This is a genomic window from Achromobacter sp. UMC46 (assembly GCF_014170335.1).
In the GTDB taxonomy this organism is placed as follows: Bacteria; Pseudomonadota; Gammaproteobacteria; order Burkholderiales; family Burkholderiaceae_B; genus Achromobacter.
The window spans coordinates 1-55,514 of the sequence record NZ_LZZS01000042.1; the positions used below are offsets into that span (position 1 = coordinate 1).

The 55,514-nt window shown below is 65.6% G+C and carries 54 protein-coding genes (1 of these 54 running past the window's edge); 20 read left to right on the plus strand and 34 right to left on the minus strand.

Going from position 1 to position 55,514, the window contains the following annotated elements:
* Positions 1-157 precede the first annotated feature (157 nt).
* The 4 genes from A9973_RS30205 to A9973_RS30220 form a co-directional block, all read right to left on the minus strand.
* A complete protein-coding gene (locus A9973_RS30205) occupies positions 158-1,972 on the minus strand; it encodes a DEAD/DEAH box helicase (RefSeq protein WP_183017246.1) in 1,815 nt (604 codons plus the stop codon).
* A 279-nt stretch (positions 1,973-2,251) separates the two neighbouring features.
* Positions 2,252-3,013, minus strand: a complete 762-nt coding sequence (locus tag A9973_RS30210) for a uracil-DNA glycosylase (RefSeq protein WP_183017247.1) — start codon at positions 3,011-3,013, stop codon at positions 2,252-2,254.
* Positions 3,014-3,072: 59 nt separating this feature from the next.
* Complete coding sequence (gene tenA, locus A9973_RS30215) at positions 3,073-3,735, minus strand: thiaminase II (protein WP_105555853.1); 663 nt, start codon at positions 3,733-3,735, stop codon at positions 3,073-3,075.
* A gap of 99 nt (positions 3,736-3,834) precedes the next feature.
* Positions 3,835-4,620: a 3-hydroxybutyrate dehydrogenase gene (locus tag A9973_RS30220; protein WP_183017248.1), complete on the minus strand. Its 786-nt coding sequence runs from the start codon at positions 4,618-4,620 to the stop codon at positions 3,835-3,837.
* A gap of 27 nt (positions 4,621-4,647) precedes the next feature.
* Here A9973_RS30220 and A9973_RS30225 point away from each other — a divergent pair, with 27 nt between their 5' ends.
* Positions 4,648-5,502: an N-acetylmuramoyl-L-alanine amidase gene (locus A9973_RS30225; RefSeq protein WP_255469351.1), complete on the plus strand. Its 855-nt coding sequence runs from the start codon at positions 4,648-4,650 to the stop codon at positions 5,500-5,502.
* 25 nt (positions 5,503-5,527) lie between these two features.
* Here the strand turns inward: A9973_RS30225 and nhaA are convergent, their stop codons facing one another.
* On the minus strand, positions 5,528-6,748 hold the full coding sequence (nhaA, locus tag A9973_RS30230) for a Na+/H+ antiporter NhaA (protein ID WP_183017249.1): 1,221 nt from the start codon (positions 6,746-6,748) through the stop codon (positions 5,528-5,530).
* A gap of 326 nt (positions 6,749-7,074) precedes the next feature.
* On the opposite strand from nhaA, the gene A9973_RS30235 reads away from it, so the two are divergent.
* Both A9973_RS30235 and A9973_RS30240 read left to right on the plus strand, forming a co-directional pair.
* Positions 7,075-7,470: a hydrogenase gene (locus A9973_RS30235; RefSeq protein WP_183017250.1), complete on the plus strand. Its 396-nt coding sequence runs from the start codon at positions 7,075-7,077 to the stop codon at positions 7,468-7,470.
* Positions 7,451-8,605 (plus strand): glycosyltransferase, encoded by a 1,155-nt coding sequence (locus A9973_RS30240; RefSeq protein WP_183017251.1) that lies wholly within the window; start codon positions 7,451-7,453, stop codon positions 8,603-8,605. The genes A9973_RS30235 and A9973_RS30240 overlap by 20 nt, the downstream gene beginning before the upstream one ends.
* Before the next feature lie 30 nt (positions 8,606-8,635).
* Here the strand turns inward: A9973_RS30240 and A9973_RS30245 are convergent, their stop codons facing one another.
* From A9973_RS30245 to A9973_RS30260, 4 genes are all read right to left on the minus strand, one after another.
* Positions 8,636-9,100: an HIT family protein gene (locus A9973_RS30245; protein ID WP_183017252.1), complete on the minus strand. Its 465-nt coding sequence runs from the start codon at positions 9,098-9,100 to the stop codon at positions 8,636-8,638.
* Positions 9,097-9,546, minus strand: coding sequence for a GNAT family N-acetyltransferase (locus A9973_RS30250; RefSeq protein WP_183017253.1), 450 nt, complete (start codon positions 9,544-9,546; stop codon positions 9,097-9,099). The genes A9973_RS30245 and A9973_RS30250 overlap by 4 nt, the downstream gene beginning before the upstream one ends.
* Positions 9,547-9,568: 22 nt before the next feature.
* Positions 9,569-11,035 (minus strand): polyphosphate:AMP phosphotransferase, encoded by a 1,467-nt coding sequence (gene pap / locus A9973_RS30255; RefSeq protein ID WP_183017254.1) that lies wholly within the window; start codon positions 11,033-11,035, stop codon positions 9,569-9,571.
* An 87-nt stretch (positions 11,036-11,122) separates the two neighbouring features.
* Positions 11,123-11,977: an MBL fold metallo-hydrolase gene (locus tag A9973_RS30260; RefSeq protein WP_183017255.1), complete on the minus strand. Its 855-nt coding sequence runs from the start codon at positions 11,975-11,977 to the stop codon at positions 11,123-11,125.
* 100 nt (positions 11,978-12,077) lie between these two features.
* Here A9973_RS30260 and A9973_RS30265 point away from each other — a divergent pair, with 100 nt between their 5' ends.
* The 4 genes from A9973_RS30265 to A9973_RS30280 are packed head-to-tail and all read left to right on the plus strand — an operon-like array spanning position 12,078 to position 14,528.
* The gene (locus A9973_RS30265) at positions 12,078-12,413 is read left to right on the plus strand and encodes a helix-turn-helix transcriptional regulator (protein WP_183017256.1); all 336 of its coding nucleotides are present in this window, start codon (positions 12,078-12,080) and stop codon (positions 12,411-12,413) included.
* On the plus strand, positions 12,410-12,841 hold the full coding sequence (locus tag A9973_RS30270) for a YeeE/YedE family protein (RefSeq protein WP_183017257.1): 432 nt from the start codon (positions 12,410-12,412) through the stop codon (positions 12,839-12,841). Before A9973_RS30265 ends, A9973_RS30270 begins: the two co-directional genes overlap by 4 nt.
* Position 12,842: 1 nt before the next feature.
* Positions 12,843-13,262 (plus strand): YeeE/YedE family protein, encoded by a 420-nt coding sequence (locus tag A9973_RS30275; protein WP_183017258.1) that lies wholly within the window; start codon positions 12,843-12,845, stop codon positions 13,260-13,262.
* A gap of 18 nt (positions 13,263-13,280) precedes the next feature.
* The gene (locus A9973_RS30280) at positions 13,281-14,528 is read left to right on the plus strand and encodes an FAD/NAD(P)-binding oxidoreductase (RefSeq protein WP_183017259.1); all 1,248 of its coding nucleotides are present in this window, start codon (positions 13,281-13,283) and stop codon (positions 14,526-14,528) included.
* Positions 14,529-14,535: 7 nt separating this feature from the next.
* Here A9973_RS30280 and A9973_RS30285 read toward each other — a convergent pair whose 3' ends face one another.
* The 7 genes from A9973_RS30285 to A9973_RS30315 form a co-directional block, all read right to left on the minus strand.
* On the minus strand, positions 14,536-15,804 hold the full coding sequence (locus A9973_RS30285; protein WP_183017260.1) for a phenylacetate--CoA ligase family protein: 1,269 nt from the start codon (positions 15,802-15,804) through the stop codon (positions 14,536-14,538).
* An 82-nt stretch (positions 15,805-15,886) separates the two neighbouring features.
* Complete coding sequence (locus tag A9973_RS30290) at positions 15,887-16,750, minus strand: ABC transporter ATP-binding protein (RefSeq protein WP_255469352.1); 864 nt, start codon at positions 16,748-16,750, stop codon at positions 15,887-15,889.
* A 60-nt stretch (positions 16,751-16,810) separates the two neighbouring features.
* Positions 16,811-18,151 (minus strand): ABC transporter substrate-binding protein, encoded by a 1,341-nt coding sequence (locus A9973_RS30295; protein WP_183017261.1) that lies wholly within the window; start codon positions 18,149-18,151, stop codon positions 16,811-16,813.
* Positions 18,152-18,289: 138 nt separating this feature from the next.
* A complete protein-coding gene (locus A9973_RS30300; RefSeq protein ID WP_183017262.1) occupies positions 18,290-19,354 on the minus strand; it encodes a branched-chain amino acid ABC transporter permease in 1,065 nt (354 codons plus the stop codon).
* A 25-nt stretch (positions 19,355-19,379) separates the two neighbouring features.
* The gene (locus tag A9973_RS30305) at positions 19,380-20,309 is read right to left on the minus strand and encodes a branched-chain amino acid ABC transporter permease (protein WP_006224770.1); all 930 of its coding nucleotides are present in this window, start codon (positions 20,307-20,309) and stop codon (positions 19,380-19,382) included.
* A gap of 11 nt (positions 20,310-20,320) precedes the next feature.
* Positions 20,321-21,118, minus strand: coding sequence for an ABC transporter ATP-binding protein (locus tag A9973_RS30310; RefSeq protein ID WP_183017263.1), 798 nt, complete (start codon positions 21,116-21,118; stop codon positions 20,321-20,323).
* 5 nt (positions 21,119-21,123) lie between these two features.
* Complete coding sequence (locus tag A9973_RS30315; RefSeq protein WP_183017264.1) at positions 21,124-23,100, minus strand: AMP-binding protein; 1,977 nt, start codon at positions 23,098-23,100, stop codon at positions 21,124-21,126.
* A gap of 168 nt (positions 23,101-23,268) precedes the next feature.
* Here A9973_RS30315 and A9973_RS30320 point away from each other — a divergent pair, with 168 nt between their 5' ends.
* The 3 genes from A9973_RS30320 (at position 23,269) to A9973_RS30330 (ending at position 25,091) form a co-directional block, all read left to right on the plus strand.
* Complete coding sequence (locus tag A9973_RS30320) at positions 23,269-23,976, plus strand: Crp/Fnr family transcriptional regulator (protein ID WP_183017265.1); 708 nt, start codon at positions 23,269-23,271, stop codon at positions 23,974-23,976.
* Positions 23,977-24,040: 64 nt separating this feature from the next.
* Complete coding sequence (locus tag A9973_RS30325; RefSeq protein ID WP_183017266.1) at positions 24,041-24,502, plus strand: MarR family winged helix-turn-helix transcriptional regulator; 462 nt, start codon at positions 24,041-24,043, stop codon at positions 24,500-24,502.
* A gap of 163 nt (positions 24,503-24,665) precedes the next feature.
* Entirely contained in the window at positions 24,666-25,091 is a 426-nt protein-coding gene (locus tag A9973_RS30330) for an organic hydroperoxide resistance protein (protein WP_183017267.1), read from the plus strand.
* A gap of 494 nt (positions 25,092-25,585) precedes the next feature.
* On the opposite strand, the gene A9973_RS30335 is transcribed toward A9973_RS30330, so the two are convergent.
* From A9973_RS30335 to A9973_RS30360, 6 genes are all read right to left on the minus strand, one after another.
* A complete protein-coding gene (locus A9973_RS30335) occupies positions 25,586-26,308 on the minus strand; it encodes an ABC transporter ATP-binding protein (protein ID WP_183017268.1) in 723 nt (240 codons plus the stop codon).
* An 18-nt stretch (positions 26,309-26,326) separates the two neighbouring features.
* On the minus strand, positions 26,327-28,249 hold the full coding sequence (locus A9973_RS30340; RefSeq protein WP_183017269.1) for an ATP-binding cassette domain-containing protein: 1,923 nt from the start codon (positions 28,247-28,249) through the stop codon (positions 26,327-26,329).
* Between the two features lie 3 nt (positions 28,250-28,252).
* The gene (locus A9973_RS30345; RefSeq protein WP_183017270.1) at positions 28,253-29,125 is read right to left on the minus strand and encodes a branched-chain amino acid ABC transporter permease; all 873 of its coding nucleotides are present in this window, start codon (positions 29,123-29,125) and stop codon (positions 28,253-28,255) included.
* A gap of 139 nt (positions 29,126-29,264) precedes the next feature.
* Positions 29,265-30,428 (minus strand): ABC transporter substrate-binding protein, encoded by a 1,164-nt coding sequence (locus A9973_RS30350; RefSeq protein WP_183017271.1) that lies wholly within the window; start codon positions 30,426-30,428, stop codon positions 29,265-29,267.
* A gap of 333 nt (positions 30,429-30,761) precedes the next feature.
* On the minus strand, positions 30,762-31,703 hold the full coding sequence (locus A9973_RS30355) for a LysR substrate-binding domain-containing protein (protein ID WP_183017272.1): 942 nt from the start codon (positions 31,701-31,703) through the stop codon (positions 30,762-30,764).
* A gap of 115 nt (positions 31,704-31,818) precedes the next feature.
* The gene (locus tag A9973_RS30360) at positions 31,819-32,451 is read right to left on the minus strand and encodes a LysE/ArgO family amino acid transporter (protein ID WP_183017273.1); all 633 of its coding nucleotides are present in this window, start codon (positions 32,449-32,451) and stop codon (positions 31,819-31,821) included.
* Positions 32,452-32,599: 148 nt separating this feature from the next.
* On the opposite strand from A9973_RS30360, the gene A9973_RS30365 reads away from it, so the two are divergent.
* A complete protein-coding gene (locus A9973_RS30365) occupies positions 32,600-33,499 on the plus strand; it encodes a LysR family transcriptional regulator ArgP (protein WP_183017274.1) in 900 nt (299 codons plus the stop codon).
* Positions 33,500-33,518: 19 nt separating this feature from the next.
* The gene (locus tag A9973_RS30370; protein WP_183017275.1) at positions 33,519-34,019 is read left to right on the plus strand and encodes a copper chaperone PCu(A)C; all 501 of its coding nucleotides are present in this window, start codon (positions 33,519-33,521) and stop codon (positions 34,017-34,019) included.
* Positions 34,020-34,204: 185 nt separating this feature from the next.
* Here the strand turns inward: A9973_RS30370 and gdhA are convergent, their stop codons facing one another.
* Together gdhA and A9973_RS30380 are read right to left on the minus strand one after the other, a co-directional pair.
* Entirely contained in the window at positions 34,205-35,551 is a 1,347-nt protein-coding gene (gdhA, locus tag A9973_RS30375; protein ID WP_183017276.1) for an NADP-specific glutamate dehydrogenase, read from the minus strand.
* Between the two features lie 463 nt (positions 35,552-36,014).
* A complete protein-coding gene (locus A9973_RS30380; RefSeq protein WP_183017277.1) occupies positions 36,015-36,626 on the minus strand; it encodes a LysE family translocator in 612 nt (203 codons plus the stop codon).
* Positions 36,627-36,754: 128 nt separating this feature from the next.
* Here A9973_RS30380 and A9973_RS30385 point away from each other — a divergent pair, with 128 nt between their 5' ends.
* On the plus strand, positions 36,755-37,690 hold the full coding sequence (locus A9973_RS30385) for a LysR substrate-binding domain-containing protein (RefSeq protein ID WP_183017278.1): 936 nt from the start codon (positions 36,755-36,757) through the stop codon (positions 37,688-37,690).
* Here A9973_RS30385 and A9973_RS30390 read toward each other — a convergent pair.
* Positions 37,672-38,460, minus strand: coding sequence for an exodeoxyribonuclease III (locus tag A9973_RS30390; protein WP_183017279.1), 789 nt, complete (start codon positions 38,458-38,460; stop codon positions 37,672-37,674). The two genes, A9973_RS30385 and A9973_RS30390, sit on opposite strands and share 19 nt — an antisense overlap.
* Positions 38,461-38,592: 132 nt before the next feature.
* On the opposite strand from A9973_RS30390, the gene pyrE reads away from it, so the two are divergent.
* Positions 38,593-39,279, plus strand: a complete 687-nt coding sequence (gene pyrE, locus A9973_RS30395; protein ID WP_169272577.1) for an orotate phosphoribosyltransferase — start codon at positions 38,593-38,595, stop codon at positions 39,277-39,279.
* 63 nt (positions 39,280-39,342) lie between these two features.
* On the opposite strand, the gene A9973_RS30400 is transcribed toward pyrE, so the two are convergent.
* From A9973_RS30400 to gatC, 4 genes are all read right to left on the minus strand, one after another.
* Entirely contained in the window at positions 39,343-39,519 is a 177-nt protein-coding gene (locus tag A9973_RS30400; RefSeq protein ID WP_183017280.1) for a hypothetical protein, read from the minus strand.
* A 102-nt stretch (positions 39,520-39,621) separates the two neighbouring features.
* Complete coding sequence (gatB, locus tag A9973_RS30405) at positions 39,622-41,079, minus strand: Asp-tRNA(Asn)/Glu-tRNA(Gln) amidotransferase subunit GatB (protein ID WP_183017281.1); 1,458 nt, start codon at positions 41,077-41,079, stop codon at positions 39,622-39,624.
* 115 nt (positions 41,080-41,194) lie between these two features.
* The gene (gatA, locus tag A9973_RS30410) at positions 41,195-42,712 is read right to left on the minus strand and encodes an Asp-tRNA(Asn)/Glu-tRNA(Gln) amidotransferase subunit GatA (protein WP_183017282.1); all 1,518 of its coding nucleotides are present in this window, start codon (positions 42,710-42,712) and stop codon (positions 41,195-41,197) included.
* A 3-nt stretch (positions 42,713-42,715) separates the two neighbouring features.
* Positions 42,716-43,024, minus strand: a complete 309-nt coding sequence (gene gatC / locus A9973_RS30415) for an Asp-tRNA(Asn)/Glu-tRNA(Gln) amidotransferase subunit GatC (RefSeq protein ID WP_183017283.1) — start codon at positions 43,022-43,024, stop codon at positions 42,716-42,718.
* Positions 43,025-43,251: 227 nt separating this feature from the next.
* Between gatC and A9973_RS30420 the strand changes: the two genes are divergently transcribed.
* The 5 genes from A9973_RS30420 (at position 43,252) to rodA (ending at position 48,888) form a co-directional block, all read left to right on the plus strand.
* Entirely contained in the window at positions 43,252-44,295 is a 1,044-nt protein-coding gene (locus A9973_RS30420; RefSeq protein ID WP_006216320.1) for a rod shape-determining protein, read from the plus strand.
* An 84-nt stretch (positions 44,296-44,379) separates the two neighbouring features.
* Positions 44,380-45,264, plus strand: a complete 885-nt coding sequence (gene mreC, locus A9973_RS30425; RefSeq protein ID WP_183017284.1) for a rod shape-determining protein MreC — start codon at positions 44,380-44,382, stop codon at positions 45,262-45,264.
* Positions 45,251-45,811, plus strand: a complete 561-nt coding sequence (mreD, locus tag A9973_RS30430) for a rod shape-determining protein MreD (protein WP_035213076.1) — start codon at positions 45,251-45,253, stop codon at positions 45,809-45,811. Before mreC ends, mreD begins: the two co-directional genes overlap by 14 nt.
* A 15-nt stretch (positions 45,812-45,826) precedes the next feature.
* Positions 45,827-47,752, plus strand: a complete 1,926-nt coding sequence (gene mrdA, locus A9973_RS30435) for a penicillin-binding protein 2 (protein ID WP_183017285.1) — start codon at positions 45,827-45,829, stop codon at positions 47,750-47,752.
* Entirely contained in the window at positions 47,752-48,888 is a 1,137-nt protein-coding gene (rodA, locus tag A9973_RS30440; protein WP_183017286.1) for a rod shape-determining protein RodA, read from the plus strand. The genes mrdA and rodA overlap by 1 nt, the downstream gene beginning before the upstream one ends.
* A 731-nt stretch (positions 48,889-49,619) precedes the next feature.
* Here the strand turns inward: rodA and A9973_RS30445 are convergent.
* From A9973_RS30445 to argB, 5 genes are all read right to left on the minus strand, one after another.
* Positions 49,620-50,672: an Ldh family oxidoreductase gene (locus tag A9973_RS30445; RefSeq protein WP_183011905.1), complete on the minus strand. Its 1,053-nt coding sequence runs from the start codon at positions 50,670-50,672 to the stop codon at positions 49,620-49,622.
* 12 nt (positions 50,673-50,684) lie between these two features.
* The gene (locus A9973_RS30450; protein ID WP_183011904.1) at positions 50,685-52,178 is read right to left on the minus strand and encodes a DASS family sodium-coupled anion symporter; all 1,494 of its coding nucleotides are present in this window, start codon (positions 52,176-52,178) and stop codon (positions 50,685-50,687) included.
* 344 nt (positions 52,179-52,522) lie between these two features.
* Positions 52,523-53,098, minus strand: a complete 576-nt coding sequence (slmA, locus tag A9973_RS30455) for a nucleoid occlusion factor SlmA (protein WP_183011903.1) — start codon at positions 53,096-53,098, stop codon at positions 52,523-52,525.
* Positions 53,099-53,152: 54 nt separating this feature from the next.
* On the minus strand, positions 53,153-53,899 hold the full coding sequence (locus A9973_RS30460) for a pyrimidine 5'-nucleotidase (RefSeq protein WP_183011902.1): 747 nt from the start codon (positions 53,897-53,899) through the stop codon (positions 53,153-53,155).
* Positions 53,900-54,017: 118 nt separating this feature from the next.
* A complete protein-coding gene (argB, locus tag A9973_RS30465; RefSeq protein ID WP_006224740.1) occupies positions 54,018-54,920 on the minus strand; it encodes an acetylglutamate kinase in 903 nt (300 codons plus the stop codon).
* Positions 54,921-55,183: 263 nt separating this feature from the next.
* Here argB and A9973_RS30470 point away from each other — a divergent pair, with 263 nt between their 5' ends.
* Positions 55,184-55,514, plus strand: partial view of a MetQ/NlpA family ABC transporter substrate-binding protein gene (locus A9973_RS30470; RefSeq protein WP_183011901.1) — the 5' portion only. The gene runs 458 nt beyond the window's last position; 331 of the gene's 789 nt are visible here — the first part of the coding sequence; it begins with the start codon at positions 55,184-55,186; its stop codon lies beyond the right edge, outside the window.

Genomic DNA, 55,514 nt, shown 5'->3' on the forward strand with positions numbered 1-55,514 from the left:
GGGGAGGTTGGCGGGGGCGGGACGTTGCATGGTCGAAGAAGGCGTGGTCATTACGGCATTTTCCCAAAAAAAGAACGGCCCTGCTGCGTGTGTTTGCCGCCTACAAAAGACAAACCCCGCGACAGGCGCGGGGTTTGTTTGGGGTCAAGCGGGCGAATTAGCCGCGGCGGTCAGCCGGCTTGGCAAAGCGCTTGGCGGGGCCGCCGGGGCGCTTGTCGAACGAGGGCTTGGCGCCGCGGAAACCGCCTTCCGGACGGTCACCGCCGCGGAAGCCGCCTTCGCGCGGGGGACGGTCGCCGAAGCTGGGACGATCGCCGAAGCTCGGACGGGCGTCACGGTCACCACCGCGGAAACCGCCTTCGCGGGGAGCACGCTCGCTGAACGGGCGGGCATCGCGCTGGGGGCGGTCGCCAAAGCTGGGACGGTCGCCGCCGAAGCTGGGACGCGCATCGCGGTCGCCGCCACGGAAGCCGCCTTCACGCGGGGGACGGTCGCCGAAGGGACGATTGCCCTGGTAGCCGCCTTCGCGCTGGGGACGATCACCGAAGCTGGGGCGGTCGCTGAACGAACGGGCCGGGCGGTCGCCGAAAGGACGATTGCCTTGGTAGCCGCCTTCGCGCGGTGCGCCGTCGCGGTTGCCTTGGTAACCGCCTTCACGCGGCTTGAACTCGCCACGCGGGGCAGCGCCTTCACGCGGGCCACCGAAAGAACGGCCTTCGCGGTTGCCTTGGTAGCCGCCTTCATGGCGCGAACCACCGAAACCGCCAGGACGCTTGCCGAACGGCTTGCCGCCGCGCGGGGCGCCGCTGCCGCCGGCCGACGGACGCGGCGTGCGCTTGGGTTCCAGGCCGGCGATCACTTCAGGCGTGATCGTTTGGCCGATGTAGTGCTCGATACGGCGGACCTTGTGGCGCTCGGAGTGCGTGGCCAGCGTGAACGCCAGGCCACTGCGACCGGCGCGGCCGGTACGGCCGATACGGTGCACGTAGTCTTCGGCTTGCATCGGCAGGTCGAAGTTGACGGCGTGGCTGATGCCTTGCACGTCGATGCCACGGGCGGCCACGTCGGTGGCGACCAGGATGCGCAGTTGGCCGCGTTGCAATTGCGACAGCGTACGGGTACGTTGGCGCTGGTTCATGTCGCCGTGCAGGGCGGCGGCGGCAAAACCCTGGTCGGCCAGGCGGTCGGCCAGGTCATCGGCGCCGCGCTTGGTCGACGTGAAGACAATGGCCTGGTCCAGCTTGGCGTCGCGCAGCACGTGATCCAGCAATTGCATCTTGTGGCTGGCATCGTCCGCGTACAGCAGGCTTTGCGTGATGTTGGTGTGCTTTTCCTTGGCGCCGGCCAATTCGATGCGTTGCGGGTCGCGCATCATTTTCGCAGCCAGCTTGGCGATCGTGCCGTCCAGCGTGGCCGAGAACAGCAGCGTCTGGCGGTCTTCCGGCAGGCGGCTGACGATGGTTTCGATATCTTCGATGAAGCCCATGTCCAGCATGCGGTCGGCTTCGTCCAGCACCAGCGTGTGCACGGTGTTCAGCTTGACGCGGCCCGATTGCAGGTGGTCGATCAGGCGGCCGGGGGTGGCAACCAGCACGTCCACGCGGCGCGACAGCGCCTTCAGTTGCGCGCCGTAAGGCATGCCGCCCACGACGGTGGCCGTACGCAGGTCAGCCAGCTTGCGGCCATACGTATCGGTCGCTTCGGTAACTTGCAGGGCCAATTCGCGGGTCGGGGTCAGGACCAGCACTTGCACGCCGACGCCTTTATTGGCGGGCATCTGGGCAATGCGATGCAGGGCCGGCAGCATGAAGGCGGCGGTCTTGCCGCTACCCGTTTGCGCGGACACCATCAGGTCGTGACCGGCCAGCGCTTGCGGAATGGCAGCGGCCTGGACGGGGGTGGGGGTGCTGAAGCCAGCTTCTTGGACGGCCGACAACAGAGCGGGTGCGAGACCCAGGTTTTCGAAAGACATTACTTTCCCTTGCCGCAATCAATGCGACGCAGTGCTTGGTCGGGCCAGGGGATTAGGCGGCCGGATCCAGGCGACGGTTGATGGAGCATCGTGCCGACCGAATCAACCGTGCGCATGGCGCGTTCTCGTATACAGAGTGGAACGCAGGGCGAAAGGAAAGGAGGTCAGGAATCGATGATAGTTCGGCATGGGGCCGGGGCGTAGATTGCCCGGCAGACTGCAGAAAATTCCGCTAAATCAAGGCGGTAAATGCCGAACTCGTTTTGTGCAGTGCGACGATCATAACCCGAATTCGCCTTGCAGGGGAATTATTTTTTTGTCCAGTCCCCAATCAATAGGGTTTTTCCCTTGGTCGGCGAGCCAGTCGTTGGTCGCGTGGAAGTGGCCGCAGCCCAGAAACGGCACGGGCGGCCTCCGGGCCGACAGCGGGGAGGGATGGTTGGACATCAGGACCAGATGGCCGCTGTTGTCAGGAAGCAACAACCGCTTGGCTTGCGCATGGGCGCCCCACAGCAGGAAGGCCTTGGGCGAGGGGTCATGGGCGACCAGCGAGATCAGCGCGTCGGTCACGGTTTCCCAGCCGCGCTTGGCGTGGGAGGCCGGTTGGCCGTCTTCCACGGTCAGCGCGGTGTTCAGCAGCAGCACGCCCTGGTCTGCCCAGGGGCTCAGGTCGTTGCCCTGTGGCACCGGCGTGCCGGGGAATTCCTGCGCGATCTCATTGAAGATGTTGCGCAGGCTGGGCGGGCGCTTGCAATCGTCGGGCACCGAGAACGCCATGCCCTGTGCCTGACCGGGGCCATGATAGGGATCTTGACCCAGAATCACCACGCGCACGTCGGACGGCGCCAGGCCGTGCAGGGCGCGGAACGGGGTGGCCGGATAGACCGTGGCGCCCTCGGCCAGGCGCTTTTCGACGTGGGCGGTCACCGCGGCCAGCGCGTCGGCGACGGCGCGGTGCGCGAAGGCGGCGGCCCAGGCGTCGGGAAGTTGTGCCGTCTGGGCGGCAAGGGCGTGGGGAACGAGGCGGTTATCGATCGGCATGGGCGCGATTTTGGCATAGCCGGCGTGCCGGAATACGCGCGCCCCGGTCCATTCTGGACTCAGACCGGCCAGCCGGCTTGGCGGTGAGCCGAATCCCAGAACATCCACTCCAGCTGGGCGGCGTGCGTGTAGGCCTGGTGCATGGCCTCGCGCGTGTGTGCCGACGCGGTCTCGGCGGCGCGGTCCACCGAGGCGATCACTGCCCGCACCAGCGCGTGGAAATCGTCGCCGGCGTACGTGTCGATCCATGCCGCGTAGGGGTTGGGGCGCGCCGCATGCGCGTGGATCTCGCGGCCGATCTCGGCGTAGATCCAGAAGCACGGCAGCAGCGCCGCCAGCGCCACCGGGTAGGGCGCGCTCCAGGCGGTGGCGATCAAAAAGCTGGTGTAGTGGTGACTGGCGGGCGTCAGCGGCGTGGCCTCGAAGGTGGCGGCGTCGATGCCGAACTGCTTCATGAAACCGGCGTGCAAGCTGCGTTCGGCCACGACGGCGCCTTTGGCCGCATCCGCGAACTGCACCACGCCGTCTGCGTCGTCCGCCTTGGCGGCCGCGATCGCCAGCGCGCGCCCGAACGCCACCAGGTAGTGCGCGTCCTGGATCATGTAGTGCTTGAACGCGTTCTCGTCGAGCTGGCCGCTGGCCAGCTCCCGGTTGAACGGCATGTCGCGCGTTTTTTCGTAGAGCGCGGCGTTGCGCGCCCAGGCGTCAGAGCTGAAAGACATGGGATTCCTTATGCCTGCATGCAGGCCAATGGCGGCCGGTACGCAACGCCGCGCCCGGCCCAACGGCATAAGGGTATCAACTTCGGCGCATCCGCTCGTCTATTGCATGTACCAGCCGTGGCTGACCACGAACGATTGCCCGGTGAAGGCCGCGCTGGGGAAGGCGCACAGGAACAGCGCGGTCTGCGCCACGTCTTCGACGGTCGTGAAGACGCCGTCCACCGTGTCGCCCAGCATCACTTTCTTCACCACGTCCTCTTCGCTGATGCCGAGTTCGCGGGCCTGCTCGGGGATCTGCTTTTCCACCAGCGGCGTGCGCACGAAGCCCGGGCAGATGACGTGCGAACGCACGTTGTGCGCCGCGCCTTCCTTGGCCAGCACGCGGGCCAGGCCCAGCAGCGCGTGCTTGGCGGCTACATAGGCCGACTTCAGCGGCGAGGCTTCGTGCGAATGCACGGAACCCATGTAGATGACCACGCCGCCCCGGTTGCCCTGGTACATGTGCTTGAGCGCCGCCTTGGTCGTCAGGAAGGCGCCGTCCACGTGGATGGCCTGCATCTTCTTCCAATCCGAATAGGCGAAGTTCTCGATCGGGTTGACGATCTGGATGCCGGCGTTCGAGATCAGGATGTCGATGCCGCCGTACGCGGCCGCGACCTTGTCGATGCCCTGGTTCACGGCGTCTTCGCTGGTGACGTCCATGGCCACGCCCATGGCCTTGCCGCCAGCTTGCTCGATGTCGCGGGCCACCGCGTCCGCACCGGCCTGGTTCAGGTCGGCGATAGCGACGGTCGCGCCGGCACGCGCGAGGGTCAGGGCGATTTCCTTGCCGATGCCGCTGGCCGCGCCGGTCACCACGGCGACTTTTCCATTCAATTGGCTCATGTTGCAACCTCCGGGTAGGGAATCTTGATGGTAGTCCTTCCGCTTGAGCGCCGCCTGAACGCCTGCGGCGCGCCGGATGCCGGTAACATCTGGCTCATTCCCGGCGGCCGGGCTCTGCCCTTGCGCCGACACTTCTTCCAGGCGGTCATCGGCGTGGCAACAACTCTCGTTCGTCGTTTTTCATGGACCGCGGCCCGCGTGGCGTTCTGCGCGGCGGCTTCACTGGCGGCGCTGCCGGCGCAGGCCGCGCATATCGTCGTGGATACCGGACATACGGTCAGCCGGCCCGGCGCGACGGGCGCGAGCGGGCGGGTGGAATACCTGTACAACCTGGACGTCAGCAATCTGGTAGCGGCCGATCTGCGCGCGGCAGGCGACCGCGTGACCCAGGTGGCGGCCGACGGCGCGGAGGTGGCGTTGGGCCAGCGTTCGCGTGTGGCGCCGACAGCGGATTTGTTCGTCTCGATCCATCACGATTCGATGCAGCAGAAGTACATCGACGCGGGCCGCCAACGCGAGTTCGCGGGCTTCGCCGTGTTCGTGTCCGAACGCAATCCCAAGTATGAACAGAGCCTGCGCTGCGCGCGGGCCATCGGCGAGCAACTGGTGGCCGCGGGCGAGAAGCCTTCGCTGTATCACGCGGAACCGATCGCCGGTGAGAACCGGCCGCTGCTCGACCGCCGGCTGGGCGTGCACCGGTTCGACGGCCTGGCCGTGCTGAAGACCGCGCCCGTGCCCGCCGTGCTGGTGGAGGTGGGCGTGATCGTGAATCCGGACGAAGAGCGCCGCCTGGCCCGGCCCGAAGTCATCAAGCGGCTGGCACAGGCGATCGCAAACGGCGCGCGCGACTGCCAGCAGACGGAGCCTGCGGAAAGGCGCTAGCGCCGCAACGCCCGCCGGGCCGGATTCAGCGCGGCGGCGCGTGTTCGGCGGGTGTGCCGCCCAGGCGCAGCAGCAGGAAGCCGATGAGCGCCGAGGCGAGCGATCCCGTCAGTACGCCGATCTTGGTGGCGTCTACGGTGGCCGCGTCGGAGAAGGCCAGCGCGCCGATGAACAGGCTCATGGTGAAGCCGATGCCGCACAGCAGCGCCACGCCGTACAACTGCGTGAACGTGGCATGGCGCGGCAGGCTGGCGACGCCTGTCTTGATGGCCAGCCAGGCAAAGCCGAACACGCCCAGCTGCTTGCCCAGGAACAGGCCCAGCGCCACGCCCAGCGGCACAGGCTGCGCCAGGCTGTCCAGGCCCATGCCGGCGAAGGACACGCCGGCGTTGGCAAAGCCGAATATGGGCACGATCAGCAGCGCCACGGGCTTGTGCAACGCGTGTTCCAGATCATGCAGCGGCGAATGCGCTTCCGGCTTGCCCGCGTTGCGCGGACGCAGCGGGATCGTCAGCGCCAGCGCCACGCCGGCCAGGGTGGCATGCACGCCGGACTTCAGCACGAAATACCACAGCACGGCGCCGATCAGCAGGTATGGCGTCAGGCGCAGCACGCCCGCGCGGTTCAGGCAGAACAGACAGGCCAGCAACGCGCCGGCCATGACCAGCGCGAAGACTTTCAGTTGCGAGGTGTAGAACAGCGCGATGATGACGATGGCGCCCAGGTCGTCCAGGATCGCCAGCGCGGTCAGGAAGATCTTCAGGGACGTCGGCACGCGGCTGCCCAGCAGCGCCAGGATGCCCAGCGCGAAGGCGATGTCGGTGGCTGCGGGGATGGCCCAGCCGCGCAGGGTTTCCGGGTTGCCCAGGTTGATCAGCACATAGATCAGCGCTGGCGCCACCATGCCGCCCAGGGCAGCGATCCCGGGCAGGATGATTCGTCCCGCGCCGCGTAATTGGCCGTCCAGCACTTCGCGCTTGATCTCTAAACCCACCAGCAGGAAGAACACGGCCATGAGGCCGTCGTTGATCCAGTGCAGCACGGTTTCCTTGAGCAGCACGGGGCCCGTCTGGAAACCCAGCTTGGTTCCCAGCACATCGAAGTAGAGCGGCGCGGCTGGACTGTTGGCGATGATCAGGGCGACCAGGGCGGCGGCCATTAGCACGTAGCCGCCCAGCGCTTCTGACTGCAGGAAGGCCTGAAGGAATGACGGGGGGCGGGAATGGGGCTGAACCTGCTGGGTCACTCGGTCTCCTTGGACATATTTTGTTAAGATGGCGGGCTTTCTAAGCTGAATTTTAACTGAACATAGTTTCAGGGACAGGCTTATTCCGTCGAACGTCGGCTATTTTCCAGTCAATTATTTCAAAATCGGGTCGATATCGACAAAATTTCCGCGATTCTGAATCGCGGTGAGTACTGATGACATTCGCAGGGCTTTCGATTAAATTCCGGTCTTCGGTGCCTTGGTATGTAAAAGATATTTCAACCGATTTCAAAAAAATCGCGCCTCTCTTGAACATTTTGACCAGTTCGTGGCTAGCAACGCCGCCTGGCGACACCTGCTAGCACATGACCCTGCCTTCCCTATCTGTGCTCCTCTACACGCCCGCCAAGCTTGGCGCCACGAGCCGTCTGGTCGACGTCGGAACGTCCCTGGACGCGCCCGCCGGCCAGCCGTCGCATGGCAGCTATCACATGAGGCGGCTGGCGCCCAGCATGCGCCTTTTGACGTGGCAACGCGAGGGGGCGCGCTTCGATTTTTCGCGCACCGGCGGAATCCGCGTGTGGGCAGGTGGCCACTTGACGGCGGCAGAGGGCGCGCCCGACGGCCATCCGCCGTCCGCATTGCCGCTTGAGCCGGACGACGTCGCCTATCTCGAAGCCTACCTGCTGCTGCAGAACCGCAGCTGGAACGACCTTAACGCCGCTGAAGGCCCGTCTTGCCATGATGCCGACCCCCGCTGAACCGCAAGCCGGCCACGCCGGCGCCCGTCTGCGCATCCTGCACACCGAGGCCGCCACGTCGTTTGGCGGGCAGGAATTCTGCATCTATAAAGAGATGATCGCCATGCGCGACCGCGGCCATCATCTGGAACTGGTCTGCCAGCCCGAGGCCGAGCTCGGAGACCGCCTGGGCGAGGCCGGGTTCACGGTGCACCGCATCCTCATGGACGGCGCGGGCAATTTTGTGCGCGGCGTGGCTTTCGTGCGTCGCTTGCTGCGGCAGGGGCGCTTCGACGTGGTGAACACCCACAGCCGCCGCGATACCGTGCTGGCCGCCATCGCGGCCCGCCTGGCGGGCACGCGGTTGATCGTGCGCACGCGGCATCTGGCCAAGCCCATCAATTCCCTCTATGCCTACACATGGCTGGCGCACCGCGTCATCGCCGTCAGCCGCTATGTGCAGAAGCAACTGCTGGATGGAGGCGCGCGGCCGGAGTCGGTCGCGACGATCCATTCCCCGGTCGTCTTGCCGCAGGTGCGCGAAGGCGCTTGCGTGCGCCGCGAACTGGGCCTGCCCCTGGATGCGCTGGTGGTGGGCTGCGTGGCCGTGATGCGGGCAGAAAAGGGACATTGCGATCTGATCGACGCGTTCCATCGGGTGTCCGTCCGCTTCCCGTCGGCGCACCTGGTCCTGGTGGGCGACGGCATGCCGTTGTTCGATCAGCTGCGCGCGAAGGCGTCGGCGTTGGCGCTGGCGGACCGGGTGCATTTCACCGGACGCCGGCAGGATATCGGCAACGTGCTGGTGGCTCTGGACGTGTTCGCCTTGCCGACACATCGCGAGGCCCTGGGCACGGTGTTCATCGAAGCCGCGGCGATGGGCGTCCCCGTTATCGGCACGGACGTGGGCGGCGTGCCGGAAACCATGCAGGCGGGCGTGACCGGCCTGCTGGTGCCGCCGCGCGATCCGGCCGCGTTGGCGGCGGCGCTGGAAACGCTGCTGGCCGACTCGGCCATGCGCCGCCGCATGGGCGACGCGGGCCGTGAACTTATCCGGGGCCAGGGCCTGTTTTCGGCCGAGCGCACCGCCGGCCAAGTGGAACACGCCTACACCCATTGGCTGGCCGAGCTGGGCTGGCCCGTGCGCGTGGCCTGAGGCCGGGCCCGCGCCGGCCGGCGTCGGCGTTCAATGCATGAGCAGCGCGTTCATCGCTTCGATCACGCGATTGCGGTAGCGGGGCAGCAGGGCCTGCGCGCGAGCCTGCCGGTCGTGCCATTCGGCGGGTTCCGACCCCGCCGCGACGCGGGGCGCCGCCCAGATCGGATCCGGAAAATGGCGGTCGCCGCGCCAACGCGGAATCACATGCCAGTGCAGGTGCGGCACCATGTTGCCCAGCGAGGCCAGATTGATCTTGTCGGGTGCCAGCACCGATTGCTGCGCTTCTTCCACCGCGTACACGGCGCGCATCAGCAGGTCGCGCCCATGCGTGGACAGGCTGGTCATTTCAGCCAGATGCGCGTTCCAGACGACACGCGTGAAACCGGGGTAGTCCGCATCGCCGACTTCGATCACGCGCAGGTGCGGGCCGCGCCAGAGCAGCGTGCCGCCGTCTTCCTGGCACAGGGGGCAGTTCGGGTCGCGAGCGCTCAAGCCATCACCTTGCGGTACTGAATGAAGCCGGAGCGGTCCGCGATGCGGTCATACAGCTGCATCGCGGTCGCGTTGGTTTCGTGGGTCAGCCAGTACACGCGGGCGCAATTGTTGGCGGCGGCCTGGGCGTAGACATGTTCGATCAGCTTGCGGCCCGCGCCAGTGCCGCGCACGTCCGGATCCACATACAGGTCTTGCAGGTAGCAGTAATCGCCCGCCGTCCAGGTGGAGCGGTGGAAGATCCAGTGCACCATGCCGACCGCCCGGCCGCTTTCATAGGCAAGCGCCGCGTGCATGGGTTCGGCAGGGTCCAGGAAGCGCGCCCAGGTGTTGCGGGTGACGGCGTCGTCGATGCTGACGCGGTAGAACTCCTGGTAGCCCTTCCATAGCGGCAGCCAGAGTTCGAAGTCGGTGGCGACGATGGGGCGGATATCGGCGGTGCTCATGGCGCAAGGCCTCCTGTCAGTGTCAGAGTTGATCTTCCATCGCTTCGACGATGTGTCGTAGCACTTGCAGGCGAGCGTAGCGCTTGTCGTTGGCCGACACCAGATGCCACGGCGCATGCGCGACGTCGGTGCGGGTCAGCATCTCGTTGGTCGCGGCTGCGTATTCCTTCCATTTGTCGCGGTTGCGCCAGTCGTCGGGCGTGATCTTGAAGTTCTTGAAGGGCGATTTCTCGCGCTCTTTGAAGCGCTCGAGCTGCACGTCGGCGGTCACCGCCAGCCAGAATTTCAGCACGATCGCGCCGCTTGCCGCCAATTGCCCTTCGAAGTCGTTGATCTCGGCGTAGGCACGGCGCCAGTGGGCGGGTGCCGTCAGCTTTTCCACCCGTTCGACCAGCACGCGGCCGTACCAGGAACGGTCGAAGATCGCGACGCGGCCGTGGCGCGGCAGTTGGCGCCAGAAGCGCCACAGGTACGGGCGCGACAGCTCGTAGCTGTTCGGCGCGGCCACGGGCGTGATGTCGAATTGCCGGGCGTCCAGCGCGTGGGTCACGCGGCGGATGGCCCCGCCCTTGCCGGCGGCGTCCTGCCCTTCGAACACCAGCACCAGCGAACGGTCCAGGAATTTCTTGGACCGCGCCGCACGCGCCAGCCGGCCTTGCAGCAAGCCGAGTTCGGACTCGTAGTCGCCCTTGTCGACGCGGGCTTCGTAATCCAGGTCGCCCAGGCGGTCGACGATGCGGGCGGGGGTGGAGTGCGCCAGGAACGATTGCGGAATGCGCGGCACGCCGCGCTGGCGCATCGCGGCCAGCACCGCTTCGGCCGTGCGGGCCGAACGCATGTTCTCGTCGGCGCTGGGGATGACCACCCAAGGCGCGTGGCCGCTGTCCGTGTGGTTCAGCACGATCTGGCCGCCTGCGCGGATGCGGTCGTAGCGCTTATGGACTTTCAGATCTACCGGGCTCACCTGCCAGGAGGTCTCGGGGCTGGCCAACAGGCGTTGCGCGCGTTCCTTTTGCGCCTTGGCAGACAGATGGAACCACAGCTTGACGATCTGCACGCCTTCCGCGGCCAGCATGGCTTCGAAGCGGCGGATGGCGGCGGCCTGCGCCTCGATGGCTTCCTGGTTGGGTTTCTTGCGGGCGGATTCGATAATCAGCGGCGCATACCAGGAACCGAACACGATGCCCGTGCTGCCTTTGGGCGGCAGGTCTTTCCAGTAACGCCAGAACGGCGGGCGGTCCTGTTCTTCGCCTTCGGGCGGGCCATAGGCCAGCGTCTTGATGTGGCGCGGGTCCATCCATTCGTTCAGCAGGTTGACCGTGGCGCCCTTGCCTGCGCCGTCGATCCCCGCCACCACCACAAGCAGCGTCTTGTCCGCTCTTTCCAGGCGCTGGTATTGCGCGTTGAGCAGGGCGACGCGCAGCCGCGCCTCCAGCGGTTTGAATTCCTCTTTGGACAGGCTGGGGTCGGCTTCGGCTTCTGCGAACATGGGGGATCCGTCTGATCGGCAATCGGGAGATCGGCCGATCTTGCGGGATAAGCGCCCGCTGCGCAAGTGCAGGGGCGGCAGGCGGGATCAGAGCCCGTCGATGGGGATTTTCAGGTAGCGCACCCCGTTGTCCTCGGGCGGCGGGAAATGGCCGGCGCGGATGTTCACCTGGATGGCGGGCAGGATCAAGGTGGGCATGGAAAGGGTGGCGTCGCGCCGGGTCCGCATCGCGACGAAGTCGTCTTCGCTGATGCCGTCGTGCACGTGGATGTTGGCGGCGCGCTGTTCGGCCACCGAGGTCTGCCAACACACTTCGCGCGCCGGCGGCGGGTAGTCGTGGCACATGAAGAGCCGCGTGCCCCCGGGCAGGCGCAGCAGCCGCTGGATCGACCGGTACAGCTGGTGCGCGTCGCCGCCAGGGAAATCGCAGCGCGCGGTGCCCACGTCGGGCATGAACATCGTGTCGCCCACGAACGCGGCGTCGCCGACCAGGTAGGCCATGTCGGCCGGCGTGTGGCCGGGCACATGGATCGCGGTGGCTTCCAGCGCGCCGATGCGGAAAGTTTCGCCGTCGGCGAACAAGTGGCCGAACTGGGAGCCGTCCAGCTGGAACTCCGGTTCCAGATTGAAGATCTGCTTGAAGACGCCCTGCACCGCGCGGATGCTCTGCCCGATGGCGATGACTCCGCCCAGCTGCCGTTGCAGGTAGGGGGCCGCCGACAGGTGGTCGGCATGGGCATGGGTTTCCAGCAGCCATTGCGTGGTCAGCCCGTTTTCGCGCACGTAGGCCGCCACGCGGTCCGCGCTGGCCGTGCTGCTGCGCCCGGACTTGGGGTCGTAGTCCAGCACCGAATCGACGATGGCGCAGGCGCTGCCGTCGTGCACGACGTAGGTGACGGTGGCGGTGACGGGGTCGAAGAACGCTTGTATGTGGGGATTCATGGCCGCCGGCAGATAACAATATATATATTTAAATAATATTGTTTGATAATTTATCCGTCAATATAATGATCCGTTCACGCTCGAATTGTCTACCCGCCTTATGAATGCCGCCCTGACCGATTGTGAACTTGCCGTCCTGCGGGAATCCGCCGCCCAGGCCTGCGCGCTGCTCAAAGCGTTAGCGAACGAAGACCGCCTGCTGCTGCTGTGCCAACTGGTGCAGAACGAACGCAACGTCAGCGAACTGGAATCGCTGACCGGCATCCGCCAGCCGACCTTGTCCCAGCAACTGGGCGTGCTGCGCGACGAAGGGCTGGTCACGACGCGCCGCGACGGCAAGTACGTCTACTACCAGATGGCCAGCTTCGAAGTCAGCCAGGTCATGAAAACCCTATCCAGTTTGTACTGCGGCCGCGCGTTGGAGTCACTCGCGTGAATCCGGACTGGTCCGCCTTCACCCCGGCGTCGGCCACGGCCGGCGGCCTGCTGATCGGCGCCGCCGCCGTGCTGTTGATGGCGGGGGCGGGGCGCATTGCCGGCATCAGCGGCATCCTCGGCGGCTTGCTGCCGGCGCGGGGCGACGGCCTGTGGCGTGTGGCGTTCCTGTTGGGCCTGTGCGCGTCGCCCTGGCTATACCAATTGGGGGCGGCGCTGCCGGTGGTTACGGTCGAGGCCGGCACGCCGCGCTTGATCGCCGCCGGCCTGCTGGTGGGCGTCGGCACCCGGTTCGCGTCGGGCTGCACCAGCGGCCACGGCGTCTGCGGGTTGTCGCGGGGATCGCGGCGCTCGTTCGCGGCGACCGCGTTGTTCATGGCGGCCGGCTTCGCTACGGTCTACGCCGTGCGGCATCTGGCGTCGGGCTGACATGGCGGCGCTGATCGCCTTCGCGTCGGGCCTCGTCTTCGGGCTGGGCCTGATCGTGTCGGGCATGGCCAACCCCGCCAAGGTGCTGGGCTTTCTGGATGTCGCCGGCAGTTGGGACCCGTCGTTGGCTTTCGTGATGGCAGGCGCGGTGCTGGTCACGGCGGCGGGCTTCGCCGTCTTGCGCCGTCGCCGCGCCAGCGTGTCCGGCGAACCGATGTGCTGGCCCGCCGCCACCCGCATCGACCTGCGCCTGGCCGCCGGCAGCCTGGCGTTTGGCGCCGGCTGGGGGCTGGCGGGCTTCTGCCCGGGGCCTGCGCTGGTGGCCGCTTCGGCGGGCGTGACCGAGGCGCTGATCTTCGTGGCCGCGATGGTTGCCGGCATGGGGGTATTCTCGGCGTTCGAGCATTTCAACAGCCGGTAGACCGGCGCGGAGACAGACATGCCCCAGGCACAGTCAGCAGCACAGACATCCGCCGATTTCGATGTGGTGGTGGTGGGCGGAGGCGCAGCAGGCATCGGCGTGACGGCCAGCCTGCTGCGGCGCCGGCCGGACTTGCGCATCGCCGTCATCGAACCCAGCGACAAGCACTATTACCAGCCGGCCTGGACGCTGGTGGGCGGCGGCGCGTTCGACGTGAAGAAGACCGTGCGCCCGACCCGTTCGGTGATGCCGTCGCGTGCCACATGGCTGCACGCGTCGGCGGCGGGGTTCGAGCCGCAAGCGAACCGCGTGCGGCTGTCGGATGGCGGCAGCGTGACCTACCGGCAATTGATCGTGTGCCCAGGCCTGCGGCTGGCCTGGGACAGGATCGACGGCTTGTCCGATGCGCTGGGCAAGCACGGGGTGACCTCCAACTACCGCTACGACCTGGCGCCCTACACCTGGGAGACGGTGCGGTCGATGAAGGAAGGGCAGGCGCTGTTCACCCAGCCCGCCATGCCGATCAAATGCGCCGGCGCGCCGCAAAAGGCCATGTACCTGGCTTGCGACCATTGGCGCCGCACCGGCGTGCTGGACCGCATGCAGGTCGAATTCGACCTGGCGGGCGCAGCGTTGTTCGGCGTGCCGGCTTTCGTGCCGCCGTTGATGCGCTATGTCGAAAGCTATGGCATTGGCCTGGCGTTCAATTCCACGCTGGTGGCGGTGGACGGCCCGGCGCGCAAGGCCTGGTTCGATGTGAAGGGCGCCGATGGCGCCGTGTCGCGCATGGAGAAATCCTTCGGCATGCTGCACGCCGTGCCGCCGCAAGTGCCGCACGACGTGGTGCGCGATAGCGCGCTGGCGGACGCGGCGGGCTGGTGCGAGGTCGACCCCGGCAGCCTGCGTCACGTGCGGTTCGACAACGTGTTCGGCCTGGGCGACGGCATCAGCACCAGCAACGCCAAGACGGCGGCCGCCGCGCGCAAGCAGATCGTCACCGTGGCAGAGAACCTGATCGCGGTGCGTGAAGGGCACGCCATGCCGGTCACGTACGACGGCTACGGCTCCTGCCCGTTGACGGTCGAGCGCGGCCGCATCGTGCTGGCCGAGTTCGGCTACGGCGGCAAGCTGCTGCCCACGTTCCCGCTGGACCCGACCGTGCCCCGCAAGAGCGCCTGGTTCCTGAAGGCCACGTTGCTGCCGTGGATCTACTGGAACGGCATGCTGCGCGGCCGCGAATGGCTGGCGCGGCCGCTGGGCAACTGAACGCGCGCTACTCGTAGGTGCGCACGTCGTCGATGACCTTGCCGTCGTTGGGCAGGCCGTCGGCGTCCACCCATTCCACGTCGGCGCGCAGCTTGGTCACGTCGCGCACCGATTCGGCGATGCGGTGGGACAGCTCTTCGCCGCGCACGCGCGAATCCACCTTCAACACCATGCGGTCCGATCCCGTGCTGCCGCTGATGACGAGCCGGGCGCGCAGGATTTCGGGATGGCGTCGCACCACGTCGGCGACTTGCGACGGGTGCACGAACATGCCGCGTACTTTGGTGGTCTGGTCCGCGCGCCCCATCCAGCCCTTGATGCGCGTATTGGTGCGCCCGCAAGGTGAGATGCCGGGCATGACCGCCGACAGGTCGCCGGTGCCGAAGCGTACCAGCGGATAGTCCGGATTCAAGGTGGTGACGACCACTTCGCCGACTTCACCGTCGGGCACGGGTTCGCCGGTGCCGGGGCGCACGATCTCGACGATGATGTCTTCGCCCAGCACCAGGCCCTGGCGGGCGGGCGTCTCGAAGGCGATCATGCCCAGGTCGGCGCTGCCGTAGGCCTGGTAGCCTTCGATGCCGCGGGCCGCCAGCCAGTCGCGCAGCGACGGCGGGAAGGCTTCGCCCGACACCAGCGCGCGCCGCAGCGAATCCAGCTTCACGCCCAGTTCGTCGGACTTCTCCAAAATGATCTTCAGGAAGCTGGGGGTGCCCGTGTAACCGCTGGGGGCCAGGTCCTGGATGGCGCGCACCTGCTGTTCGGTCTGGCCCGTGCCGCCGGGAAAGACCGTGCAGCCCACGGCGTGCGCCGCCGTCTCCATCATCGAGCCGGCCGGCGTGAAGTGGTAGGAAAAGCAGTTGTACGCCAGTTCGCCGGCGCGAAAGCCCGCCGCGTACAGCGCGCGCGCAAAGCGCCAGTAATCCGCGCGCGCGCTTTCCGGTTCGTAGATGGGGCCGGGCGAGGCGAAGACGCGCATCGCTTCGCCCCAGCCGATCGCCGAGAAGCCGCCGAAGGCTTTGCCGGGGCCGGCGGGCGCCGCGGCATCGTCGCGGCTGTGCTGCTGGCGTTCCAGCAGTTCGTGCTTGCGCAGCACGGGCAGGCGGGCCAGTGCCGCGCGCGACGTGATGGTGGCGGGGTCAATGCCGCGCAGCTGCTCGGCAATCGCCGGCGCGCGCGCCATCGCCCGTGTGATCGCGCCGGGCAAGGCGGCCATCAGCTCGCGCTCGCGTTGCTCGGGCGCTCGGGTTTCCAGGACATCGAAAAACTCGGACATGGGATCGCACCCTCTCGTGTGCCTTACTGCGGTGTCGTTGCCGGCGGGCCGCCGGTCCACACCGGCGTTGCCGCTCCAGGAATCAGGCCAGCCAGCGTTTGCGGCGGCGATAGAACTTGTTGTCGCGGAAGCTCTTTCTCTCGCCGCTGGAAATACCCAGATAGAACTCCTTCACGTCTTCGTTCTGGGCCAGGTCCAGCGCGGCGCCGTCCATCATCACGCGCCCGTTCTCCAGGATGTAGCCGTAGTCGGCATACCGCAGCGCGATGTTGGTGTTCTGTTCGGCCAGCAGGAAGCTCACGCCTTCGCGCTGGTTCAGATCGCGCACGATCTCGAAAATCTCTTCCACGATCTGCGGGGCCAAGCCCATGGACGGTTCGTCCAGCAGGATCATGTTGGGGTTGGCCATCAACGCGCGGCCGATGGCGGTCATTTGCTGTTCGCCGCCCGAGGTATAGCCGGACTGGCTCCCGCGGCGCTGCTTCAAGCGCGGAAAATACTGGTACACGCGCTCCAGCGCGGCCGCCGTGTCGCCGCGGCTCATGCTGCGGGTGTAGGCGCCGGTCAAGAGGTTCTCTTCGATGGTCAGGTGGGCGAAGCAATGCCGGCCTTCCATCACCTGTACGACGCCGCGCTTGACCAGTTCCGCCGGGGACAGCCTTTCGATGCGCTGGCCGCGGTACTGGATATGGCCCTTGGTGACGTCGCCGCGCTCGCCCTTGAGCAGGTTCGAGATGGCGCGCAAGGTGGTGGTCTTGCCCGCGCCGTTGGCGCCCAGCAGGGCCACGATCTTGCCTTCGGGCACTTGCAGGGACACGCCCTTGAGCACCAGGATCACATGGTTGTAGATCACCTCGATCCCGTTCACGTCGAGCAGCACGGTGGGCGCGCTGGTGGCGGAGGGGAGGGGGGCAGCGGTAGATGCGGCGGTTGTTGCAGCGGTCATGACGATTCCTGCGGCGTGGTGGCGGCGGGCGCCGGCAAAGGCGCCCGCCGCCGGTTCACATCAGTTCTCGCAAGTGCGGGGCGTGATGTTCTTTTCCTTGGCGTACTTGGCCGCGGCTTCCTTGACCATCGGATCCAGGATGGTCTTGTCGGCCTGGTACCAGTCGGAGGCGACCTTGAACTTGGCGCCGTCCCACTGCACGATGCGGGCCCAATCGTCGCCCTTGTGGTTGCTGCACGAGGTCTTGACCGGGCGCATGATCTGGCCGAAGCCCAGCTTGTCCAGCTTCTCTTGCGTCAGGTTCAGGTTCTCGAAGCCCCAACGCACCTGCTCGGGCGTCAACGCCTTGCCCTTGCCGTACTTCTCCTGCGCCGTGCGGATCGCTTCCACTTGCAGCATCGAAATCATCATGCCGCGCGTGTGGGCGATGGTGCCCAGCGTGTTCTTGGCCGTCTTGTCCGAACCCTGGCCCTTGTCGTAGACGAACTTCTTCAGGTCGTCATAGACCTTGTCGTGTTCGGCGCCGCTGTTGTGCACGGTGATGGCGTTGTAGCCCTTGGCGACATCGCCCAGGTCTTTCACGTCGCCTTCGGAGCCGGCCCACCAGATCGCGTACATCTTGTCGCGCGGATAGCCGCTGGCCTGCGCTTCGCGGATGGCGGTGGGCGTCATGATGCCCGCGCTCCACAACAGCACATAGGCCGGACGCGCCTGGCGGATCTGCAGCCAGGTGGACTTCTGCTCGACGCCCGGCGCCGTCACCGGATACAGCACCAGTTCGAAGCCTTCCTTGGCGGCGCGCTTCTGCAGCAGCGGGATCGGTTCCTTGCCATACGGCGAGTCGTGGTACACCAGGGCGATCTTCTTGCCCTTGAGCTTGTCCATGCCGCCTTCTTTCTTGGCGATGTCCTGGATCATCACGTCGGCCGCGGTCCAGTACGTGCCCAAGAGCGGGAAGTTCCACTCGAACACGCTGCCGTCGACCGACTGCGACAGGCCGTAGCCCATCGTTTCGACGGGCACCTTGTCGACCATGGCCTTGTCGCTGACCGCGAACGTGATGCCGGTGGACTGGGTGTCGAAGCCCGAGGCCCCCGTGCCCTTGCCCTTCAGGCGTTCATAGCATTCCACGCCGCGGTCGGTGGCGTAGGCGGTCTCGCATTCTTCATACGTGATCTTGACGCCGTTGACGCCGCCGTCGCGTTCGTTGACCAGCTTCAGATAGTCCAGCTTGCCATCGGCCCAGGGAATGCCCAGCGGCGCGAACGACCCGGTGCGATACACCAGCAACGGAACGAACTGCTCTTCGGCCGCCATTGCCGGCGTGGCCACGGCGCCGATGGCGCCGGCTGCGGCCACCAGGGCTGCCGCCAACTTCAGGTTAAGACGCTTCATCTCCATTTACCTCCTGCGTGGTGTTTGGGGCAGTAAACCCTGGGACACCGGGATTGGCCCGGTCTTGAGCCGGGTATTCAGGATGTGGACCGGGCGTTTGTGGCGCCGCGGGCCGCAGAAATCAATGCGAAATCAAAAATGCGGTCAGTGCGGGAAAGGCCAGATGCGCAGCTTCTCTTTCCCGATGCTCCACAAGCGCGCCAGCCCGTGCGGTTCGGCGATCAGGAAGAACACGATCAGCGCGCCGAACACCATGTGCTCGATGTGCGCCGCGGTGTCTACCGACAGCGGGATGCCCAGCGCGTGCGGGATGTTCGACAGCGCCACCGGCACCAGCACGATGAAGGCCGCGCCGAAGAAGCTGCCGATGATCGATCCCAGCCCGCCGATGATCACCATGAACAGCAGCTGGAACGAGCGCGTCAGGTCGAACGCCAGCGGTTCCCACGAACCCAGATGGATGTAGCCCCACAAGGCGCCGGCCACGCCGACGATGAACGAGCTGACCGCGAACGCGGTGAGCTTGGCGTACATGGGCCGGATGCCGATGACGGAGGCGGCCACGTCCATGTCGCGGATCGCCATCCACTGGCGGCCGATGGCGCCGCGCACCAGGTTCTTGGCCAGCAGGCTGAAGACCACCACCAGGATCAGCACGAACAGGTACTTTTCCAGCGCGCTCTGCACCGGCAGGCCGAAGGCCGTCAGCGGCGGTACCGACACGTTGCCCGACGACGAGTAGTTGGTGAAGAACGGGATGCGCAGGAACGCCCAGTCCACGAAGAACTGCGCGGCCAGTGTGGCCACCGCCAGGTACAGGCCGCGGATGCGCAGGCTGGGGATGCCGAAGAGCACGCCCACGATGGTGGCGAAGCAGCCGCCCAGCAGGATCTGTACCACCAGCGGCATGCCGGGAAAGCGCACGCCGAAGTTCCAGGCCGCATACGCGCCCACCGCCATGAAGGCGCCGGTGCCCAGCGAGATCTGGCCGCAATAGCCGACCAGGATGTTCAAGCCCACCGCCGCCAGCGACAGGATCAGGAACGGGATCAGGATGGCGCGCAGCAGATAGTCGGACGACAGCGCCGGCACGGCGATGAACGCCACCGCCAGCAGCAGCCAGATGAAGATGCGGTCCTGGCGGATCGGGAAGATCTGCTGGTCGGCCCGGTAGCTGGTCTTGAACTGGCCGTTTTCGCGATAGAACATGTTTTTATCCTAGAGGGCCTGGTGGTTACACGCGGTCGATGATTTTCTCGCCGAACAGCCCTTGCGGACGGAACAGCAGGAACACCAGCGCCAGCACATAGGCGAACCAGATTTCGATACCGCCGCCCACGAGCGACCCCAGGTAGACCTCGGACAGCTTTTCCCCCACGCCGATGATCAGGCCGCCAAGGATGGCGCCCGGCACCGACGTCAGGCCGCCCAGGATCACCACCGGCAACGCGCGCAGCGCCGCGGTGGACAGCGTGAACTGCACGCCGAACTTCGATCCCCAGATGATGCCGGCCACCAGCGCGACCAGGCCCGCCACGCACCACACGATCACCCAGATGCGGTTCAGCGGGATGCCGATGGACTGCGCGGCCTGGTGGTCGTCGGCCACCGCGCGCAGCGCGCGGCCGGTCGAGGTGTACTGGAAGAACAGCGCCAGCACCGCCACAAGCAGGGCCGCGATGACGGCCGCCGTCAGGTCTTCCAGGTTGATGAGCAATCCCCCTTCGAAGACGGTGTCCAGGATCATCATCGGATCCTTGGGCATGCCCACGTTGATGGAATACACCGAGCTGCCGAACGTGATCTGGCCCAGGCCGTCCAGGAAGTAGCTGATGCCCAGCGTGGCCATCAGCAAGGTCGTGGCTTCCTGGTTGACCAGGTGGCGCAGCACGAAGCGTTCGATGGCGACCGCCAGCAGGAACATCACCATGGCGCTGACGATGAACGCCAGCACGTTGGCCAGGATCATGTTGTCGAAGCCGAGCCAGCGCGGTATCCACTCCGAGAAGCGCGCCATCGACAAGGCGGCCACCAGCACCATCGCGCCTTGCGCGAAGTTGAAGACGCCTGATGCCTTGAAGATCAGCACGAAGCCCAGGCCGATCAGCGCATACATCATGCCGCTCATCAAGCCGCCGAATAAGGTCTCTAGAAAAAATCCCATGTCTGTCCGCCTTAGTGCGACACGCCGAGGTAGGCTTTGATGACGTCTTCGTTCGCGCGGACTTCGTCCGGCCGGCCGTCGCCGATCTTCTTGCCGTAGTCCAGCACCACCACGCGGTCCGAGATGTCCATGACCACGCCCATGTCGTGCTCGATCAGCACGATGGTCGTGCCGAATTCGTCGTTCACATCCAGGATGAAGCGGCTCATGTCTTGCTTTTCCTCGATGTTCATGCCGGCCATCGGCTCGTCGAGCAGCAGCAGGCGCGGCTCCATCGCCAGCGCCCGGCCCAGGTCCACGCGCTTTTGCAGGCCGTAGGGCAGGCGGCCTACCGGCGTCTTGCGGTAGGCCTGGATTTCGAGGAAGTCGACGATGTTCTCGACGAACTCCCGGTGCCGGGTCTCTTCGCGCTCGGCCGGACCCAGACGGAACGCTTGCGCCAGCAGCCCGCACTTCATGCGCAGGTTGCGGCCGGTCATGATGTTGTCCAACACGCTCATGCCCTTGAACAGGGCCAGGTTCTGGAACGTGCGCGCGATGCCCATTTCGGCGGCGCGGCGCGGGTTCATCTTCGAGAAGCGCTCGCCCCGGAACGCGATGCCGCCCTGCTGCGGCGTGTAGACGCCGTTGATCACGTTCAGCATTGAGCTCTTGCCCGCGCCGTTGGGGCCGATGATGGCGCGGATCTCGTGCTCGCGCACATTGAAGGAAATATCCGTCAGCGCTTTGACGCCGCCAAAGGACAAGGAAATGTTCTGCATGTCCAGCATGACGTCGCCGATACGCTGGTCGCGGTCGTTGTTGCTCATGATCTCTACGCGGCCTTGGCAGTGAGGGCGGGGAACGTCTTGACGGGGCGGATCTTCAGGTCGGCCGAGATCTTGCCGGAGCGTCCGTCTTCGAACTTCACTTCAGTCTCGATGAACTGCGATTGCTTGCCGCCGAACAGCGCGTCGATCAGCACGCCGTACTTCTGCGCGATGAAGGCGCGGCGCACTTTGCGCGTGCGCGTCAGCTCGTCGTCGTCCGGGTCCAGTTCCTTGTGCAGGATCAGGAAGCGGCTGACCTGCGAGGCTGACAGCTTCGGGTCGGTGGCCAGGTCGGCATTGATCTGCTCGACGCATTCCGCGATCAGCTGGTAGACCTCGTCTTTCGCGGCCAGGTCGGTATAGCCGGCGTAGGGCAGCCCGCGGCGCTCGGCCCAGTTGCCCACGGCTTCCAGGTCGATGTTGATGAAGGCGCAGACGTCTTCGCGGTCGGCGCCGAAGGCCACGGCTTCCTTGATGTGCGGGAAGAACTTCAGCTTGTTTTCGATGTACTTGGGCGCGAACAGGCTGCCGTTGGCCAGCTTGCCCACGTCTTTGGCGCGGTCGATGATCTTCAACTGGCCGTCGGTGTCCAGATAGCCCGCGTCGCCCGTATGGAACCAGCCGTCGGCGCTGCGCGCCTCGGCGGTGGCGTCCGGGTTGCGGTAGTACTCCTTGAAGAGCCCCGGGCTCTTGACCAGGATCTCGCCGTTGTCCGCCACCCGGATCTCGACGCCTGCCACCGGCGGGCCGACGGTGTCGTCGCGCACGTGGCCGTCGGGCTGCACGCAGACGAACACGGACGTTTCAGTCGAGCCGTACAGCTGCTTCAGGTTGATGCCGATGGAACGGTAGAAGACGAACAGGTCGGGGCCGATGGCTTCGCCGGCGGTATAGGCCACGCGCACGCGGCTCATGCCCAGCGCATTGCGCAGCGGGCCGTAGATCAGAACGTTGCCCAGCGCGTAGCGCAGGCGGTCCCAGGCGTTGACGGATTCCCCGTCCAGGATCTTCGTGCCGACGCGCCGCGCCAGGTTCATGCAGGCGCCGAACAATTTGCGCTTGATGAAGCCGGCGTCTTCCATGCGGATCATCACGTGCGTCAGCAGCCCTTCCAGCACGCGCGGCGGCGCGAAGTAGTAGGTGGGGCCGATGTCGCGCATGTCGATTGACACGGTGTCGGGCGATTCGGGGTGGTTCACGGTGAAGCCCGTGACCAGCAGCTGCGTGTACGAGAACATGTTCTGGCCGATCCACGCGGGCGGCAGGTACGCCAGCACGTCTTCCTGGTCGGTCAGCTTCTCCATGTCGGACACGGCGCGCGCGCGGTCGATCAGGGCGTGGTGCGTCAGCACCACGCCCTTGGGCTTGCCGGTGGTGCCCGAGGTATAGAACATGGCCGCCGGGTCGTGCGGCTGCACGGCGGCGATGGCGCGGGCGAGGAAATCGGGGTGCTGGGACGCGTATTCCTGGCCCAGCGTTTCCAGCTGCTCGTACGACATCAGCATGGGGTCGGCGTAATGGCGCATGCCGCGCGGGTCGTCGAACACCACGTGCTTCAAGGCCGGGCATTGCGCGCGCACTTCCAGCATCTTGTCGACCTGTTCCTGGTCTTCCACGACGGCCACGCTGATCTCGGCGTCTTGCAGCACGTAGACCATTTCCTGCGCGACGGCATCCTGGTAGAGCGGAACGGGGATCGCGCCCAGCGACTGCGCGGCCATCATCGCCATATACAGGCGGGGCCGGTTTTCACCGATGACGGCGACGTGCATGCCGGGCCGGATTCCCTGCGAGGCAAAGCCGTTCGCTACGTGTCGGACATGCTCCGCCACGTCGGACCACGTAAGGGTTTGCCAGATCCCCAGATCTTTCTCACGTATCGCGGGCCGCGACCCGCGAACTTCGGCATGCGCGAACAGCAGCGCTGGAAAGGTGTCCAGCGCCGCCGGCACCTGTGCAGATGCGGGCGATGAATGTGCCACGTTGTCTCCTCCGGTTTGGGCACATCGCGCCAGCATCCGCGGGAGCGGCATTGGCGATGAAGGGCTTGACCAGTTGGTTTTAGATTTACGGCAGGAGTTAAGGTATAAGGTTGGGTTGCTACCAACTGTCACCATCGCGACATTCAAGGAACTTTTAGGGTATTCCCGATGCAGCTAGCCGACTCCCTGCAACTCGCCGCGGCCTGGTTTCGCTTGCTCAACGCCGAACAGCAAACGCGCGTCGAGCGGGACCTGTCCGTGCAGCAAGCCGTTGCCGGATCGATCATAGAGCGCAAAGGCGAACTCGCCCAGGCTTGGATTGGCGTACTGGCCGGACTGGTCAAGGTGTCGGTCGGCAATGCCGAGGGCAAGGTCGCGTCGCTGACCGGCGTGCCCGCCGGCGGCTGGATCGGCGAAGGGTCGTTGCTGAAGCGCGAAGTCCGCAAGTACGACATCGTGGCGTTGCGCGATTCGGTGGTGGCGCGCCTGCCGGCGCCCACGTTCGACTGGTTGCTGGACACCAGCATCCCGTTCAACCGCTATCTGCTCCATCAATTGAACGAGCGCGTGGCGCAGTTCATCGGCAAGGCGGAGTACGACCGTCTGCTGGATCCCGACGCGCGGGTGGCCCGCTGCCTGGCCGAGCTCTTCAACCCGTTGCTGTATCCCGGCATGGGGATGCGCCTGACGATTACGCAAGAAGAAGTCGGCTATCTGGCCCGGGTGTCGCGCCAGCGCGCGAACCAGGCGCTGCGCAAGCTGGAAGAGGCGGGCCTGTTAAACGTGGAGTACGGCGCCGTCCGCGTGCTGGATCTTGATGGCCTGAAACTGTACGGATCCGACCGCAGCACGGTCGAGGGCGAACACACCGCCTAGGCGGTGGAATGTCTTCATCAAAAAAGAGCTTGACGATAAATAGTGCGCTATTTAATATTGCGCAATGAAATCCAGATCCAAACCCAAAGGCGCCTTCAACCCGCTGCTGCTGGACAGCCAGTTGTGCTTCGCCCTGTACTCGACTTCGCTGGCGATGAACAAGGTGTACCGCAAGTTGCTGCGGGGGCTGGATCTGACTTATCCGCAGTATCTGGTGATGCTGGTGCTGTGGGAGGGCGACGAGATCACGGTGACGGATATCGGCGACCGCCTGTTCCTGGATTCCGCGACGCTGACGCCGCTGTTGAAGCGCCTGGAAGCCGCGGGCCTGGTCAGCCGGAAGCGGGCGGTGGACGACGAGCGCCAGGTGATCGTGTCGCTGACCAAGCAAGGCCGCGACCTGCGCGAGCAGGCGGAATCCGTGCCCCACGCGATCGCGGGCGCCGCGCAATGCACGCTGGATGAGGCGCAGGGCATGATGAAGACGCTGCATGCGCTGCGGGAGAAGCTGGTCGACAGTGTTTGAAGGGCAGGGTGGCGCTTGTCATCCTTCGGTCTAATAAATAGTGCACGATATATTTGTGTGCTATTGATATACGAAAGCAGTGGGCAGGTCATCGGTAAGCGCCGCGGCGGGAGGGCCCGCCAGGCGAGGCAGTTCAACTTTAATCCTTAAAAGGAAACGCACCATGTCTATCGAAAAAGTCCTCTACCGCGCCAATGCCACCGCAACCGGCGGCCGTGAAGGCCGTGGCGTCAGTGATGACGGCAATCTGGACGTCAAGCTGACGACGCCGCGCGAGCTGGGCGGCGCAGGCGCGGCCGGCACCAATCCGGAACAACTGTTCGCAGTGGGCTATTCGGCCTGCTTCCTGGGCGCCATGAAGTTCGTCGGCGGCCGCGACAAGATTGCGATCCCGGCGGACGTGTCGGTGAACGGGATTGTTGGCATCGGACCGATCCCGACGGGATTCGGAATCGAAGTCGAATTGAAGATTGCGTTGCCGGGAATGGAGCGTGAGCTGGCTGAGAAGCTGGTGGCGGCGGCGCATATCGTTTGCCCTTACTCGAATGCTACGCGCGGGAATATTGATGTGACGTTGACGATTGTTTGATCGTTGCTTGGTTTGGGGCGGGTGGCGGATCTTCGCAGGTCGCCCGCCGGCGGGGTCGGCCTGACGGCGCGCGCCCACGATTGCGGTCCGGAGCCTTCGCTCCGGACTTCCCCGTTGTCATCCTCGTACGCCTTCGGCTCCCTTCGGATTCCCTCGGGCGCATCGAGGTTGCGTGCCGTCAGGCCGACCCTGCCGACGGGCTGCCGCCGTCTTGGTTCGTTGCCCCGCTAGACCGCGGTTCAATGACGAGACTTGCGTTGCCCGCCGACTTGCGGCCGCCCGGGCGGCGCGCAATCGGCATACGCGCCGTTGATGCGTCGTGGCGGTGGCCGCTTGCGCGCGGCAAATCCGTCACGAGACCGATGTCCGTCATCGCGCGCACCCCATCATGCGGGCATGATTCGATGGGGGAGGATCATCACGACGCAAGACGCCGCGTAAGCCCCACGTGCCGGGCGGCCTAAGAACACTGACACCCGCACAAAAATCACCCTCTAATGCCCACCCCCGAGATAAGCCGCAACCACCGCCGGATCACCACGTAGTTTCTCCGCGCTGCCATGCACCGAAATCCGCCCGTTCTCCAGCACGTACCCGTAATCCGCCACATTCAGGGCGGCGGCTGCGAACTGTTCCACCAGCAGCATCGTCACGCCTTCGTCCTTCAACCGCGCAATGATCCGGAACACTTCCTCCACCAGGATCGGGGCGAGCCCCATCGATGGTTCGTCCAGCAGCACCAGTTCGGGGTTCAGCATCACGGCGCGGGCCATGGCCAGCATTTGCTGCTCGCCGCCGGACAGGGTGCCGGCCAACTGCTCGCGGCGTTCCTTCAGTCGCGGGAACAGGTCCATGGCTCGGCCCAGGTCGGCCTGCACGTCGCCCTTGGGGCGGCTGCCGGTCAGGCGCGGGAAGGCGCCCAGCAGCAGGTTGTCGGTCACCGACAGGGTCGGGAACACGCGGCGGCCTTCCGGCGAATGGGCCAGGCCCAGCCGCGCGATGCGGTGGGATTCCAGGCCGTCGATGCGCTTGCCGCCTAACGTGACCTCGCCCGCGGTGGGGCGGATCATGCCGGATAGCGCGCGCATCGTGGTGGTCTTGCCGGCGCCGTTGGAGCCGATCAGCGTCACTACCTTCGCCTTCGGCACCTCCATGCTGATGCCGTGCAGCACCTTGACCTTGCCGTAACCCGCTTCCAGATTCTTGATCGATAGCATCTTGTCGTCCTCTTGGCGTCAGGCGGGCGCGCCGCCCAGATACGCCTCGATAACCTTGGCGTTGCTCTGCACTTCGTTCGGCAGGCCCTCGGCGATCTTCTGGCCGAAGTCCAGCACCGACACGGTGTCGCACACCCCCATCACCACATCCATGTGATGTTCGATGAGGATCAGCGTGATGCCGTGGTCGCGTACCTTGCGGATGATGGCCAGCAGCTCGACGATGTCGGGCGCGGTCAGGCCGGCCGCGGGCTCGTCCAGCAACAGCAGCTGCGGGTCCAGCGCCAGCGCGCGGGCGATTTCCAGCAGGCGTTGCTTGCCGTAGGGCAGGTTGCGGGCTTCTTCGCTGGCCAGCGATTCCAGGCCCACGAACTCCAGCAGCGCCATCGCGCGGGCCCGGGCGCCTTGTTCTTCACCCTTCCACTTCGATGTGCGCAGCGCAATGCCGGCCAGCCCCGTGGTGAAAGTGTGGTGCAGGCCTACCAGCACGTTTTCAAGCGCGGTCATTTCGCCGAACAATTGCACGTTCTGGAACGTGCGGGCGATGCCGGCGGCGGCGATGTCCGCCGGCGCCAGGCCGACCAGCGACTTGCCCGAGAACTCCACCGCGCCGGCGGTCGGCACATAGATGCCGGTCAGCACGTTCATCATGGTGCTCTTGCCGGACCCGTTCGGGCCGATCAGCCCGTGGATGGTGCCGCGCTTGATGGTCAGGTCGACCTCGTTCAGCGCTTTCAGGCCGCCGAACTGCATCAGCACGCTCTTGGCCGTCAGCAGCGTCTCGCCCTTGCCGGCCACGGCGTCGGGCACGGCCTCTTGCGCCTTCACCAGGTCCGACTTGACCGCCAGGGCCGCGCGGCGGTTCGAGAAGAACAGGTTGCGCACGAAGCCGACGATGCCGTCGGGCAGGTAGTACACGACGAACAGGATCATGGCGCCGAAGATGGTCAGGCGCCAGTCGGTGACGGCTTCCAGCCAATACGAGAACACCGCCAGCACAATGGTGCCGACGACGGGCACCACGACTCGCCGGGGTTCGGCGCGGCCCTTGGACACCGCGATGATGCTGCCCACCGTCACCAGGATGGCGACCGCCAGCGCGATCAGCCGGAAGGTGCCGATGTCGTCCAGCATCTTGGGCAGCAGCACGATGATGGACGCGCCAAGCAGGGCGCCCGTGCGGCTCTTGCGCCCGCCCATGATGATGGCCAGCAGGAACAGGATGGTCAGTTCGAAGTTGTACGTGTTGGGCGAGATGTACTGTTCCGAATACGAGTACAGCGCGCCCGCCAGACCGGCGAAACCGGCGCTGATCACGAAGGCGAACACTTTGTGCCGGTAGACCGACACGCCCATGCAGTCGGACGCGATCGGGCTGTCGCGCAGGGCCTCGAAAGAGCGGCCCAGGTGCGACTTCAGGATGCGGTGCACGACGATCAGCGAGATCACCAGCAGCGCGCCGACCAGCCAGAAGTACTCGCTTTTCGTCAGGATGTGTCCGCCGATGGACGGCTTTGGGATCTTGATGCCCAAGGGGCCTTCGGTCATGAAGGTCATCTCGTTGATCAGGATCTGGATGATGGTGCCGAACGCCAGCGTCACCATGGCCAGGTAGGGCCCCGTGACCCGTAGCGCCGGCAGCGCCAGTACCGCGCCGAACGCCGCGGCGATCAGGATGGCGGCGGGAAGGATCACCCAGATGGGCATCTGCAAATGGAAGAACAGCACGCCGGCGACGTACGAGCCGATGCCGAACAGCCCGGCATGGCCCAGCGACACCTGGCCGGTGTAGCCCACCACGATATCGAGCCCGAACAGCAGGATCGAATAGATCATGATCGTTTCGATCAGGTGCAGGTAATACGTGTTGGTCACGCCCAGCGGCACGGCCGCCAGGCAGGCGACGGCGACGACGGACAGCAATAGGTGCAAGGGTTTCATCGCTTACACCTTCTTGATCGCGGTCTTGCCGAACAGGCCGGCGGGCTTGAAGGTCAGAACGAGCAGCAGCAACACCAATCCCGGCACGTCTTTGTACCCCGTCGAAATATAGAAACCGGTGGTGGTCTCGGCGATCCCCAGGATCAGCCCGCCCACCACGACGCCCATCCCGCTGGACAGGCCGCCGATGATCGCCACGGCGAACGCCTTCAGCCCCAGCACCGCGCCCATCGTGGCGCCCGTCAACGTCAGCGGCGCCACGAGGACGCCCGCGAACGCGGCGGTCAACGACGACAGCGCATAAGAGAACGTGATCACCATGCCGGTGTTGATGCCCATCAGGCCGGCCGCGTCGCGGTCGTTGGACGTGGCGACGAAGGCCTTGCCGTAGATGGACTTGCGGTTGAATATCTCCACCAGGATCATCATGCCCAGCGCGCCGAACACGACCAGCAGCTCCATGGGCAGTACGTTCGCGCCCATCACCTGGATCGGCGCTTCGGGCAGCGGCGAGGGAAAGCGCAGATCGTCGCGGCCCCAGATGTTCTCGGCCACGTTCTTGAAGATGATCCCCAAGGCGATGGTGGCCATGATCCAGCCGAATTCTGATCGCGTCTTGATGGCCGGCCGCACGCCGACCCGTTCGACCAGCGCGCCTTGCGCGAAGCCGAAAATGCAGACGATGGGGATCATGACCCAGTAGTTCACGCCCAGGCCGACGAGCGTCAGCCCGACCAGCGCGCCCAGCATCAGGGCTTCGCCCTGGCCGAAGTTCAACGTGCCCGACGTGGCGAAAGTAAGCTGGTATCCGAACGCGATGACGGCATAGATCATGCCTAGCGCGATACCGCTATAGATAAGCTGTAGAAGAATCATGGTGTGTGTCTTGAAGCGCTGTGTTCCGTCCCAACCCCCTTGGGCAGAACGCGGTTTTCAGGCGGCTGCATGCCCCGCGCCCGGGAGGGGGCGCGGGCGGCGGCGGCCGGGTAGCCGCCGCCTTCCTGCTTGTTCAGGCTTAGTTGGCCTTGACGACGCGGCCGCCCTTGACCTCGCCGATGACCACTTCCTTCGCGGTGATCGCGTCGTGGTTGTCGTGGGTGAACGGCTTGTTGTAGGTCATCACCACGCCTTCCACCGGCGTCTGCAGGTTCTCGAGCGCTTCGCGGACCTTCGGGCCGTCGGTGGAGTTCGCCTGCTTGATGGCCGCGGCCAGCAGGAAGATCGAGTCATAGCCCTGGGCCGCCGACACCGGCGAATCGATGCGGTTGTTCTTGGGCTTGAACTTGGCCAGGTAGGCGTCGATGAAGGCCTTGCGCTTCGGGGTGTCCGGGTCCTGGATGAAGGTCTGCGGCATGCGCGCGCCTTCGCCGTTCGAGCCCGAGTTGTCGATGTAGTTGGCCATCGACAAGGTCCAGCTGCCGATGATCGGCACCTTCCAGCCCAGCTTGGTCATGCCGTTGGCGATCTGCGCCAGTTCGGGGCCGATGCCGTAGGTCAGCACGGCTTCGGCGCCGGCGGCCTTGGCTTTCAACAGCTGGGCCGTCATGTCGACGTCCTTGATGTTGAACTTCTCGACGGCGACGGCCTTGACGCCCTTGGCGTTCAGGGCTTTTTCCAGGTCTTCGCGGCCCAATTGGCCGTAGTTGGTGGAGTCGGCCAGGATCGCGACCTTCTTGAAGCCGCGGCGGGTGACCGCTTCTTCCACGATCATCGGGGCCTGGATGCTGTCATGCGCCGCGTTGCGGAACACGTAGTTGTCGGGGAATTCCGGGGCATTGAACTGGTGCGTGATGACGCTGCCGGTCGCCACGTTGTTGAAGACGGGGATCTTGGCGTCCTGGTAGAAACGCTGCGAGGCCAGCGCCACGCCCGTATTGATGTAGCCGACCGTGGCCGCCACCTGTTCCTTGTTGATCAATTCCTGGGCGATCTGCACGCCGCGTTCGTTCTTGGCTTCGTCGTCGCGCTCGACGGCCACCAGTTGGCGGCCCAGCACGCCGCCGTTCTTGTTGATTTCCTCAATCGCCAGCCGCACGCCGTCGCGCATGCTCACGCCCATGGACGAGGAGCCGCCGGTGTAGGGGCCAGCCACGCCGATCTTGATGGGGTCGGCGGCGTAAGACGCGGCCGATGCGGCAAATGCAAGGGTTCCTGCTAGCAGCTTCAAACGAAAATCCATGGATGTCTCCGTTGTAATTAGATGAACTGCGTGGAAAACCGTGTGCCGGCGCCAGACGGCGAGGAATCAAATGCTGCGGCGCTCTCCTGTGTTGCGTGTTGTGACTCTCTGCTTAATCGCTTACGCGAATCTGACCCGGCGGGTCATTTCCGCGTAAATACCTAGTACGGCCGCATGGGGCGCCGACCGTGCGCTGCAACGCAGCATGGGCGGGCAGGCAAGCCGGGCTTGCGATGCGCCGGGGTGTGCGACGGGCGGACAGCCGCGTTGGCCGCATGCTAGCCACCGCAGGGGGCAGGCGCACGGAAATTCGTTCCGCCCTTTACTGGAAATTTATTCCTGACGGGTCGCAAGGCCGCGTGGCCATTGGGATGCCAGTTTGCACACGTCTTCCAGCCATAGGGAAAACGCTTGGACCGCACGGCCCGGCGGGCGCGCGCTTTCGGTGCACAGGTGGTACTGGGATTCGCCGGGGATGTCGATGTCCAGAACGCGCACCAGCTTGCCCTCATCCAGCCATTCCGCGGCAAGCGTGCGGCGCGTCAGGGCCAGGCCCTGGCCGGCGCGCGCGGCGGCCAGCATCATGCCCAGGTCCACCAGCCAGACGCCGCGCGAGGGCTCGGGCCAGTCCAGGCCGGCCGCGTCCAGCCAGGGGCGCCAGGGCTCCATCGGGCAACGCAGCAGGCCGGCGGGCGCCAGGTCGGCGGGGCGATGGAACGGGCCGTGCGCGGCCAGGTACGACGGTGAGCAGACGGCGAACACGGGGTCGGCCGTGAGCTGGCGTGTCTGCAGGCCGGGATACTTGCCGCTGCCGAAGCGTATCCAGACGTCGGCGTTGGGCGGCATGATGTCCAGGTAGGGGATGGACAGCATGATTTCCAGCTCGACGTCGGGATGCGCGGCGGTGAAGCCGGGCAGATAGGGGATCAGCACCTGACGGGCGAAGGTGGGGGTGGAGACGACGCGCAGCGGTTCGGGCTTGGGCTCGCCGCGCTTGTGCAGCGAGGCGTCGGACAGCAGGTCCAGCGCGGTGCGCACCTGGTTCAGGTAGTCGCGTCCGGCGGCGCTGAGGGTGGCGCCGCGGCTGCTGCGGATGAACAGCGACACGTCCAGCAGCGCTTCCAGGGCGGCGATGCGCTTGCCGATGGCGCTGGCGGTGACGAAGAGTTCTTCGCTGGCGCGCTCGAACGAGCCCAGCCGGGCGGCGGCTTCAAATGCCTGGATGGCGGCCAGCGGGGGCAGGCGCACATCTTTGGAGGGGGAGGGTCCGCGCATGATCGTCTGGCGGGCCGGCCGTGCGCCCGACGAAAGAGTGGCAACGGGGACATTATAAAAGTGATGGCGGCGCGCGGTCCGGACGCGCCGCCATGACCAGCACGCCCGGCCGGGTTCAGACGCCCTTGATCGCCAGGCTGACTGCCAGCCCCGCCATGACCACGGCGATGACGCCGTCCAGGACGCGCCAGGCCGACGCGCTGGCGAAGAAGCGGGCGAACAGGCGCGAGCCGATGCCCAGCACGGCCAGCCACAGCAGGCTGGCGGTGAAGGCGCCGGCGGCGAACGCCATGCGGGCGTCGTCGAAGCCGTGCGCAAGCGAACCGACCACCACCATGTCCAGCCAGAAGTGGGGGTTCAGCAGCGAAAAGCCCAGCGCGCCCAGCATCGCGGCGCGGCGCGACGGCACCACGTCGCGCGCGGCGGCCAGACCGCCGGTGGCGGTCCAGGCGCGGCGGGCCGATTGCAGCGCGTACCACGACAGGAAGGCCACGCCGAACCACAGGACGGCGGTGGTCAGCCACGGGAACCAGGCCGTCAGCGCCTGCAGCCCGGACACGCTGGCGAAGATGAACACGGCATCGATCAGCGCGCAGATGGCGACCACGCTGAGCAGATGCGCGCGCATCAGGCCCTGGCGCAGGATGAATGCGCTTTGGGCGCCGACGACGGCGAACAGGCCCAGCCCGGTGGCGGTTCCGCTGGCCCAGGCGGTCAGGAAGAGGGGGGATGACAAGGTGGCGAACATGATGCAAATACCTGTGACTGCAACGCCTGTGGCGGCGCTTTGATGTGGGTTCCGGAGGCATTGCGCACCCCGGCTATAACGTATTTTCTCTTGCGCGCGAGATGAAATACAGCTAATTTTCCTTCACTATATTAAGTAAAACTAATCTATGAAACTCGATCACGGAAACCTGCGGGCGCTGGCCGCCGTGGTGCGCGAAGGCAGCTTCGAGCGCGCCGCGCTGTCGCTGAGCGTCACGCCATCGGCGGTGTCGCAACGGATCAAGGCGCTGGAAGACCGGATGGGCCGGCTGCTGGTGCAGCGGACGGTGCCGGCCGCCGCCACGGCGGACGGGCAGGTGCTGGTGCAGCTGGCCGAACAGACGGCGCTGCTGGAGCACGATGCGCTGAACCGGCTGGGGGTGTCGGACGACGAGGTCCCCCACGCCAGCATCCCCATCGCGGTCAACCACGACAGCCTGGAGACCTGGTTCGTCGACGCGGCCCTGCAGTTTTCGGCGCGTACCCGGGCCACGCTGGATATGCTGTCCGAAGACCAGGACCACACCGCGGCACTGCTGCGCAACGGGTCGGTGCTGGGCGCCGTGACCACCCTGGCGGACCCGGTGCAGGGCTGCCGCATCCATGCGCTGGGCAGCATGCGCTATGTGGCCACCTGCACGCCGGATTTCCATAAGCGCTACTTCGCGCAGGGCGTGAACGCGCAGACGCTGGCCGAGGCCCCGGTGCTGGTGTTCAACCGCAAGGACGCCTTGCAGGCGCGTTTTGCGCACAAGATCTCGGATCCCGCGCCGTGGCAGCCCCCGGTGTGGTGGGTGCCGTCCACGCGCGCCTTCGTGCAGGCCACGCTGGGCGGGCTGGGCTGGACCATGAATCCGTTGCCGCTGGTCCAGGAGCACCTTGATGCCGGTCAGTTGATGCTGCTTCGGGGCCGCGCCTGGGAGGATGTGCCGCTGTATTGGCAGCATTGGCGGGTAAACTCCGAGGCGATGGAAGCCTTGACCGATTCGGTTCTGTCTGCCGCCCGCAGCTTGGTCCGGCGGCGTTAACCCACTAGGAGGACACCCCATGAACATCCGCAAGTTCGCAGTCATCGCCGCCCTGGGCCTGTGCACGGCCGGCTCGGCGTGGGCGAAGGACTACAAGGTCGGCCAGGTCGAAGTCGACGACCTCTGGGTCCGCGCCTCGGCGCCGGGCCAGTCCAATGGCGCGGGGTATATGGATATCGATAACGACGCCAAGACCGAAGACCGACTGCTGTCGGTGTCGTCCGACGCCGCCGAGCGCGTCGAGCTGCATACCGTGCAGACCGAAAACGGCGTGTCGAAGATGCGCCAGGTCGAAGGCGGCGTGGCGCTGCCGGCCGATACCGAGGTCAAGCTCAGCCCGGGCGGCTATCACGTCATGTTCATCAAACTGAAGGCGCCGTTCGTCGACGGCGCGACCGTGCCGGCCACCTTGAAGTTCGAAAAGGCCGGCGAAGTCGCCGTGCAGTTCAAGGTCAAGCCGGCCTCGCACAACCCCGGCATGAGCCAAGGCGGCATGGACCACGGCGCGATGAAGCACTGAGCGCCCAGCGCTACCCGCGCCTGCTGGCGCGGGTGTGTTTCATATGAACAGACAAGTCCCTCTTAATCGGGCAAGTCTCTCCAGACCAGGCACAGGCCTACCCCAATCGGGGCCGCGCGGAGCCGGCTTCGCCGGTCCGCAGCGGCGCCCCCCTGGGGGGGAAGCGCGCAGCGCTGCGGGGGGGGTTAATACAGCCCTTGCTGGCGCATCGCGTCGGCCACCTTCACGAAACCGGCGATGTTGGCGCCGTCCAGGTAGTTGACGTATTCGCGTTCGCTATGGCCATGGCGCACGCAGTTCTCGTGGATGTCGCGCATGATGGCATGCAGGCGGGTGTCCACTTCTTCGCGCGTCCAGGCCAGGCGGGCCGAGTTCTGGGCCATTTCCAGGCCCGACACGGCCACGCCGCCGGCGTTGCTGGCCTTGCCCGGCGCATAGAGCACGCGGGCGGCGATGAAGGCCTTGGCGGCCTCCAGCGTGGCCGGCATGTTGGCGCCCTCGGCCACGCACAGCACGCCGTTCTTGATCAGCGTCTGCGCATCGGCCAGTTCCAGTTCGTTCTGCGTGGCGCACGGCAGGGCCACGTCCACCGGCACGTGCCACGGACGCTTGCCGGCTTCGTACTTCAGGCCGAATTGCTGGGCATACGTGTCCAGGCGGCCGCGCAGGTCGTTCTTGATGTGCATCAGGGCGACCAGCTTCTCGTGCGTGAAGCCGGCTTCGTCCACCACGGTGCCATTCGAATCCGACACCGTGACGACCTTGGCGCCCATCGACATGGCTTTTTCGATGGCGTATTGCGCCACGTTGCCCGACCCGGAGACCGACACGCGCAGGCCGTCGAAGGACTTGCCGACGCGCTTGAGCATTTCTTCGGCGAAGTACACGGTGCCGTAGCCGGTGGCTTCGGGGCGGATGAGGCTGCCGCCGAAGGTCAGGCCCTTGCCCGTGAAGACGCTGGCGGTCGAATTCGACAGCTTTTTCATCATGCCGGCCATGAAGCCGACTTCCCGCGCGCCCACGCCGATGTCGCCGGCCGGCACGTCCGTGTCCGGGCCCAGGTGGCGATACAGCTCGATCATCAGCGCTTGGCAGAAGCGCATGACTTCGGCGTCCGACTTGCCCTTGGGGTCGAAGTCCGAGCCGCCCTTGCCGCCGCCCATGGGCAGCGTGGTCAGCGAGTTCTTCAGCGTCTGTTCGAATGCCAGGAATTTCAGGATGGACAGGTTCACCGAGGGGTGGAAGCGCATGCCGCCCTTGAAGGGGCCGATGGCCGAGCTGTGCTGGATGCGGAAAGCGCGGTTGACCTGGGCGCGGCCCTGGTCATCGGTCCAGCACACGCGGAACTGGATCACGCGTTCCGGCTCCACCAGGCGCTCAAGCACGGCGTGCTCGGCATAGTGCGGGTGCTTTTCGATGAAAGGCCACAAGCTCAGCATCACCTCCTGGACGGCTTGCATGAATTCAGGCTGCTGCGGGTCGCGCGCGGCGACGCCACGCAGGAAGTCATCCAGACTCTGCACTTTCAACATGATCTCCTCGGGGGTGCTTCGAACAGGTGCGGGTGTGCGCCGTTTTGGGGCGCGAATTATTTATTCTGGTGCATTGATCGCACCAGCATGGTGCGGAATTGTAGGGGCAAAATGTTGCTCTGCGCAAAGCTGAAAATGCGGCCATCACTTTGATATCAAAGCGATTTTTATAATAGTTTAATGGGGGCGCATCATATTTGGAGTCGCTGGGATTCCGGTGTGAAATACGGACTACAGGTGTCCTGCCGTTGAATTCACAGGGAAAATTATTATGTCCCCATTTTATATGGAGATGTCGCGATGCCGGAAAAGGCGTAGGACCTCAGGAAACAAGCGGTTCTCGGCTGGGTTCCACGGGGCGGGGGGCCGGCATTTCCTCTCTATACGTCCCCATTATTTATTTGAGAAAAATCACGCGCACCTGTTCGGCACGGGACCCGCATGTGCCCGGTACATGCCCGGATCAGACCTGCACGATCGCCAGCGCCGCACCCAAGGCCATCAAGATCGCACCCACGACCCGGTCGGCGGTGCGTTGATGATCCAGCAACAGCCGCCGCAAGATCACGGACGACACTGACCACGCGACGACACTGAACCACACCCAGTGGGCGAACGACATGAAGAGCCCATAGCCGAACTGCTGGGCCAACGGCGTGCCCGGCGACACCACTTGCGTATAGGTGCTGACGACGAACAGGGTGGTCTTGGGGTTCAGCGCGTTGGTCAGAAAGCCGCTGTAAAGCGCCTGCCAGGCCGAAATGGGCGGACGCGCGGACAAGTCCCGGCTGACCGGGGTGCGGTTGAAGAACGTCTTCCAGCCCATGTAGACCAGATAGCACGCGCCCGCCAGTTTGATGCCCTGCAGCACCGGTTGCGCGTAATGGGCCAGCAGGCTGACGCCGAACATCGTGTAGAAGACGTGGACCTGCACGCCCAGGGCGATGCCCAAGGCGCAAACCAGCCCCGTGCGCCGGCCGAACAGGTAGCTGTAGCGCGTCACCATCGCAAAATCCGGTCCCGGGCTGATGACGGCAAGCACGGTAATGAGGGCAACGGCGATCAGTTCGGTCATGGTGGTGTGGCGGGCGGGGAAGCGCCCGGGCAAGGCAGGAAGAAAGGGCGCCCATTGTGTGGCGCTGGCGCGGCGATGAAAAACGATTTTTAATGCCGGTTATCCGTCAGGAAAAATCACTGATCACCATGAAACTTCCCCCGCTTGGATCTTTGCGCGTATTCGATGCGGCAGCCCGTCATGAGGCCTTCGGCCGGGCGGCGGAAGAGCTGCATGTGACCCACGGCGCAGTCAGCCGCCAGATCAAACAGCTTGAGCAGGCGTTGGGGCTGACCTTGTTCGAACGCCGGAATCGGGCTGTTTTCCTGACCGATTCCGGACGCCAGCTGCTGGGCCTGACCCGTGGCCTGTTCGAACAGCTGGCCGCCGGCCTGGCGCAACTGCGGCAACCCGCCGCGGACGCGCCGCTCGTGCTGTCGTGCGAGCCCACGATCGCCATGATGTGGCTGATCCCGCGCCTGCCCGATTTCCAGCGGGCGCATCCCGACGTGCAGGTGCATCTGTATGCGGCCGGCGGGCCCGTGGATTTCGCGGCGCAGGGCGTGGACGTGGCGTTGCGGCGCAACGATTTCGAGTGGGACGCCGCCTTGCACGCCGAACGGGTGTGCGAAGAATGGACTGGCCCTGTCTGCCGCCCAGGCTTGGGGGGCGCTTCAGGCGAGGCTGCCTGGCAGGGCGCGGCGGCCTTGGGCAGCGCGACCCGGCCGGGCGCCTGGCGGCAATGGGCGCAGGCATCGGGCAAGAAGGCGCCGCGCCGGACGGGGCCGGTGTATGAACATTTCTATCTCAGCCTGCAGGCGGCCGCGGCGGGCTTGGGCGCCGCCATCGGTTCGGCGCTGATGGTGCAGGACGCGTTGCGCGACCGCCGGCTGCAAGCCCCTTGCGGATTCATCCGGGACGGTTCGGCGTACTTCCTGCTGTCGCCGCGCCCGTTCCGGGACGATCCCCGGGCAGCGGCCTTTTTGGCGTGGTTGCGGCAACAGGCCGAGGCGTCGCTGCCTGGCCCCGAAGACGGGGCCGGCGGCGCCGCCGGGCCGGGCGCGGATCAGAGCGTGGCGTCGTAATCGATCGTCAGCGGCGCGTGGTCCGAGAAGCGCTCGTCCTTGTAGATGGCCACGTTGCGGGCGCGGGCGGCGATGCCCGGGGTCGCGATCTGGTAATCGATGCGCCACCCGACGTTCTTGGCCCAGGCCTGGCCGCGATTGCTCCACCACGTGTACTGGTCGGGGCGGTCGTCGATGGTGCGGAACACGTCCACGAAGCCGCGCTTGTCGAACACGTCGGTCAGCCAGGCGCGTTCTTCGGGCAGGAAACCGGAGTTCTTCAGGTTGCCCTTCCAGTTCTTCAGGTCGATTTCCTTGTGCGCGATGTTCCAGTCGCCGCAAATGATGAATTCGCGGCCGGTGGTCTTGTGTTCGTGCATCAGGGCGTCGATCCACGGGCCGAAACGGTCCAGGAAGCGGTACTTGGCTTGCTGCCGTTCGTCGCCGCTGGAGCCCGAGGGCAGGTAGGCGCTGATCACCGACAGGTTCTTCCAGTCGGCGCGGATGACGCGGCCTTCGGGATCGAATTCTTCGCAGTCCAGGCCGATGTTCACGCGTTCGGCGGCGTCGCGCAGGTAGATGCCCACGCCGCTGTAGCCCTTCTTGACCGCATGGTGGAAATGCCCGGTGTAGCCGGGCGGATGGCGCAGGTCATCGGTCAGGTCCGTGTCGGCGATCTTGATTTCCTGAAGGCAGAGGACGTCTGCGGCATGCTTCTCCATCCAGGGTTGCAGGCCCTTGCGGAAGGCGGACCGGATGCCGTTGAGATTGATGGACGTGATGCGCAGCAAAGCGAAGCTCCTGTAGAGCGGCCGCAGGGGCCGGAACAATGCCAGGAATTTAACCGACTCGGCGCCACGGGCCGGGGAAAGCCCTGACAACGGATAAAATGCCGGGGTTTTCCATCTACCGGATTCCTTCGTATGCCCGCCGCCACTTCTTCCGCCACCTCCCTGGATTTCGTCCGTTTTGCCCTGAACGAAGGCGTGCTGCGCTTTGGCAGCTTCAAGGTCAAATCGGGCCGGATCAGCCCCTATTTCTTCAATGCCGGCCTGTTCAACAGCGGCGGCTCGGTCGGCAAGCTGGCGCAGTTCTATGCCCAGGCGCTGCTGGATTCGGGTGTGGCGTTCGACATGCTGTTCGGCCCGGCATACAAGGGCATCCCGCTGGCCACCGCAACGGCCGTGGCGCTGGCCGGCCACCCGGCCATGCAAGGCCGCGGCGACGTGCCGTTCGCCTACAACCGCAAGGAAGCCAAGGACCACGGCGAAGGCGGCACGCTGGTGGGCGCGCCGCTGAAGGGCAAGGTCGTCATCATCGACGACGTGATCACGGCCGGCACGTCGGTGCGCGAATCGGTGGAGATCATCCGCAGCGCCGGCGCCGAGCCCGCCGCCGTGCTGATCGCCATGGACCGCATGGAACGCGCCGGCCCGGACGACGCGCTGTCGGCCCATTCGGCGGTGCAGGACGTGGCCAAGACCTACGGCATCCCGGTGGTGGCGATCGCGTCGCTGTCGGACATCATGGCGTTGCTGCAAGACGATGCGTCGTTCGCCGAAAACCGCGACGCCGTGCAGGCGTACCGGACGAAGTACGGGGTGAAGTAAGGGACTCCGTAGAGGGCCGGGGAGAGCGCGTCTAGCCTCGGTCTGTCTTCGCGTGCTGCGGGTTCACGCCAAGATGGTGTCGTACATGTCTTTGGTCATGTCAGGATTTGCCGGGCGGATGTAGGCACGCGCCTTTCCGTTCTGCACGATGACGATGCGCGCGCCGTTTTGCGCCACCGCGATCAACGCGTCGAGTCGTATTGCGACGGCTTCTTGCAGCCCTTCGATGTAATCAGACATTGGGGGTTCCGATCAAAAATTGACCGCCCCCATTCTTCGCAAAAACAAAGGCCGCGGCAATGTGCCGCGGCCTTTTATCAGCCTTGATTCCCGAAGGAACTATCAGCTGTCGAGCTTCTGCTTGAGCAGGTCGTTCACTTGCTGCGGGTTGGCCTTGCCGCGGGCGGCCTTCATGATCTGGCCCACCAGCGAGTTGAACGCCTTCTGCTTGCCGGCCCGGTACTCTTCCACGATGGCCGGGTTGGCGGCCAGCACTTCGTCGATCATGGCGCCGATGGCGCCCGTGTCGCTGATCTGCTTCAGGCCGCGCGCGTCGATGATGGCGTCGGCATCGCCGCCGTTCTCGCCGGCCCACATGGCGCCGAAGACTTCGCGGGCGATCTTGTTGGAGATCGTGCCGTCGATAATGCGGCTGATCAGCGCGGCCAGCGCCGGCGCTTGCACGGGAGAATCGGCGATGCCCTTTTCTTCCTTGTTCAAGGCGGCGGCGACTTCGCCCATGACCCAGTTGGCGGCCAGCTTGGCCTGGCCTGCGGGCAGGGCACGCGCCACGGCTTCGAAGTAGGCGGCCAGGTCGCGGCTGACGGTCAATTGGGCGGCGTCGTAGGCGGGCAGGCCGAATTCCGATTCGAAGCGGGCGCGCTGGGCGGCCGGCAGTTCGGGCATGGCGGCGCGCACCTCGTCCACCCAGGCGGCCGAGATCACCAGCGTGGGCAGGTCGGGGTCGGGGAAGTAGCGGTAGTCGTGCGCGTCTTCCTTGCTGCGCATGCTGCGCGTCTCGTCGCGGTCGGCGTCATACAGGCGCGTTTCCTGGACGACGGTGCCGCCGTCTTCAATCAGTTCGATCTGGCGGCGCGCCTCGTAGACGATGGCGCGTTCCAGGAAGCGGAACGAGTTGACGTTCTTGATCTCGGTGCGGGTGCCGAATTCCTTCTGGCCCACCGGGCGCACCGACACGTTGGCGTCGCAGCGGAACGAGCCTTCCTGCATGTTGCCGTCGCAGATGCCCAGCCAGACGACCAGGCTGTGCAGGGCGCGGGCATAGGACACGGCCTCGGCGGCCGAGCGCATTTCGGGCTCGGTCACGATTTCCAGCAACGGGGTGCCGGCGCGGTTCAGGTCGATGCCGCTGGCGGGCGCGCCGTTGGCCAGGGTGAAGTCGTCGTGCAGCGATTTGCCGGCGTCTTCTTCCAGGTGGGCGCGCGTCAGGTTGATGGTCTTTTCTTCTTCGCCCACGAAGAACGACAGCGTGCCGCCCACGACCACTGGCAGCTCGTACTGGCTGATCTGGTAGCCCTTGGGCAGGTCGGGATAGAAGTAGTTCTTGCGCGCAAAGACCGAGCGCGGCGCGATGGTGGCGCCGACCGCCAGGCCGAAGCGGATGGCGCGTTCGGCCGCGCCGCGGTTCATGACCGGCAGGCTGCCCGGCAGGGCCAGGTCCACTTCGTTGGCATGCGTGTTGGGCGCGGCGCCGAACTCGGTGCTGCTACCCGAAAAGATCTTGGAGCCGGTGGAAAGCTGGGTATGCGTTTCCAGGCCGATGACGATTTCCCAGTTCATTATCTGTAGTTCCAATCAATAGTGCCGCAGCGGAGCGCGCCAGCGGCGCCGGGCCGCCCCAAGGCGCTGGCAGCCCCCTCGGGGGGCAGCGAACGGAGTGAGCGTGGGGGCCTCATCAGAGCGGGGACCGCGTATGCCAGTCCGTCACTTGTTGGTAGCGGTCGGCGATGGCAAGGAGCTTGCCCTCGTCGAAATAGTTGCCGATGATCTGCAGGCCGACCGGGCGTCCCGAGCCGAAGCCGCACGGGATGGACATGGCCGGCAAGCCCGCCAGGCTGACACCCAGCGTGTAGACGTCGGCCAGCCAGTCGGCTGTCGGGTCGTCGCGGTTGTCGCCGATGTTCTTGGCGACCGTCGGCGTGACCGGGCCCATGATCACGTCGCACTGGCCGGCGTAGGCGCGCTGGAAATCCTGCGCGATCAGGCGGCGCAGGCGTTGCGCTTGCAGGTAGTAGGCGTCGTAATAGCCGTGCGACAGCACGTAGGTGCCGATCAGGATGCGGCGCTTGACCTCGTCGCCGAAGCCTTCGGCGCGCGAGCGGCTGATCATCTCGGTCAGGTCGCCGTACTGCTCGGTGCGGTGGCCGTAGCGCACGCCGTCGTAGCGTGCCAGGTTGCTGGACGCTTCCGCGGGGGCAATGACGTAGTAGGCGGGGATGGCGAGTTCCGTGCGCGGCAGCGACACCGGCACGCGCACGGCGCCCAGCGCCTCGAACTGGACCAGCGCGGCTTCCACCGCGGCGGCCACCTCAGCGGCCAGGCCGGCGCCGAAATATTCTTCCGGCACGCCGATGCGCAGGCCCTTCAGGGGCTGGCTGCCGGCGGCGTCGAACGTGGCCTGGGCCGAATCGAAGTCGCGGCGGACGCGGCCGGGTTCGTTCACGGCGGCGTCGCACTTTTCCAGGCTGGTGGCGTCGCGCGGATCGAAGCCGCTGACGACGTCCAGCAGTTCAAGCAGGTCGCGGCTGCTGGCGGCCAGCGGGCCGGCCTGGTCCAGGCTGGAGCCGAACGCCACCATGCCGTAGCGCGACACGGTGCCGTAGGTCGGCTTGATGCCGCTGACGCCGCACAGGGCAGCGGGCTGGCGCACCGAACCGCCGGTGTCGGTGCCGGTGGCGGCGGCCACCAGGCGGGCGGCCACGGCCGCGGCCGAACCGCCCGACGAGCCGCCCGGCACGGCGGCGTGGTCCCAGGGGTTCTTCACGGCGCCGTAGGCCGAGTTCTCGTTGCCGGAACCCATGGCGAATTCGTCGCAGTTCAGCTTGCCGATGGACACGGCGCCCGCCGCGCCCAGGCGTTCGACGACGGTGGCGTCGAACGGGCTGACGTAGCCTTCCAGCATCTTGCTGCCGGCGGTGGTGCGCCAGCCGCGGGTCACAAACGCGTCTTTGTGGGCGATCGGAACGCCGGCCAGCGGGCCGGCCGAACCGGCGGCCAGGGCCGCGTCGGCGGCGCGGGCCTGGGCCAGCGTCAATTCGGCGTCAATATGTAAAAAGCAATTCAGGCCGCTGGCCGCGTCGGCGGCCGCCAGGGCGCTTTGCGCCAGTTCGACGGCGCTGACCTGGCGTTGGGCGAGGGCCGCGCGCAAAGCGGCGATCCCCTCGAATTGGGTGTGCAAGGCAGGTTTCGTCATGGCTTAGTCTAGGACTTTAGGAACCAGGAACAAGCCTTCCTGGGCGTCGGGGGCGTTGGCCAGCAGCGCCTGGCGGCGGGCTTCCGAGCTGGCCTCGGTGACGGCGTCTTCACGCAGGCGCAGCACGATGTCCTCATGGGCGGACAGGGGGTGGGCCAGGGGTTCTACGCCTTGGGTGTCGACGGACTGGAGCCGTTCGATCAGGTGGAGGATGCCGTTTAACTCGGCCTGCGCAAGCGTGCGCTGGTCGGGGGTCAGTTCGATTCTGGCCAGCCGGGCAATGCGGGCCACATCTTTGTCATTGAGCGCCATAGGGATTGCAAAATCGATAAGCGAAGGCCGAAGGGCGGGACTGGGCAGTATGTACCCTCCAATCCCGTTACAAAGCTTGAATAGCCTGCATTTATGCGCTATTTCCGGTGAAATTATAAGTTATGATTCACGGTTTAATCGCCGTGATGACAGGCGGACCCGACGTTTTTCGGGCCAAACGCCCCACGACTTGAACCCAATTCCCCCCAGAATTTAGCTGAGCTCCCATGTTCGGATTCCTGCGCAGTTATTTTTCCAGCGATATGGCGATCGACCTCGGTACCGCCAATACGCTGATTTACGTCCGCGGCAAGGGCATCGTGCTCGATGAGCCCTCCGTGGTCGCAATCCGTCATGAAGGCGGGCCTCACGGCAAAAAGATCATCCAGGCCGTCGGCCACGAAGCCAAGCAGATGCTTGGCCGAGTGCCCGGCAACATCGAGGCCATTCGGCCCATGAAGGATGGCGTTATCGCCGACTTCACGGTCACCGAACAGATGCTCAAGCAGTTCATCCGCATGGTGCACCCCCGCAACATGCTGGCGCCCAGTCCGCGCATTATCGTCTGCGTGCCCTGCGGCTCCACCCAGGTTGAACGTCGCGCCATCCGCGAATCGGCGTTGGGCGCGGGTGCGTCCCACGTCTTCCTGATCGAAGAACCCATGGCCGCGGCCATCGGCGCCGGCCTGGCCGTGTCCGACGCCAGCGGCTCCATGGTCGTCGACATCGGCGGCGGCACCACCGAGGTGGCAGTCATCTCGCTGGGCGGCATGGTCTACAAGGGTTCCGTGCGCGTCGGCGGTGACAAGTTCGACGAAGCCATCGTCAACTATATCCGCCGCAACTACGGCATGCTGATCGGCGAACCCACGGCCGAGCTGATCAAGAAGGAAATCGGATCCGCATTCCCGGGTTCCGAAGTCCGCGAAATCGAAGTCAAGGGCCGCAATCTGGCCGAAGGCGTGCCGCGCAGCTTCACGGTCTCGTCCAACGAGATCCTGGAATCGCTGACCGACCCGCTGAACCAGATCGTTTCCGCGGTGAAGATCGCGCTTGAGCAAACCCCGCCCGAGCTGGGTGCCGACATCACCGACAAGGGCATCGCCCTGACCGGCGGCGGCGCCTTGCTGCGCGATCTGGATCGCCTGCTCCAGGAAGAGACCGGCCTGCCCGTCGTGGTGGCCGACGATCCCTTGACCTGCGTCGTGCGCGGTTGCGGCGAAGCGTTGGAACACCTTGAGAAACTGGGCGCCATCTTCATCAACGACTAATACCGCCCGCCAGCCCGGAGCCCCGCTTTTTTACGGCTCCGGCCGCTGCGGGAGCTACGGACGCGGGTGCCCGGGCTGAGATTCATGCAACGACAAGGGACCCCCCCCCTATTCAGGCGCGGCCCACCTGCGGAGGTGCGGCTGGTCGTTCTGGTCGTCCTTGCTTTGGCCCTGATCATCATGGACTCGCAATGGCGCATGCTGGAACCGGCGCGCCGTGCGATATCTGTGGCGCTTTACCCCTTCCAGCGCGCAGTCATGGCGCCGCGCGACCTCGTCCAGCAAGTCAACGAATGGGTCAATGCGGCCAACCTCATCCGCAGCGAAAACGAAGCCTTGCAGCGCCAGCGCATCGAGCTGGCCCAGGTGGCCAGCCATGCGGCGCAATTGGCCGCTGAAAACGCGCAACTGCGCCGCCTGCTGGGCGTGACCGACACCGTGGCGCAATCGGCCGTGGTGGTCGAAGTCATGTACGAACCCACCAATGCGTTCACCCAGCGCCTGGTGTTCAACAAGGGCAGCAAGGCCGGCCTGGCGCCGGGCATGCCCGTAATCGACGAAGGCGGCGTGGTCGGCCAGATCGTCCGCGTGACGCCGATGACGGCCGAAGCCGCACTGGTGACGGATGAGCAGGTGTCCATCCCCGTCCAGCTGCTGCGCAACGGGCTGCGGCTGATCGCGTTCGGCGGCAATTCACCGGGCAAGATGGAAGTCCGTTACCTTGCCGCCAATGCCGACATCAAGGAAGGCGATACTATCGTCACCAGTGGCGTCGGCGGTTTGTTCCCCGCCGGCCTGCCCGTGGCCAAAGTGACCTCGGTCGAACGCGACACCGCCTCCGGTTTCGCGCGCGCCGTGTGTGAACCGCTGGCCCACCCCGAACGCTATCGCCACTTCCTGGTATTGCAGGTGGATGTGGCCCGCGCCGAGTCCAACCGTCAGGAGGTCGATTCCGGTGGATCGGACTAATCAATCGCAACCCAGGCGCCGCCTGGGAACGCCCAGCAACGTGCATCCCGACCGCCTGTCCGGTCCGGCCCATGGCGTCTTCGTCTGGGCCACGGTGCTGCTGGTGTGGCTGGTGTCGCTGCTGCCGTGGCGGCTGTGGCAGGGCGCGCCCGACGTGCTGCTGCTGATCATCGCCTTCTGGTGCGTGCACGAGCCGCGCCGCGTGGGCCTGTTCACCGCCTTCTTCTTCGGGTTGCTGATGGACGTGCATGACGCGGGTCCGCTGGGCGAGCACGCCTTGTCGTACACGCTGGTCGCCTACGGCGCCGTAGTGCTGCACCGCCGGCTGCAACGGTTCGACCTCTGGAGCCAGGCGATGCACATGCTGCCTGTCTTCTTCATCGCCCGTTTCCTGACCCAGATCATCCACGCCTGGCTTGCCGGCAAGTGGCCGGGCTGGGACTGGTGCATCAGCGTGGCCATCACCGCCGCCCTGTGGCCGTTGGCGGGCTGGGTCCTGCACTTGCCGCAGCGCGGTGCCGACGACGCCGAATCCTCCTCCGCCTGAGGGCGGCGTCGCGTCATGTTTGAATTCAAGAAAACCGGCCAGCAGCAGAAGCAGCGCTTCCGCCTTCGCGCATGGGTGGGCGGCGTGTTCGCGCTGCTGTGCTTCGGCGTGCTGGTGGGGCGGTTCTGGTACCTGCAGGTCGACCGCTACGAAGGCCTGTCCGAACGCGCTGACCGCAACCGCATCGCGGTCGTGCCGATTCCGCCCCGGCGCGGCGAGATCCTGGACCGCAACGGCGAAGTCCTGGCCCGCAACTACCGCACCTACACGCTGGAAGTGGTGCCCGCCCACGCGGGCAACATGAACGAGCTGTTCGAACGCCTGACCGAAGTCGTCTACATCAGCCCCACCGACCAGCGCCGCTTCAAGCGGCGCGCGGCGGAATCCAGCCGCTACGCCAGCCTGCAGCTGCGCAACAACCTGAACGAGACCGAGGCCGCCTGGTTCGCCGCGCACTCGTTCCAGTTCCCGGGCGTCGAGCTGCGCGCGCGCTGGGTGCGCGAATATCCTCAAGGCGTGTCGGCCGCGCACGTGGTGGGCTACATCGGCCGCATCGCGGAAGGCGACAACGAAGAGCTGGAACGCGCCGGCCAGCTGGGCAACTATCGCGGTACCGATGTCATCGGCAAGAAGGGCATCGAGAAAACCTGGGAAGAGCAGCTGCATGGCCGCACCGGCCTGGAAGAAGTCGAAGTCACCGCCGGCGGCCGCCCCATGCGCACCCTGCGGCGTATCGACCCGGTGCCGGGATCGGACATCATGCTGTCCATCGACCTGGGCCTGCAGAAAGTGGCCGAAGAGGCCTTCGAGGGCCAGCGCGGCGCGCTGGTCGCGATCGACCCCGACACGGGCGAAGTCCTGGCTTTCGTCTCGCAGCCGTCCTTCGACCCCAATCTGTTCGTGGACGGCATCGACGTGGACAACTGGCGGATGCTGAACGAATCGCCGGACCATCCGCTGATCAACCGCCCGCTGTACGGCACTTATCCCATCGGCTCGACGTACAAGCCCTTCGTGGGCCTGGCCGCCCTGGAACTGGGCAAGCGCCGCGCGACCGACCGCATTTCCGATCCGGGCTACTACGAATTCGGCGGACAGAAATTCCGCAACGCCGGCGGCGCCGCCTATGGCATGACCGACATGCACAAGGCCATCGTGGTGTCGTCGGACACGTATTTCTATTCGCTGGGCCCCGAGATCGGCGTGAACGCGCTGCACGATTTCACCAAGCAGTTCGGTTTCGGCCAGATCACCGGCATCGACCTGGAAGGCGAGAAGCGCGGCGTGCTGCCGTCCACCGACTGGAAACGCGCGGCCTACAAGGACAAGGACCGCCAGCGCTGGTATGCGGGCGAAACCATTTCGGTCGCCGTGGGCCAGGGCTACAACGCCTTCACCCTGCTGCAACTGGCGCAAGGCACGTCGACGCTGGCCAACAACGGCCTGTTTCGCCGTCCGCACCTGGTGCACGCGGTGCGCGACCCGCGCACCGGCGTGGCCAAGCCCACCGAATCCACGCCCGACTACCGGATCCCGCTGAAGCAGGCCAATGTGGATGTCATCAAGAACGCGATGGCGGATGTGGTGCGGGCCGGCACGGCGCGGCGCGCATTCGCCAACGCGCCATATCAGGCGGCCGGCAAGACCGGCACGGCGCAGGTGTTCAGCCTGCGCGGTGGCCACTACCGCGCCAGCGCCATCGACGAACGCCTGCGCGACCATGCGCTGTTCATGGGGTTCGCGCCGCTGGAGCATCCCCGCATCGCGGTCTCGCTGATCGTCGAGAACGCCGGTTGGGGCGCCAGTGTGGCCGCGCCGGTTGCGCGCAAGGTGTTCGACTACTGGCTGGCCAAAGACCGCCAGGACAAGATCGTGCGGCCGGAACGGGCCGATCCGCTGGCCTCCGTTGAATCTATTACTACCGACGTGGTGCGCCAATAATGAAGCGCTTGGGCCTTATCCTGCTACGCGTGTTCACAGCGTTCGACTGGCCGCTGCTGGCGATCCTGATGATGTTCGCCGCGTTGGGCCTGACCGTCATGCATTCGGCGGTGGGCGGCACCGATTGGCGTTTCGCGGAGCAGTCGCGCAACTTCATCATTGCGTTCTTCGCGATGTGGGCGATGGCGCTGATCCCGCCCAAGTGGCTGATGAAGCTGGCCTTGCCCTTCTATGTGGTGGGCGTGGTGCTGTTGCTGGGCGTGGAGTTCTTCGGTGAAACCAGCAAGGGCGCGACCCGCTGGCTGAACCTGGGCGTGACGCGCATCCAGCCTTCCGAGATGATGAAGATCGGCGTGCCGATGATGCTGGCCTGGTACTTCCAGCGCCACGAGGGCGCGGTGCGCATCCGTGACTTCCTGGCCGCCGCCGCGATGCTGGCCGCGCCGTTCGCCCTGATCGTGCTGCAACCCGACCTGGGCACGGCGCTGCTGGTGTTCGGCGCCGGCTTTTTCGTGATCTATTTCGCGGGCCTGTCGTTCAAGCTGCTGGTGCCGGTGATGCTGGCAGGCATCATCGCGATCGGCACGCTGGTGTATTACGAAGACCAGCTGTGCGAACCGGATGTGGACTGGGTGGTGCTGCACGACTATCAGAAGCACCGGGTCTGCACGCTGCTGAACCCCAGCTCCGATCCGTTGGGCAAGGGCTTCCACACGATCCAGTCGATGATCGCGGTGGGCTCGGGCGGGGTCTACGGCAAGGGCTACATGAAGGGCACGCAGACGCACCTGGACTTCATCCCGGAACGCACGACCGACTTCATCTTCGCGGTCTACGCCGAAGAATTCGGCCTGTACGGCGGGATTGCGATCCTGGTGCTGTACGGCCTGATGATGGCGCGCGGCCTGACGATCGCATCCCGGGCATCGTCGCAGTTCGGGCGCTTGCTGGCGGGGGCGCTGACGATGATGCTGTTCATCTATGTGTTCGTGAACGTGGGGATGGTGACGGGGATCTTGCCTGTCGTCGGGGTGCCGTTGCCGTTCATGAGTTACGGGGGGACGGCGTTGTTCACGATGGGGATCGCGTTCGGGATCATGATGAGCATCAGCAGGCATCGGTCGGCGAAGGGTTGATGCGGGAGTGAGGTTCGTCGGGGGAGGCTTGCGGGGCTTCTTCGGTGTCGCGGGTGGTGCTTCGTGGGTCGCCCGTCGGGGTGGGCGGCATGGGCACTCGCGCCCACGATTGCGGTCCGGCGCGCAGGCGCCGGACTTCCCCTTCGTCATCTTCGTCCAGGCCTACGGCCTTCCCTTCAGATTCCCTCGGGCGCATCGAGGTTGCTCGCGCCCATGCCGCCCACCCCGACGGGCTCACGCCGTCTTGGCTCGGCGCGTTGCTGGGCCTGTCAATCATGTCGAGATTTGCGGGGCCCGCCGATTGCGGCCGCGCGGGCGGCCACAATCGGCATACGCGTGGTGCGTCGTCAGGGGGGTGATCGCTTGCGCGCTTGCGTGGAGGGATTGCTGATGGGCCCGCAATCAAGTGGGGGGGTAGAGATGGGCGGCGCGCGGCAGGGAGCCTGTTGCGTATGCAGACCCTCTCGCGCACGCCGCCCATCCGGCACAGGGGTTCAAGTGGCGATTAGCGGCGGCCCGTTTTCTTGCCTATACGCGTGGCGGCAGCACGTCGATGCAAGACGCCGCGTAAGCCCCCAAAGGCCGCCCGCGCGGCCGGCCGGGGGCGGGCACTACAAGCTATTTCTCTTCTCGATGCCGTATGCCAGAACCCTAAGCATGCAGCTCGCCCCGGCAGGCCACCGCCGCGACGGGCGTCTCAAGAACCAGCACCCGTCACCAAACACACACCATCAACCCGGCAACGCCTCCGGCACACCCAGGTCGGACGCCAGCTTCTTCAACCCATCCCAGATCCGGCTATCGAACTCCACCGAATCTGCGTTCACGGCGCGGTTGCGGGCTTCGTATTCGCCCGGGTATTGCACCGCCTCGACGCCCGGCTGCGGCTTGCATGCGTGCAGGTAGTCGATGAACGCGCCGACTTCCATCGTGCGCCAGTCGGTGTTGAAGTCCACTTGCGGATCCAGCAGTAGCGCGAACATGTTGTTGGTCGCCACGCCGATGCGGGGATGCTCCGGCTGGATCGTGCCGCCGCCCGACAAGACGCCGGCCAGCAGTTCAGCCACCAATCCCAGCGCGTAGCCCTTGTGGCCGCCGAAGGGCAGCAGGGCGCCGGGCGGGTCGGCGAACAGCGCGCCGGGGTCCGTCGTGGGGTTGCCGTCGGCGTCGATCAGGGATCCGGGGGGCGCCTGTTCGCCCTTGGCCGCCAGCACGCGCGCTTTGTTCACCGCGATCGAACTGGTGGCCATGTCCACGATGAATGGGGGGCGGCCGCCCGGCAGCGGGCCGGCGAAGCACAGCGGGTTGGTGGTCAGGCACGCCTGGGCGCCGCCGAACGGCGCCACGGTGGGCGCGCGGTTGATCACGTTGGTGAAGGCCAGCAGGATCAGGCCCTTGGCCGCCACCATTTCCCCGAAGTGGCCCATGCGGCCCAGGTGATGGCTGTGGCGCAGGGTCACGATGCACTGACCGTGTTCCTGGGTGCGCTCGATGGCCTTTTCGATGACGACTTTGCCCACGTACTGGCCCAGGCCGTGGTGGCCGTCATAGGCCAGCATGGCGCCGCGGTCGTTGACCAGTTCGGGCCGGCCGTCGGCCTGCGCCAGGCCTTCGGACAGCACGCGCCGGTAGTTCGTCAGGATCGACAGGCCGTGGCTGGTGTAGCCGACCCGGTCCGACTCAACCAGGTGTTCGGCCACGTCGCGGGCGATGTCTTCGGGTACGCCTTGCGCCATCAGCACGCGGCGGCCGTATTCATTGGCTTGGGCAATGGAGAGTTTCATGATGCGTTCTCCTTAGAGCCAGCCGAGCCAGCGCCAGTAGGTCGCGCCCATCACCAGCATCAGCAGGTAGCCCACGATGGTGACGATGATGCCGACTTTGGCGAACTGCTTGGCGTTGAAGGTTTCCGTGCCCAGGCACACCATGTTCTGCGGCGCGTTGATCGGCAGGATGAAGCCGTAGCTGACGACGAAGCCCAGCAGCATGGTCATGCCCAGGCGGCTGAAATCGCCCGGCAGCGTGGCCAGCACCGAGATCAGGATGGGCAGCATGGCCGAGGTCAGCGCGGTGGCGCTGGCAAAACCCAGGTGGATGACGATCAGGAACGCGGCAAGGACGGCGAAGATCGCCAGCGGTCCCAGGTGATCCAGCCCGGTATGCGCCACGACCTGGTTGCCCAGCCATTGGCCGGCTTGCGTCGTCAGCAGGGCGGTACCCAGGCTGATGCCCACGCCGAACACGATCACCGTGCCCCATGGGATGCGCGATTGCACGTCTTTCCACGTCATCACGCCAAAGCGCGGCAGCATCAGCAGGACCAGGCCAAAGTAGGTGGTCGACGTGGTGTCGAACTTGTGCAGCTTGCCTTCGGTCGACCAGAACAGCAGCAGCATGATCGACACCGCCATCAGGCGTTTTTGCGCGCTGGTCATGGGGCCCAGTTCAAGCAGCGACTTTTCGACGGCTTCCTTGCCTCCGGCGATGCTGTCGCTTTCCGGCGGCAGCAGTTTCAGCACGACGAAGATCAGCACAGCCGACATGATCAGCGACCAGGGGGCGCCGGCGATCAGCCAGTCCGACCACGCCACGCGTTCGCCCAGCATCTTTTCCATAAAGCCGACCGTCAGCAAGTTTTGCGCGGCGGCGGTCTGGATGCCGACGTTCCAGATGCTGGTGGCTTGCGCCACGATGATCATGATGCCGGCGGCGATGTTCGAACGCTTGTCCACACCGAAGGCCGCGATGACGCCCATCATGATGGGCACCACGGCCGCACTGCGCGCCGTGGCGCTAGGCACGACCAGGCTCAGCACGATCGTCACGGCGATACATCCGATCAGGATGCGGCGCGTGCTGGTGCCGACCTTGGACAGGGTGACCAGCGCGATGCGCCGGTCCAGCCCGGTGAAGGTCATGGCGGCGGCAATGAACAAGGCGCCGGTGACAAGCGCCAGCGCCGAGTTCGAGAAGCCGGTAAGGGCCATGCTGATGGCGGCCGACGTGCCGTACAGCACGTTCGGGTCTTTGATTGTCGGAGCCGTGCCCAACAGGAAAGCCATCAGCGTCGTGATCATGATCGCGCTGGCTTCGTAAGACACGGCTTCGGTAATCCAGACCACCACGGCAAATGCCAGGATCGCCAGCATGCGGTGGCCCGCGACCGGCAGGTCGGCGGGCAGGGGCATCATCAGCACCCCGATCATCACCAGGATGCCGGCGACGAGTCCGATTGGGATTTTTGCTTTCTTTGGGGCTTGCGAGGCAGGGACAGCGGCTGGCGCGGTCATATCCATCTCCGGTTGAGGTCAAACTTCCGACACATTCCCCGCGAGCTCGGGTTTGTTCAATTCGATGTGTCGGTGCTACAGGATGATCGTGACGGCATTGAGGAAAACCCGTATTGATGTGGGTCAAACCGAAGAGGTTTTGCGCTTGTAGAAACCCACCTCGGGCATTATGCTCGTCGGCCCTCGTTGGTCGCAAGCGTTGGAATGTTGCATAAATGCCCACCACTTGGGCCGGAGGTCGATGTGCCCCGCCCGGTGAGATTCGGGTAATTCGATCGTGTTATGGCGCAAATTGGTCGCGAAAGAATCACAAATGGACCACGTCTGGGCCGCCAGCGGGGGGTTCAACCCAGCGCCAGCCGCAGTTGCTCGTCCAGATGCAGCGTGGGCGTCACGCGCCAGCCGCTCTGCGCATAGCGCAGCCAGCGGCCCAGCACCAGATGCGTCAGCAGGCTGGCGTGCGCGGCCACATTGGCGTCCGGCGGCAGGCCGCCGTCCGTGATGGCGATGCGCAGCGATTGCTTCAGCGAAGTTTCGATGCGGTCGTTGATGTGGTTGATGCGCTCTTGCAGTCGGTTGTCTTCCGTGACCAGCGCATCGCCGGTCAGCACCCGCGTCATGCCCTTGTTGCGTTCCGAGAAGGTCAGCAGCATGGAGACGGTCTTGTGCGCTTGCGGCACGCCGTAGGGTTCGGCGGTGGCAATCTGGTTCACCAGCGTGAAGATGCTGGTTTCGATGAATTCGATCAACCCTTCGAACATTTGCGCCTTGCTGGCGAAGTGCCGGTAGAGCGCGGCTTCCGACACCTCAAGGCGCGCGGCCAGCGCAGCCGTAGTGATGCGGGCCGCATGCGGCTGCTCCAGCATTTCGGCCAGAGTCTGCAGAATCTGGGTCTTGCGCTCGCCGGGTTTGCTCGCCATGGAAGGTACTGCTCTCGCGCAGGCTTGACGGTGAATGGGGGGAGGAGCGCGCCGCTATCCCCGCAGGGGACGCCGGCGTAACAACAAATCACTGACGGAGTTTACCCGCAAGTCGACGTAGGCCGGACGATGCGAGCGGCCGCGGGAAAAAGGCGTGCCGGGGTGATAGACATGCACCGTGCGGACCCCGGCCCGGCGTGCGCCGCGCAGGTTGGCCAGGGTGTCTTCCACCAGGACCGCGCGGTGGGCGGGCACGCCTTCCCGCGCCAGCACATAGCGCAGCAGGGCGGGCGACGGCTTAGGCCGGAATTCACCATGCAACCGCATGTGCTCGATGGCCCACAGGCTGTCGAACTGGCGCAGGATGCCCAGCCGGGCCAGCACCGCCCGGGCGTATTGCAGCGGCGCGTTGGTCAGCAGCACCTTGCGGCCCGGCAACTGCCGCAGCTTGTAGGCCAGCGCCTTTTCGGCGCGCACCAGCGGGTTGACGTCGAAGTCGTGGCTGCGGTGCAGGAAGTCGTGCGGGTTCACGCCGTGGTGGCGCACCATGCCGATCATCGTGGCGCCGTAGCGCTTCCAATACCGGCGGCGCACGTCGTTGGCCGTGTCGATGTCCACGTTCAAGGCCTCGGCCACGGCCATCGTCATGCCGTGGTCGATCTTGGGGAAGATGGCGTGCGAGGTGTCGTGGAGCGTATTGTCCAGATCGAACAACCACAGGCGTTCGGGAACGCCCGTGGCCATGCGGCGCGAGCGGCGCACGCGCACCGCCGGTCGCAACAATTGTCGGCGCGCTTGCATCAAAAACGCCACCGGAGAGACATGGCAAAGCCGTCCCGATCCGGGCCGCGCGGATCCGGCTCCGCCGGTCCGCAGCGGCGCCCCCTGGGGGGAAGCGCGCAGCGCTGCGGGGGGGGCATCAATGCGAGCTGATCATCGTGCCGACGCCTTGATCGGTCAGGATTTCCAGCAGCAGGCAGTGCGGCACGCGGCCGTCGACGATGTGCACGGAATTCACGCCGTTCTTGGCGGCGTCCAGCGCCGACGAGATCTTGGGCAGCATGCCGCCCGAGATGGTGCCGTCGGCGAAGAGCTCGTCGATGGTCTGGGCGGACAGGCTGCGCAGCAGCTTGCCGGCCTTGTCCAGCACGCCCGGGGTGTTGGTCAGCATCAGCAGCTTTTCAGCGCCCAGCACTTCGGCCATCTTGCCGGCGACGACGTCGGCGTTGATGTTGTAGGCCGTGCCGTCTTCGCCGTAACCAATAGGCGAGATGACCGGAATGAACTGGTCGTCCTGCAAGGCCTTCACGACGGCCGGTTCGACCAGCGTGATGTCGCCCACGAAACCGATGTCGATCGGTTCGTTGGGGTTGTCCTTGTTGGCCATCAGCTTCTTTTGCGCCTGGATCAGGCCGCCGTCCTTGCCGGTCAGGCCCACGGCCTTGCCGCCGACTTCGTTGATCATCATGACGATGTCTTGCTGGACCTGGCCGCCCAGCACCCATTCGACCACTTCCATGGTCTCGGCATCGGTCACGCGCATGCCCTGGATGAAGGTGCCCTGCTTGCCGATGCGGCGCAGCGCGTCGTCGATCTGCGGACCGCCGCCATGGACGACCACCGGGTTCAGACCCACCAGCTTCAGCAGCACGACGTCGTGCGCGAAGCTGCGCTGCAAGCGCTCTTCCGTCATGGCGTTGCCGCCGTACTTGACCACGATGGTCTTGCCGTGGAATCGTCGGATATACGGCAGTGCTTCAGACAGCACAGCGGCTTTGACAGCGGGGGACGAAACGGCAGCAGGGTCGGGGGTGTCGGTCATGGCAGCTAAGTCGGCAAATAGGTATGAGTGGTTAGAAAAAATGCCTGCACAAAATCGCGTTCGGAACGCGGTAGCGCAAGCATACGACGGATTGTAGTACCCACAGGTTTCATATGCCTAAAACCTATGTCCATATGCCCGACAAATAACCGGCATTCAGGTAAATTGGGGGCGTTTTCGAGAGCGCGGCGCCCCGCAAAAGGGGGTGAATCCGCATCCGGGCGGACATGGGCCCCCATTTTTATCCCTATAAGAGGCAAAACATGCGTTTGAACTTCGTCCGCTCTGCCCTCGTGGCATCGGCCTTCCTGGTGGCGGCCAATGCCGCTCATGCTGAAAAAGTGGTGGTGGGCGCGACCCAGGTGCCGCATGCCGAGATCCTGGAAGTGGTGAAACCGCAGTTGGCCAAGCAAGGCGTCGAGCTCGACATCAAGGTGTTCAGCGATTATGTACAGCCCAACCTGCAACTGGCAGACAAGCAGCTGGACGCCAATTTCTTCCAGCACAAGCCCTATCTGGATTCCTTCAACCGGGACCGCAAGGCCACGCTGGTGCCGGTGGCGCTGGTGCACGTCGAACCTTTCGGCGGCTACT

Excerpts from the sequence above, each read along its gene's own strand:
- A9973_RS30450 (WP_183011904.1), bottom strand. The coding sequence starts at position 52,178 with ATGACCGCGCCAGCCGCTGTCCCTGCCTCGCAAGCCCCAAAGAAAGCA.
- A9973_RS30285 (WP_183017260.1), bottom strand. The coding sequence starts at position 15,804 with ATGTCCGAGTTTTTCGATGTCCTGGAAACCCGAGCGCCCGAGCAACGC.
- pyrE (WP_169272577.1), top strand. The coding sequence starts at position 38,593 with ATGCCCGCCGCCACTTCTTCCGCCACCTCCCTGGATTTCGTCCGTTTT.
- A9973_RS30320 (WP_183017265.1), top strand. The coding sequence starts at position 23,269 with ATGCAGCTAGCCGACTCCCTGCAACTCGCCGCGGCCTGGTTTCGCTTG.
- A9973_RS30220 (WP_183017248.1), bottom strand. The coding sequence starts at position 4,620 with ATGAGCCAATTGAATGGAAAAGTCGCCGTGGTGACCGGCGCGGCCAGC.
- A9973_RS30330 (WP_183017267.1), top strand. The coding sequence starts at position 24,666 with ATGTCTATCGAAAAAGTCCTCTACCGCGCCAATGCCACCGCAACCGGC.
- A9973_RS30210 (WP_183017247.1), bottom strand. The coding sequence starts at position 3,013 with ATGCCGATCGATAACCGCCTCGTTCCCCACGCCCTTGCCGCCCAGACG.
- gdhA (WP_183017276.1), bottom strand. The coding sequence starts at position 35,551 with ATGTTGAAAGTGCAGAGTCTGGATGACTTCCTGCGTGGCGTCGCCGCG.
- rodA (WP_183017286.1), top strand. The coding sequence starts at position 47,752 with ATGAAGCGCTTGGGCCTTATCCTGCTACGCGTGTTCACAGCGTTCGAC.
- gatB (WP_183017281.1), bottom strand. The coding sequence starts at position 41,079 with ATGAACTGGGAAATCGTCATCGGCCTGGAAACGCATACCCAGCTTTCC.
- A9973_RS30400 (WP_183017280.1), bottom strand. The coding sequence starts at position 39,519 with ATGTCTGATTACATCGAAGGGCTGCAAGAAGCCGTCGCAATACGACTC.
- mreC (WP_183017284.1), top strand. The coding sequence starts at position 44,380 with ATGCAACGACAAGGGACCCCCCCCCTATTCAGGCGCGGCCCACCTGCG.
- A9973_RS30250 (WP_183017253.1), bottom strand. The coding sequence starts at position 9,546 with ATGAGCACCGCCGATATCCGCCCCATCGTCGCCACCGACTTCGAACTC.
- A9973_RS30300 (WP_183017262.1), bottom strand. The coding sequence starts at position 19,354 with ATGTTCTATCGCGAAAACGGCCAGTTCAAGACCAGCTACCGGGCCGAC.
- A9973_RS30350 (WP_183017271.1), bottom strand. The coding sequence starts at position 30,428 with ATGGATTTTCGTTTGAAGCTGCTAGCAGGAACCCTTGCATTTGCCGCA.
- A9973_RS30235 (WP_183017250.1), top strand. The coding sequence starts at position 7,075 with ATGACCCTGCCTTCCCTATCTGTGCTCCTCTACACGCCCGCCAAGCTT.
- A9973_RS30370 (WP_183017275.1), top strand. The coding sequence starts at position 33,519 with ATGAACATCCGCAAGTTCGCAGTCATCGCCGCCCTGGGCCTGTGCACG.
- A9973_RS30335 (WP_183017268.1), bottom strand. The coding sequence starts at position 26,308 with ATGCTATCGATCAAGAATCTGGAAGCGGGTTACGGCAAGGTCAAGGTG.
- tenA (WP_105555853.1), bottom strand. The coding sequence starts at position 3,735 with ATGTCTTTCAGCTCTGACGCCTGGGCGCGCAACGCCGCGCTCTACGAA.
- A9973_RS30295 (WP_183017261.1), bottom strand. The coding sequence starts at position 18,151 with ATGGAGATGAAGCGTCTTAACCTGAAGTTGGCGGCAGCCCTGGTGGCC.
- A9973_RS30365 (WP_183017274.1), top strand. The coding sequence starts at position 32,600 with ATGAAACTCGATCACGGAAACCTGCGGGCGCTGGCCGCCGTGGTGCGC.
- A9973_RS30380 (WP_183017277.1), bottom strand. The coding sequence starts at position 36,626 with ATGACCGAACTGATCGCCGTTGCCCTCATTACCGTGCTTGCCGTCATC.
- A9973_RS30385 (WP_183017278.1), top strand. The coding sequence starts at position 36,755 with ATGAAACTTCCCCCGCTTGGATCTTTGCGCGTATTCGATGCGGCAGCC.
- A9973_RS30460 (WP_183011902.1), bottom strand. The coding sequence starts at position 53,899 with ATGCAAGCGCGCCGACAATTGTTGCGACCGGCGGTGCGCGTGCGCCGC.
- A9973_RS30445 (WP_183011905.1), bottom strand. The coding sequence starts at position 50,672 with ATGAAACTCTCCATTGCCCAAGCCAATGAATACGGCCGCCGCGTGCTG.
- A9973_RS30340 (WP_183017269.1), bottom strand. The coding sequence starts at position 28,249 with ATGAAACCCTTGCACCTATTGCTGTCCGTCGTCGCCGTCGCCTGCCTG.
- A9973_RS30305 (WP_006224770.1), bottom strand. The coding sequence starts at position 20,309 with ATGGGATTTTTTCTAGAGACCTTATTCGGCGGCTTGATGAGCGGCATG.
- A9973_RS30265 (WP_183017256.1), top strand. The coding sequence starts at position 12,078 with ATGAATGCCGCCCTGACCGATTGTGAACTTGCCGTCCTGCGGGAATCC.
- argB (WP_006224740.1), bottom strand. The coding sequence starts at position 54,920 with ATGACCGACACCCCCGACCCTGCTGCCGTTTCGTCCCCCGCTGTCAAA.
- A9973_RS30360 (WP_183017273.1), bottom strand. The coding sequence starts at position 32,451 with ATGTTCGCCACCTTGTCATCCCCCCTCTTCCTGACCGCCTGGGCCAGC.
- gatC (WP_183017283.1), bottom strand. The coding sequence starts at position 43,024 with ATGGCGCTCAATGACAAAGATGTGGCCCGCATTGCCCGGCTGGCCAGA.
- pap (WP_183017254.1), bottom strand. The coding sequence starts at position 11,035 with ATGTTCGCAGAAGCCGAAGCCGACCCCAGCCTGTCCAAAGAGGAATTC.
- A9973_RS30275 (WP_183017258.1), top strand. The coding sequence starts at position 12,843 with ATGGCGGCGCTGATCGCCTTCGCGTCGGGCCTCGTCTTCGGGCTGGGC.
- A9973_RS30290 (WP_255469352.1), bottom strand. The coding sequence starts at position 16,750 with ATGACCGCTGCAACAACCGCCGCATCTACCGCTGCCCCCCTCCCCTCC.
- A9973_RS30310 (WP_183017263.1), bottom strand. The coding sequence starts at position 21,118 with ATGAGCAACAACGACCGCGACCAGCGTATCGGCGACGTCATGCTGGAC.
- A9973_RS30240 (WP_183017251.1), top strand. The coding sequence starts at position 7,451 with ATGATGCCGACCCCCGCTGAACCGCAAGCCGGCCACGCCGGCGCCCGT.
- A9973_RS30260 (WP_183017255.1), bottom strand. The coding sequence starts at position 11,977 with ATGAATCCCCACATACAAGCGTTCTTCGACCCCGTCACCGCCACCGTC.
- A9973_RS30280 (WP_183017259.1), top strand. The coding sequence starts at position 13,281 with ATGCCCCAGGCACAGTCAGCAGCACAGACATCCGCCGATTTCGATGTG.
- A9973_RS30325 (WP_183017266.1), top strand. The coding sequence starts at position 24,041 with ATGAAATCCAGATCCAAACCCAAAGGCGCCTTCAACCCGCTGCTGCTG.
- gatA (WP_183017282.1), bottom strand. The coding sequence starts at position 42,712 with ATGACGAAACCTGCCTTGCACACCCAATTCGAGGGGATCGCCGCTTTG.
- A9973_RS30355 (WP_183017272.1), bottom strand. The coding sequence starts at position 31,703 with ATGCGCGGACCCTCCCCCTCCAAAGATGTGCGCCTGCCCCCGCTGGCC.
- mrdA (WP_183017285.1), top strand. The coding sequence starts at position 45,827 with ATGTTTGAATTCAAGAAAACCGGCCAGCAGCAGAAGCAGCGCTTCCGC.
- A9973_RS30420 (WP_006216320.1), top strand. The coding sequence starts at position 43,252 with ATGTTCGGATTCCTGCGCAGTTATTTTTCCAGCGATATGGCGATCGAC.
- A9973_RS30345 (WP_183017270.1), bottom strand. The coding sequence starts at position 29,125 with ATGATTCTTCTACAGCTTATCTATAGCGGTATCGCGCTAGGCATGATC.
- slmA (WP_183011903.1), bottom strand. The coding sequence starts at position 53,098 with ATGGCGAGCAAACCCGGCGAGCGCAAGACCCAGATTCTGCAGACTCTG.
- A9973_RS30225 (WP_255469351.1), top strand. The coding sequence starts at position 4,648 with ATGGTAGTCCTTCCGCTTGAGCGCCGCCTGAACGCCTGCGGCGCGCCG.
- A9973_RS30205 (WP_183017246.1), bottom strand. The coding sequence starts at position 1,972 with ATGTCTTTCGAAAACCTGGGTCTCGCACCCGCTCTGTTGTCGGCCGTC.